The sequence below is a fragment of the Actinomadura alba genome (genome assembly GCF_014323705.1).
GTDB lineage: Bacteria > Actinomycetota > Actinomycetes > Streptosporangiales > Streptosporangiaceae > Actinomadura_C > Actinomadura_C alba.
This window is the reverse complement of sequence record NZ_JABVEC010000020.1, coordinates 1-57,671: the sequence shown is the minus strand read 5'-3', so window position 1 is coordinate 57,671 and position 57,671 is coordinate 1. Positions and strand designations below refer to the sequence as shown.

Sequence of the window (57,671 nt, the reverse complement as noted above, 5' to 3'; positions counted from 1 at the left end):
TGGGCGGGACCGATGTACGCCTATGAGCAGATCGCGTTGGAGCGGCACCTGCCGGGCGGGGAGAGCTTCGGCAAGAACGTGGAGAACACCGGTTGCGGACTGCCGAACTCCTCCCTCGTCACCGGGGAGGATCAAGCCTCCGGCCGATACGCCCCCTGGCACGCGGAGCGCGACTGGCGGGCGGCGGCCACCGCCGCGGACATTCCGGTGTTCATGGTGCACGGCGTGAACGACAACGCCGCCAGGGTGGCGGGCATGGAGTGGTTCACCAAGCGAGGCGGCCGGACCGGTGACAAGATCTGGCTCGGCCAGTGGGACCACGGATCCGGCTGCTGCCCGACCCGGCGAGGCATTCAGTGGACCTACGCGCTCCACGCCTGGTTCGACAAGCACCTCGCCGGCCGCAAGGTCGACACCGGCCCCGCGGCCGAGCTGTTCCTTTCCGACGGCACCTTCGAGGGCGCCCGCACCGGTGATCGCTCGCAGATCCTGGTGACGAACTCCTGGCCGGTGCCAGGTGCGAGCACGCTCGATCTGTACCCGACGGCCGACGGCCAACTGGCGACGTCACGTCCGTCGACGGCGGGCGGCAGCAGCTTCACCGGCGACCCGCGCGGCGCCACCGACCCGCAGGGAACCGGTGGCGTGGACTTCGCCACCGCGCCGATGACGCGCGACACCGTGCTCGCCGGCCAACCCCAGCTCGACCTCGTGGCTTCGGTGACCGTGGAAAGGGTGCACCTGATCGCCACGCTCTACGACGAGTTCCCGGACGGCGCACGGCGCCGGATCAGCCAGTTCGCGATCAACCCTGAGCTGCGCGAGGGCCTCGACAAGGTGACCCCGGTGGTGCCCACCGTCGCCATGACGATGAAGCCGCCGGGCTTCGCGATGGCGCACGACCTGCGGGCCGGCCACAAGCTCGTGCTCCGGGTGACCGCGAGCGACCCGGACAAGGTGCCCGCCTTCGCCGCCGATCCGCGGATCACGGTGATGACCGGGCCGACCGGCACCGCGCTGCGCGTTCCCGTCGTCGCAGACCCGGCGCTCATGGCCGACACCGTCCCGCTCGAGATCCGCTCCAAGACCGGGGGCCCGGCCCAGGCGACGATCCGTGGCTCGGTCACCCCGGCGGCTCCGGGCGCCGGCCAGCGCGTGTCCGGCGTCAACTCCGAGTTCTTCGAATTCGACGTCCAGGAGCGCAAGGACAACGCCAACCTCATCGTGGGCGCGATCCCCGCCGGCCAGGCCGACATCGACCTCTACCTGCAACGGCGGAACGCCGACGGCACCTGGAGCGGGGATCTCGCCTCCGGCGGTTCCAGCAGCCTGACCGAAGAACAACTCCGCCTGGCGCGACCGACCCCCGGCCGGTACCGCGTCGAGGTCCACAACTGGGCGGGACTCCCCGGAACCCGGGTCGATCTCACCCTTACCTTCATCAACTCCGACGGCGTACCAGGAGGTGCTGCGTAAAGCGCAGTTGCTGCCAGCCTCGGGCAAAGGGGGCGAAACCAAAACCCAATGACCGTATTGGACGATTGCTCAACGAATTTGGTCGCGAACGAACCGGGAGGTTCCGTGCCGTCCGCATTCCGCTCCCCCCGAAGAGCTGTTCGCAGGCTGGTCGCCTGCCTGGCGGCCGGTGCCCTGGCGACAAGCGTTGCCCAGGCCGCTACCGGCGTGACGGCGGCCGAGACCGACGCGGCCTTCGCCGCCCAGCTCGTCCGAGTCCAGACATCCACGGCGGCCGACAAGGACCGCCTGGGCGCCCTGGGACTGGACCTGACCGAGCACGCCGGCCCCACCTATGTCGAAGCGGTCCTCCACACCGCCGCTGACCGGGATCGGCTGACGCGCAACGGGTTCACCTGGACCGTCAGGATCCCCGATATCGGCAAGCGCCAGCTGGAGATCAACAAGATCGACAAGGCATACGCGGCCGCGACCGCCGCCTCACCGCTGCCCTCCGGCAGGGACACCTACCGGACACTCAACGACTACAACCGCGACATGGCCGCGCTCGCGGCAGACCACCCGAAGCTGGTCAAGTCCATCACGCTGAATCACCCGTCGCTGGAAGGCCGCGACGTCAAGGGCGTGGAGATCTCCGACAACGTCGCGTCGACGACCGACGGCAAGCCGGTGTTCCTGATGCTGGGGGTGCACCACGCCCGCGAATGGCCGTCGGGTGAGCTCTCGATGGAGTTCGCGGTCGACCTGGTCAAGAACTTCGGCAGCGACTCCCGTATTACCGGCCTGCTGAAGAAGACGCGGGTCATCGTCGTTCCGGTGGTGAACGTCGACGGCTTCCACCAGTCGCGCACCTGGGGTGACCTGGTCGATACGCGGGAGGTCGACAACGGCGGCACCGTGACGGTCTTGGCCAATCCCGGCAACGCCTACAAGCGCAAGAACTGCCGGCTGGTCGACGGCACCACGCCGCCGCCGGACCAGTGCTACGCGCCGTACAACCGGTATCTGGGTGTCGACGTCAACCGGAACTACGGCGGTCTGTGGGGCGGGGCGGGTGCGGGCACGAGCCCGGCCGACGAGACCTACCGCGGCGCCGGTCCGTTCTCCGAGCCGGAGACGCAGAACATCCGGGAACTCGTGTCGTCCCGGCATGTCACCACACTGATCACCAATCACACGTTCAGCAACCTGGTCCTGCGGCCCCCGGGTGTCCGCAAGACCGGCGAGACCGTGGACGAGGCGGCCATGAAGGACCTCGGCGGGCGGATGGCGGCGCAGAACGGCTACCAGAACCTCCACGGCTACGAGCTGTACGACACGACGGGCACGACGGAGGACTGGTCGTACGGCGCGACCGGCGGGTTCGGCTACACCTTCGAGATCGGTCCGGATGAGTTCCACCCGCCGTTCTCCGAGACCGTCGCCGAGTACGTGGGCGCGGGCGATCACGCCGGGAAGGGCAACCGTGAGGCGTTCCTCATCGCCCTGGAGAACGCCGCGAATTCGCAGACGCACTCGCTCGTCTCCGGCAAGGCGCCGGCCGGTGCGGTGCTGCGCCTGAAGAAGCAGTTCGCGACAAAGACCTCCCAAGAGGAACAGCCGGGTCGGCCGAAGGTCATCCTCGACACGCTGGAGTCGACCCTGGTCGTACCCGGAGGCGGCAAGTACACCTGGCACGTCAACCCCTCGACACGGCCGGAGGTCATGCAGCACCGCCTGAAGGTGCTGGACCAGGACCCAAGCCGTGAGGAGAGCACCACGGTCACGACCGCTGGGTGGCAGCCGCAGAACAAGGTGCAGCGGGAGTTCACCGTGACCGAGCAGGGCATCGGCGCCCTCAAGGTGAACCTCGACTGGCCGACCCCCGACGACGTCGACCTCAACGTCTACCTCAAGCAGGCCGACGGCACGCTCAAGCAGGTCGGGAGCTCAGGCAACTTCATCAACGAGAAGGAAGAGGCGCTGATCGACAACCCCGCGCCTGGCACGTACGTCATGGAGGCGGTGAACTTCGCTTCGGTGACGAGCGAGGTGACGTTCAAGGCCGGGCTCTACGGAACCGACGAGCAGGTCTTCGGCGACGGTCTCGTCGAGAGCTACACCCTCACCTGCGAGAAGCCGGACGGCGCGGTGCTGCAGAAGACCACCATCACGGTCGACCGCGGGAAGACACAGCGGCTGGACCTCACGGAGTGCACCAAGGCCTTCCGCCCCTGACCATGATCTCCGCGGGTGAATCGGATGTTCCCCGTACGACAAGAGAGGCACCATGCGCACACGACACCCCTTCCGGATCGCGGCGGCGGCACTGCTGGCGTTGGCGTCCTTCGTTCCGCTGACCGGCAGCGCCGTCGCGGGCCAGACCAAGGTCGAGTATGTGGACGGCGTGGCCTACAAGCCGATCTCCACCAAGGTGAGCCCGTCCTGGTACACCCCTGAGTTCGAGCGGCGGCTGCTCGCCTCGGGGACGGACGGCGTAAGGCTACCCGAGGGCGCCACGTTGCCCGGCGGGGTCAGCGAGGGCCAGGCCGCCGGGCTTGCCCAGCCCGGCATCCGGCCCGGCCAGTGGCTGCTCACCCTGCTGGGCAGCGACGGAAGTGACAACCTGCTGGGCTGGTGCACCGCCAACTTCGTGTTCAAGAAGAGCGCCGCGTGGGGTCTCGGTACCGCCGGACACTGCGGCAAGAACGGCCAGCTGGTCAGCGCGTACGTCGTGCCGCCACCCACCTCCGGCAGCCTCCCCGGCCTGTATGTCATCGGCAAGATCAGCGTCTCCCATGACAACGGGATCGGCGACGACTTCGCCATGATCGACATCTTCCCGGAGTTCGCTTCCTGGATGAACCCGACCATGCCCGTCTGGGGCGGACCCTCCGGGGTCTACACGGGCAGTCAGGTGGGCCTTCCGGTCAAGCACTTCGGACATGGGACCGCGTTCGGCGCCGGCGGCACTCCGCGCGTGGGCGCCGCGATCCGCTGGGACATCAAGAACGGCGACGGCTTCTCGTGGGTCAGCGCGGCGTCCCCCGGCGACTCCGGTTCGGGCGTGCTCGCCGTCCTCGGGGAGGCCGCCGGTGACCTCACCCACCTCGCCGTCGATATAGAGGGCAATGTCATCGGAGTCGCCGGCACCCGGATGACGAAGATCCTCCAGATCGCAAACGGCTGGACCCTGGCCGACGGGTCGCTCGTGCCACTCTGATCCTGTGAGTGTCAAAGGAGGCCGGTGATCTTGACCGTGATGCTCCCCGGGTTGTCCAGCCACTGGCGCTGGTCCTGGTACTTTCCCCCGCCCACATTGGTCAGGGTGAACATGCACTCGCCAGAGGTGTGGTGGACACTGAGAATCGCGTTGGGGTTGGTGCTCGTCGCCTTGATCTCGAGGACGCGCCGACTCCAACGGGCCGTGGTGAACCCGGTGTGGTTGGTGGTCGGCGACCCACCACCCGGGTACGTCGCCGAGGTCTCGCCCGTGCCGTCGAAGGTGGGCCCGCGCCGTTACGTACGGAACTGACCGTCGCGACGGAGCCCGATAGAGCCGCTGCTGGATTCGGATGTGTACCAGGACGGGCTCTGGACGATGGGCTTGACCGGAAGGCCCAAACCGCCAAGGCAGACGTCACTTCCTCGTAGGACGACGATGTCATCTACCTTTCCGCTCGGTCGAGTGATCGTGATACCGCCCGCGTACGCGTGTGCTGCGTACGCGGGCGGAATTGCAGGCGTTGTCGGCCGCGTGTCGGCTAGAGGTGGCCTCGACTCTCACGGTCGGCGGCGAGCCGGGCGGCGAGAGCAGGGATGCCGAGTTTCCGCTCATCGCGCTGTGTCGCCTGATAGAGCTTGTTCGTCAGTTGGTACGGGTCGTTGACCAGGTCGTAGTATTCGCGGAACAACACGGCCCCGGTGCCCGCCAGAGCGCCTTGGCGGTCGGCGCGCAGGTCGTAGTACTCGGTGTACTGCTCGCGGGTGCTGATGTAGGACGCCCATGTGGTCGGGCCTGCCGTGCCGTTGCCCTGCTTCCACCATTCGGTGAGCAGGTGCCACCGCCTGTGAGGGGTCAGCAGTGAGCGCCCGTCCTGGGGGGTGTCGGGCTTGATCCCGACGGCGTTCAGGATGGTCGGTGCGATGTCGATGTTGGCCACGAGGCGGTTGTCGGTCGTTCCGGCGCCCAACCCGGCCGCCGGCCAGGACAGGTAGAACGGCACCTCGATCGACGGCCGGTAGGGCACCGACTTCGCGGTCCTGCCGTGATCGGCCCAGGCGAAACCATTGTCGCCGATGTAGATGACAAGCGTGTTGTCGAGCTGACCGGTGGCCTGAAGCTTGTTGTGGATCGACTGCACGGCGTCATCGACGGACAGCAGGGTGCGGAACTGGTCCTGACGTATCCGTTGGCCGTCGGCGAGTGTCGCCTTGGCGTCCTGGACGTAGGCGGGCTTGTCGCTCTTGTCGGTTTCGAAAACGGAGGGGCGGCCATTCCATGCGGGTACGGCAGTGTTGGCGTACTTGGGCTCAGGGGTGTTCGGGCCATGCGGGGCCTTGGGAGTGACGACCAAGAACCAGGGGCGCGTGTCACTCGTGCCCTTTTGAATGAAGTCGAGTGCCAAGTCCCTGATGACGTGGGTGGAGTAACCAGGGATCTTCTGGACCGTGCCGTTGCGATTGTACTGACCGTCGTTGTAGACGACCGGGCCGAGCAGCGCGAAATCCTCGAAGTGGGGCGGGGTATCGGCCACGTTCCAGGAATTGAGGTACTTGCCGAAGAATCCGTTACGGTACCCCGCCTCCTTGAGGTAACGCTGAACGGTGGTGTTCTGATCGAGGTTGTAGGAGTGTCCGTTGCTCAGCACACCGTGGTTGTGCGCGTAGCGACCGGAGAATATCGATGATCGGGAGGGTGCGCACAGCGGCGTGGTGACATGGCCGTTGGTGAACTCCACGCCGTTGCCCACGAGCCAGTTGCGGATCCTCTGGGTAGCCCAGTCGGTGTCCTTGGGCTGGTCGTCGGTGACGATCAGCAGGACATTCGGGCGAGTCCCTGTCGGGCGAGCCACAGCTGACGCCGACCCTGCGACACCCGGAAGCGCCGAAAGGGTGGCAGTCGCCGCCACGGCCGCGGCCGACCCCGCGAGGAAGCGGCGGCGGCTGACCTCTGACTCCCCACTAACCTGGCCTTCGTGTTCGTCGCGCATTTCTAACTCCTCTCAATGTTGGTAGAGATGCCGTCTTTCGGATGAGGTACTAAAATTCTGCGCAGGCGCGCGGAAGAGTAGAAGGCGGACAAGAATGACGTCGGCCGAATGGCTCACCAGAGAGGAAATTGCTATGTGAGAAAGCTCGGCGAACGTTACCGAATATGACTAATAGGTCACACGCGGAATCGCGAAGACTTTAGGTGGCGGAACGGTCAGGCCGTTGGGAGCCACACCAAAGGTCGAGATGGCGGCCCTGACCGGCTATGGCGAGACGAGCGAACACAATGCGCTCTCCTGCCGCTTGAAGTCGACGTGCAGGCGAGCGGAGAGGAATTCTCCACAATCCATACCGACATAGTAGGGAGCTTTGATCATCGGGTCAACAGATCTGCTGCGCCCAGCCCTCGTCAGGTCCCGGTCGTCATGTGTCGGGGTTCGCGTGCCGCACGAAGGCGTTGGCCCAGGAGGTGTGGTTGAAGCTGTTGCTCTCGGTGGCCTTGCGGACCACCAGGCGCAGCAGCCGTGCCCCGGTGACATCGACGTCCACCGGTTGGGGGCCGGTGGCCGCGCGCAGCACACCGCTGTCGAAGATCTTCGTCTCGTCGGCCCAGACTTCGGCGATAACGTTGCCGCGGTTGTTCTGGCGGGCGGAGAAGTCGTCGATGCCGACGATCGAGCTGAACCGGGTGCACCGACCGCCCAGGTGGTAGGTCACCTCGGAGTGGGAGTGCACGCCGAGTCCTTTGGCGTACTGGGTGCCGCCGAAGCTGATCGGGGTGCCGTCTCCGGCCTCGGCCTTGCCGTTGCTGGTGTCGATCTCGACGGGGCCCCAGCCGTTGACCGCGCTGAGCCACGTCAGGTCGCTGAGGTAGGCGTCGGCGGCCGGTGGCGGCGGTGGCGGGACGAAAGTCCGCTCGGCGCGGAAGCTCAGCGGCCTCCCGCCCGCTGTGCAGGTCACCGTCAGCTCCAGCGGCCAGGTGGTGGCGCTGGTTTTTTCCGGGACGGTGACCTGCCATTCGGCCCGCGCCGATAGCCCGGGGGTCAGCCGGCCGAAGCCGTCCCGTGTGATCGGCCGTACCGTCCACTCGCGGGGCGTGCGGAGCCGGAGCCGCCCTCCCGTCCAGATCTGCCTGGAGCCGTTGGCGAGCGTCGCGGTGATGGTGTACGTGATCCCCGGGAGCAGGATCTCGGGGGCCTCCAGCCGCAGCCCGAATGGCTCGCGCTCGTAGTCGTCGACCCACGAATTGCGCATCAGCCCGACCAGCCGCGCGGCGACCTCCGGGTGGGCGGCGGCGACATCGGTGGTCTCCCCGATATCGGATCGCAGGTCGTACAGCTCGACCTGCCACTGGTCGTCGGGGACCGTGCGGTCGGTGCCCGGCGCGAACCGCACCGCCTTCCAGCCGTCCTGCCGTACCGCCTCGGCGGCGCGGGAGATGCGGCCGCTCTCGACCTCGTTGGCGCGGCGGGTCACGCCGGTGTCGAGCCGGTACCAGTACAGATGCCCGGCCGCCGCGGCGCTGCCGGAGCCGCCGTCCAGTAGCGACGCGATGGAGATGCCGTCGATGTCGCGCGGCGCCGGGGCTCCGGCGAGTTCGGCGAGCGTGGGCAGCAGGTCGGTCTGCTGGGTCGGCCGGTCACTGGTGCCGGGACGGATCCGGCCCGGTGACCAGGCGATCAGAGGGATCCGGACCCCGCCCTCGTACAGGTTTCGCTTGTAGCCGCGCAGCGGGCCGTTGGCATCGAACAGGTCCGGGTTGAAGCTTCCCTCTTCGTGCGGCCCGTTATCGCTGGTCACCAGCACGATCGTGGAGCCGGCCAGGCCGTGGTCCTGCAGCGCGGAAACGACCGATCCCACGTATCCATCCAGCCGGGTGACCTGGGCGGCATGCCCCTTGTCGGCGGCGGGCCAGGACGCGCCGTCATAGGGCGCGGTGCTCGGCACGTCGCTGGGGGCGTGCGGGACGTTCGGAGTGAGGAAGAGCAGGAACGGCTCGTCCCGGTGGGCCTTGATGAAGTCGATCGCGCGGTCGCGGAACAGGTCGGGGGCGAAGGCGCCCTTCTTACCGCCGGCGTTCTCCGGCACCGGCTCCTTCTCGCCGTTGTGCCACAGGTCGGCGGGGTAGTAGTTGTGGGCGTTCCCGTGGGTCATGTAGCCGTAGAACTCCTCGAACCCACGGGCGTTGGGGTGGCTGGCCTGCCCGGCCTGCTCGGGTCCGAACCCCCACTTGCCGATGATGGCGGTGCGGTAGCCGCGTGCGCGCAGTACCTCGGCGAAGGTGGTGTCGCCGTCCCGCAACGCCACGCTGTTCGGGTCGCCGCTGGGGTTGATGCGGACCCTCGCGTGACCGGAGTGCAGTCCGGTCAGCAGCGAGCACCGTGAGGGCGCGCAGACCGGGCCGGAAGAGTACGCGTCGGTGAACCGCAGCCCCTCCGCGGCCAGCCGGTCGATGTTGGGGGTCTGGATCGTCCGCTGGCCATAGGCGCCCAGCTCGCCGTAGCCGAGATCGTCGGCGAGGATCACCACGACGTTGGGACGCCTCCTGCCCGGCCCCGCGCCCTCGCCGTGCGGGACGTCCGCCGCGGCGGGCACGGCGGGCAATGCGGCCGCCCCGAAGGCCAGGGCGGAACCGGAGAGGAACTGGCGGCGGCTGGGCATGGCGGTGTCCTTCGATGACGGCCACGTTTCAGGCCTGGGCGAGATCAGTGGGGTAGATCGTCGCTGACGCTTTCGGGTAAAGTCAACCAAAAAAGTATGCAATACGATCGGCCGTGCGGCGTCGGCGCCGTGGCCGGGGGGCGTCTACTCCGGTGCGTACCTCGACCCCCATCTCGCCAGGTGAGACGTGGGTTGATCTAGATATTGCATACTATTAAGATAGGAAATATGGAGAATATGACCTCCCGGCGAGGCTTCCTCGCCGGCGCCACGGGCGCGGCGGTCCTGGCCGGGCTGGCCCCGGCGGCCGCCGCGCAGGCCCTCGCGGGACGGGCACCGCGTCTGGGGCGCTCGCCGAACGTTGTGCTGATCGTGCTCGACGACCTCGGATGGGGCGAGCTGGGTGCCTACGGCCAGCGGGTGATCCGCACACCGGTGCTGGACGGCCTGGCCGCCGAAGGGCTCCGCTTCACCCAGGCGTACGCGAACCCCTCATGCGCTCCGACGCGGGCCTCCTTGCTCACGGGACTGCACATCGGGCACTCGCGGGTCAAGACCAACGACGACGCCGGCTCAGGGCTGCTGCCCGAGGACGTCACAGTGGGTGAGACGCTGCGCTCGGCCGGCTACACCACGGCGCATGTCGGCAAGTGGGGGCTGGGACCCGACACCGGAGCCAACGCCAGCCATCCCAATAGCCAGGGCTTCGACTACTTCTTCGGCTATATCAACCAGCGGCACGCGCACGACTACTGGCCTGCCTATCTGTGGCGTAACGACCAGCGGGTCGCCTACCCGGAGAACGAGGGCGCCGACGTCACCTACGCCACCGACCTGTTCACGCAGGAAGCGCTGGACTTCATCGACCGCAGCAAGGACGGGCCGTTCTTCCTTTACCTGGGTTACACCACCCCGCACGCTCCGAACGAAATCCCCAGCGACGCGCCCTACAGCGATGAGGACTGGCCCCAGGGCGAACGCAACCACGCCGCCCAGATCACCCGCACCGATGCCGAGATCGGCCGCGTGCTGACCCGCTTGGACGAACTCGGCCTTGCGGAGGACACCCTCGTCCTGGTCACCAGCGACAACGGCCCGCACGAGGCCGGGGCCAACTACGACCACGTCGGGAGCACACTCCCGCACGACCCCGAGTTCTTCGACAGCAACGGCCCCCTGCGCGGCATCAAGTTCACCGTGTACGAAGGTGGCATCAGGGTGCCGCTGATCGTCCGCTTCCCCGCGAGCCTGCGGGGCGCGGACGGCCCGGCGCCGGGGTCCGCGGTGCGCCACCCGGTCGCGGTGTGGGACCTGCTGCCGACGCTGGCCGAGGTCGCAGGAGCGCAGGCGCCTTCGGGGCTGGACGGGGTGTCCTTCGTTCCGGCGCTGACCGGTGGGAAGCAGCCCGGCCACGAGTACCTGTACTGGGAGAACAACCGGAACCAGGCGGTGCGTTTCGGGAACTGGAAGGCCGTCCGCCGCGGGTCCAGGCCGGTCGAGCTTTACCGCCTGAACAAGGACGTCGGCGAGCGGACCGATGTCGCCGCCGACCACCCCGCGCTGGTCCGTGAGGCCGAGCGGCTGCTGGCCGGTGCCGTCACGGCCGCCTGAGCGATGTCCGGCCACATTTCGCACTCCGGCGGCGACACCTCGTGCTGCGCCCCGTCCACGAGCACGGGCCAGACGACGGGCCCGGTGATCGAGACCATCACGCTCGGGCCGCCGGGGCCGTTCCGCCCGTCCGCGGCGGACCGCCGGACCCGCAGGCAGGTCCGTGTTCCGGGCGGCATGTTCGCGATGGGCGACGCCTTCGGGGAGGGGTATGCCGCCGACGGTGAGGGTCCCGTCCACGAGGTGCGTCTCGACCCGTTCCTGATCGATGCCACCACGGTGACCAACGCCGCGTTCGCCGCGTTCGTGAAGGACACCGGGTACGTGACCGATGCCGAACGGCTCGGCATGTCGGCGGTGTTCCATCTCACGGTGCGCGCGGACCCGTCCGACATCCTCGGCAGCCCCTTGGGCACACCGTGGTGGCTTGTCGTGCGGGGCGCATCCTGGCGCAGCCCAGACGGGCCGCAGTCCTCCATCGGGTCGTTGCAGAACCACCCCGTGGTTCAGGTCAGCTGGAACGACGCGCAGGCCTACTGCAGGTGGGCGGGCAAGCGCCTGCCCACGGAGGCCGAGTGGGAGTACGCGGCCCGCGGTGGACGGAAGGGCAGCAGGTTCCCGTGGGGTGATGAGCTCACACCGCGTGGCCGGTGGATGTGCAACGTCTGGCAGGGGACCTTCCCGACCCACAACACCGGCGAGGACGGTCATGTCGCCACCGCGCCGGTGAAGTCGTTCCGGCCCAACGGCTTCGGGCTGTGGAACACGATGGGCAACGTCTGGGAATGGTGTGCTGACACCTTCGCGGCCGACACCTACGCCGCCCGCGCAGCCCAGGCCCCGGTATCCGACCCCCGTGGCCCCGTCCACGACCCCGGTCGCTCCGCCCCGCGCGTCATGCGAGGCGGCTCGTTCCTGTGCCACGACTCGTACTGCTACCGGTACCGGCTGGCGGCACGGTCGAGCAACACCGCCGAATCCGCGGCGGCGAACATCGGGTTTCGCTGCGCCAATGACGCCGGCTGAGAACGAGCCTGTTCTTCCTCGACGCTGTCCTCCTCGCTCGAGGAGAACCTCAAGCTTCTGACCTCTGACGAGGAGGTACTTGGACGGATCGACGTACGGCACGTCGATCAGGTCGCCTATCAGGTGGTCTCCCAGAAACACGGCCGGCTCGCGATCCTGCAGTCCGCTGAGGAGAAATCGATCTGGAAGCGGATCATCAGCCGGCTCGAGCTGTCTTTCACCGAGACGTTCCTGGCCACCGAATGGCGTGATGTGGTGCTCGGCCAGGCGGTGGCGGACGCCGACGGCTATCTCGCGGCCAAGCGGCCCGGGCGGGGACGGGCCCTCGGCCACCTGCAGAAGGCGCAGGTCTGGCAGGCGATCGACGAGTTCACCTCCGAACTCGCCTCGCGCAAGCTTTGGACGTACGACTCGATCTGTGTGGAAGCGGCCAGAATCCTCGCGGAGTCGCCGTCCAAGCCGTACGGCCACGTGGTGGTCGACGAGGCGCAGGACCTGCACCCGGTTCGATGGAGGCTGCTGCGCGCGGCCGTGTCCGAAGGGCCGGATGATCTGTTCATCGCGGGTGACACCCACCAGCGGATCTACGGCGCCACGGTGTCGCTGCGCAGCCTCGGCATCCGGGTCGCCGGCCGGTCGTCTCGGCTGACGATCAACTACCGGACGACAGCGGAGATCCTCGGGTGGAGCCTCGGGCTGCTCGCCGGCCAGCGGGTCGACGACATGGACGAGGGCCTGGAGTCGCTGAGCGGATGCCGCTCCGATGTGCACGGGTCGCCGCCGAGGACGGCGGCGTACGCGACGAAGGCCCGCGAGATGGACGAGCTGGCGGCGCGGGTCCGGACCTGGCTCGACTCGGGGGTCGCACCCGCCGAGGTGGGGGTCGCCGCCCGGTCCAACACGCTGGTCGATGACGCCGTCACTGCTCTCAGGCGAGTGGGGATCGCCGCCGGCTCACTGGCCCAAGTGCTGCCTGGCGATGCCGTACGGGTCGGCACCATGCACCGCATGAAGGGGCTGGAGTTCCGCTGCGTGGCCGTCATCGGCGCCGGTGAGCACCAGATGCCGATGGCCGGCGCGGTCACGCCCGTGGAGGAGGACAAGTCCCTCCATGCCGCCGACCTGCAGCGGGAACGCTGCCTGATCTTCGTCGCCTGCACCCGGGCCAGGGAAGACCTCCACGTGTCCTGGCACGGCAACCCCAGCCCGTATCTCACCCCGCTGCTCTGAGGCGTGGGGCCGGGAAAGGTAATGAATCGAGCTTATCGGGCAACGAGGGCGGCGCCTGTTATTAGTCGATCCCGTACAGGCTCGGGCAGCGCGAACGGGCAGTGACGATGCTCGGCCGGGTGCGTCAACGTCCACGCTCTGGTGAGTTATCCACAGATGGAAAAGGGGGCTGGACCCGTGCGACGTGTGGAGTTCAGCATGGTGGAAATGCCAAACGGTCGCATCGGTGACCGAGCTGCTGGGCCGAATGCCATGGCCGAAAACCATGGCTTCCATGAAAGGATGGAAAATGCACGGAGGTCTTCTAGGCATGGGGCTTGGAACCGCCATTTACTGTACGGTGGCGCTCGCCGCCATGGCGGGAAAGGTACTCATGAGATTCAGGCGGCCGCGATGAGCCGGACCCTTTCCGTCATCGTTCCCGCGCACAACGAGGAGGCGGGGCTTCCGGCGACGCTGGAGGCCCTTCTCCGCCAGACCGTCCCTCCGGAAGAGATCATCGTGGTCGACGACGGCTCCGTCGATCGCACCGGCGAGGTGGCGCGATCCTACGGCGTCACCGTGCTGACCCCGCCACAGAACCTCGGCAGCAAGGCAAAGGCGCAGAACCACGCGCTCCCGCACTGCGAGAGCGAACTCGTGCTGGCGGTCGACGCCGACACCGTGCTCGCGCCGGACTACATAGAGAAGATCAAGCCGGTGTTCGACGATCCGGACGTGGTCGTGGCGGCCGGCAACGTCCAGACCCGTTTCAGCCGGACGCCCTGGGAACGCGGCAGATCGATCGAGTACCTCTTCGGTTTCCACTGGCACCGGCCGATTCAGAACGCGGTCAACAGCCCCATGGTCTGCTCGGGCTGCTGTTCTGTGTTCCGGCGCGAGCCGCTGGTGGCCTTCGGTGGTTTTCCCGAGCGCACCATCGTCGAGGACATGGACTACACCTGGTCGCAGCAGATCGCGGGAAGGCGGACCGTCTATGTCGCCGACGCCGTCGCGTGGGCCGCCGACCCCGAGACCCTCACCTATCTGCGCAAGCAGGTGTGGCGCTGGATGGCCGGTTTCTTTCAGAACGTCCGGCTGCATCTGCGGCCGCTGATCACCAGAAAACCCATGCTGGCGCTGTGGGTGATCGTGGCCGTGCTGGAGATCCTCACCGTGCCGCTGTGGCTGGCCGGGCCCTTCATCGCCACGATGGCGATGCATCAGCCGGTCGGCCGAACGGTGGCGTGGTGGTTCGGCGCCGAATTGATCCTGTTGGTGCCGTTGCTGGTCCACGCCGCGCGGCGACGGAGGCTGCCGGTGCTGGGGGTCCTGCTCAACATTCCCTTCGCGTATCTGACGAAGGCGGTCAACGTCTACTACGCGTGGAAGGGCCTCGTCGTCGAACTGATCCTGGTCCCGCTCCGCCTGTCCAAGGGCTTGTCCGTGTACGAGAAAGGACGTGCCCATGCGCCCGGCGAGTCACGCTGAACCGAGATCCCGGCATCTCGACGCTGGATGCTTACGGCGGGCTGCTGGGCGGGCGTGGCGTAGAACTTGGCGAGGCTGGAGGCGTCAGGGTTAGCGCCGATGCCGAGGCGCGCACCGACCGGCTGGCCGGCTGACGCGCCTCGGCGTCGACGAACTTTCCTGCGAGAAGGGCCGGGGTCACCGTCTCCGGTTTCGAGGAGCGCTTCGCCGATGGGCTTCCCTTTGGCGATTGATCACTTGCCCGGCGTGTAGGTCCGCTCGATATGGCCCTTGAGGTCCTCGGGATGGAAATAGACGGGGCGGAGGTTGCCGCTCGCGTAGCGTTCGGCCTGGTCGTTGAAGTGCGGTGAGCCGGGATGTCCGCTCGCGCCGCCCGCTGTCACCGCCCAGGCGCGCAGCTTCGGCCCGAACTCCACGACCGCCACGAAGCTGTTGCCGCTGGTGCCGTAATAGCGCTTCGTTCCCGGGTAGCGTCTCGCCCCGAACGAGGCGAGGGAGCCCCATTGCGCGGAGGTGAAAGGCACCGGGCTGCTCGGCTTGGCATCGTCGAACTGCTGGACGATCGCGCCGTCGTTGCGCTGAAAGCGGTTGATCGCGCCCCAGGGCACTTGCCAGCTGCCGAAATCTTGCGTGAGCCGCTCCGCCGCCTCCCCGAGCGCCGTGAGCCGCTGCGCATCGGTGGCACGCTCGGCCAGGTAATCCCACATCGACATGCCCGCAGCGCTGGCCGCCTGGGCCAAGGGCGCCCAGAGCGCCTCGCCCCAGAACACGGCCAGCGACGTCGCGGTCGAAGTCGCGCCCCAGCGATAGTCCCAACCGCGCAGGAGGCCGATCGGTTCGGCGAGCTTCGCCTTCTGCTGGTCGCTCTCGGGCAGCTTGTCCCACGCCGCGAGCAGGCCCGGCACGAGCCGGGCGAAGGCGGTGAGGTAGGTATCGAAGGCGGCTGCGATCAGCGTCTGCGGGGTGAAGTCGTTTCGCGCGCTCAGCACCCGGATCGCCTGCGGCCCGCGTGGGTTCTCGCCGGCCTGGTCGAAATAGCGCGGGTAATCGGCGGCCTTGGGGCTGTCCGCGCCGGCCGCGGTCCAGGGCCAGTTGTTCGTGTTGAACGTCCAGCCGTTCTTCGGATTCACCGCCTGCGGCAGGCTCTTGAGGCTGTGCAGCCCGCGCCAGTCGGTCGCCGGATCGCTGCCGTCGACGGGCTTGCGATAGTCGAAGCGGTCGTCGCGGATCGGCACGAACTGCGGCATCAGGAAGGCGATGTCGCCCTTCGAGTCCGCGAACAGCGTGTTGTTCGAGCTGTTGGCCTTGAAGTCCGCCACCTTGATGTAGCTCTTGTAATCCCGCGCCTTGGTGCGCAGATAGCTCTGCTGCAGCGCCTCGACGGGCTTGTTCATCAGCGCGAACGCCATCCACTTACCGTCCGCCTCGCGCACGATCGGGCCGTGATGGGTGGCGAAGGTGGTGAAGGTGCGCTGCGCCCGTCCGCCATCGGCCGTGCGATAGGACAACGTGATCGTCTTCGTCGTCACCGGCCGGAGCTCGTTGCCATAGCGGTAGGAGCGGGTGCCATCGGCCCCGGTCACGATCGTCTCGGCGAACTCATCGACACGATCGATGCCGCTCGTCGTGTGCATCCAGCCCGCGTGCGCGTTGAAGCCCTGGTAAATGAAGAACTGCCCCCAGGTGGCCGCGCCATAGGCGTTGAGCCCTTCGTCGCTCGTCACGTGCTGCTCGGAGCGGAAGAAGAAGCTGGTGTGCGGGTTGATCAGCAGCAGCGCATGGCCGTCCCGCGTGTGGCTCGGCGCGATGGCGAAGCCGTTCGAGCCCTTGGGCTCGCTGAACAGCAGCCCGCGTTCCGCATCGGTCATCGGCACCGCGCGCTTGCCGTAGAAGGCCTCGAGCTGGGTGAGCGGCACCCGCTCGATGTCGCCGCCGATGCTGCCTTCGGAGAAGCTCAGCGGCATCCACGGCTCGAACCGGTTGATCACGCGCGGCTGCACCTCGGGGTGCGTCGCGAGATAGTAGTTCAGCCCGTCCGCCCAGGCCTGCATCAGCCTGCGCAGCCAGGCCGGGCACTTCACATAATCCTTCTTCAGCGTCTCGGGATCGATGTACAGCCGCTGGCGCAGGTCCTGCCAGATCGCACTCTCGCCCTCGGCCTCGGCGAGGCGGCCGAGGCTGACCAGATAGTTCCTCTCGATCCGGTTGAAGTCGTCCTCGGCCTGGGCGTACATCATCCCGAACACCGCATCGGCGTCGGTCTTGCCCACCACATGCGGGATGCCCCAGTCATCGCGGGTGATCCTCACGTGCGCCGCCTGCTTGCGCCAGCGGGCGAGATCGGGCGTGCCTTGCGCGGTGGCGGCGGACGCGCTGGACGGCAGCCCCGTCGCGACGGCCGCGCCGGCGGTCAGCCCGGCTGCTCCGCCCAGGACGCGGCGCCGGCTCAGCCCTTCGTTCTGCGCGTGGCTCATGATTTGGTCCACCTTTCTCGGGGGCAACGGAAAGTGCGGGGTTCACGCGATCCGTGCGGTGGTGGGGCTTTCGGCTGTCGCGTTGGCGGTGGCCGTGGTCAGCACCGGGGTGTCCGGCGCGTCCAGCCGAGGGGCGCGGCGGCAAATAGCAAGATCACGTCCGTCACCATAGGACAAAGCGGCTCATTCCGGAACCGCCTCGACCGCGAGGACGAGGCGATCGCCACCGACCTTGCGCGGCCGTCACCCGGCGGCGATGCTCCGGACGCCGGCGATGAGCCGGTCGACGTGCTCCTCGGTGGAGCCGATGCCGATCGAGGCGCGGACGGCCCCCGTCGTGGCGTCCGCGCACCCGCCGTCGTCGACCCGCAGCAGGTGGCGGACGAACGGGTGCGCGCAGAACTTGCCGTCCCTGACGCCGACGCCGTGCTCGGCCGACAGCAGCTCCGCGACCTCGCGGGCGATGCGGCCCTCGACGGTGAACGACACGATGCCGACCCGCGGATAGTCGGGGCCCCACAGGGCCAGCTCCCGTACGCCCTCGATCGAGGCGAGCCCCGCGCGCAGGCGGGCCAGCAGCCGCTCCTCCGTCTCGACGAGCGGTGTCCACCCGGTGGCGGACAGCGCGTCGCAGGCGGCGGCGAGGGCGATGGCGCCCAGCACGTTGGGCGTGCCCGCCTCGTGCCGCGCCTCGGGGTCGTCGCTCCACTCGGTGATCTCCGCGACGGACGTCACGGCGCCGCCCCCTCGCAGGTACGGCTCCGCCCGGGCCGGCCAGTCGGCCCGGCCGACCAGCGCGCCCGCGCCGAAGGGAGCGTAGAGCTTGTGCCCGGAGAAGACGACGTAGTCGAGGCCGAGCGCGGCGAGGTTGAGCGGGCGGTGCGGCACGAGCTGGGCGGCGTCGGCCAGAATCCGGGCGCCGTGCCGGTGGGCTACGTGGGCCAGCCCGGCGATCGGCCACAGCTCGCCGGTGACGTTGGAGGCCGCGGTGACGACGAGCAGGGTCGGCCCGGTGATGGTCGCCAGCGCCTGGTCGGCGGCCAGGATCGCCGCGCCGGGGGAGGTGGGCGGCGCCAGCCGTACGGTCTTGGGCCAGGGCAGCAGCGAGGCGTGGTGCTCGGTGTCGAAGACCACGACCGTGGTGCCCTCGGGCAGGCAGCGGGCCAGCAGGTTCGTGGCGTCGGTGGTGTTGCGGGTGAAGATCAGTGCGTCATCGGGGCGGGCTCCGACGAAGGCCCGTACGGTGTGCCTGGCCTGTTCGTACCTCGCGGTGGTGAGCTGCGAGGCGTAGCCCGCGCCTCGGTGGACGCTCGAGTAGGCCGGGAGCGCGGCGGCGACGGCGGCGCTCACCGGCTCCAAACAGGGCGCGCTCGCGGCGTAGTCGAGATTGGCGTAGCGGACGAGCCCGCCGCCCTTGAGCGGCACTTCGAGGTCGGCGCCCAGCACCAAGGGGATCTCGTCCCGCCGTGCCCGGAGCGGGGTCTTGTCGATGGTGGCCTTCGCGACGGCGGGGATGATGGTGGACAACGCCGACCCTCCTGGGGAGTCCTGGGACCCCTGCCATGACGTCGTGCGGCGGGGCCCGCGCTTGCCCGGCACACCTCGTGCCGGACCTGGTCCTCACCCGGGGCACCCCGCCGCGAGCGCGAGGGTTGCCGGCCAGCGAGCCGGGGCTTGGCGCTGGCACTCATGACCTGGCCCGAACTTAACCAGACGACGGGGTGTATTCGCAAACCCGGCTAGAGCCAGCCCCGGCGGGTGGCTTGGACGCCGGCCTGGAAGCGGTTGTCGGCACCCAGCAGATCGAGCAGATGTTTCATGCGGCGGCGCATGGTCCGGGTGCTCATCCCGAGCTGGCGGGCGATCGCATCGTCCTTCAGACCGGCGAGCAGCAGGGCCAGCAGCCGCCGGTCGTCCTTGGCGAGCGGGGACTCGGGGGAGCCGCCCAAAGGAGCGGCCCGCTCCCAGGTGAACTCGAAGAACTGGATGAAGGCGTCCAGCAATGCCGAGGGATGGACCAGTACGGCCTCGGTGCCGGCCTGCTCCAGCTGGACCGACACCAGTGCGGCGTCAGCGTCGGCGATGGCCAGCTTCACCGGGATGCCGGCCGCCACCCGCGCCTGTTCTCCCAGCGCCTCCAGCGCGTGGATCTCATCGAGCGCACTCGGCAGCGCGAGCGATTCCGGCGCGTACACCGCCCGCCAGCGCACGCCACGCTGGAGCGCGGTCGGCTCGACCGGATTGGTGGTGTCCAGCGCGTAGGGAGGCCGGTCCAGCATGCGCATGTCTCTGCGGACCCCGTGCTGCAGCCGCATGAACCTGCGGGCCACCTCGTCCCGCCCGGTGACCATTTCCACGGCGCCGGCGTGACCGGCGCGCTCCCGGCGGAACAGCACGGCCATTTCGGTGGCCGCCCTGCGTAGCCGGGCCAGGTCCTGCTCCTGGTCCCGGATGAGAGCGTCCAGTGCCACATCCGGCTCGGCAGCGGCATAGCGTCGCGGGCGGCCGGACAGCCGGCTCACCAGACCCCGGGCACGCAGCCGGTCCAGCGCTCTGACCAGCCGGTCCGGTCCGCATCCAAGCCTCAGCGCCAGCTCCTGCACGGTGGACTCGGGGCCGGCCAGCAGTTCCCGGTACGCGGTCTCGTCGAAGGCGGTCACATCCAGCGGTGCCAAAATCCGGCCGTCCTGAACCATCTCCGCATCGTGTCCGGTATGTGCCAGGGTCCGCAATGAGCCACATATAACTGTTGATCACTCTTGTCACAACAGGCCACCCTGAGTCGGTGATGATCAAGAACCGAGGGCTGCGCTCGATGGTGGCCGCGGCGCTCCTCGCCGCGCTCATCCCTGCACTCAGTGGCCCCGCCCACGCCGAACCGTCAGACCCCGATCAGCGGGTCATCATCGAACTCGACACCGCACCCGGCGCGCGTGCCGCTCAGCTGGACCTGAGCGGTAGCGCGCGCAAGGCCGGCGTCGCCCTACGCACTACCCGGCGGTTCTCCCGGCTGGTCTCGGCGGTCGCCGCGACCGTGCCCGCCCGGCAGCTCGGCAAGGTCCGCGCCCTGCCCGGCGTGAAGGCCGTCCATCCCGACCTCCCGATGAAGGCCACCACCGACGAGAACATCTCGCTGATCGGCGCACCTGACCTGTGGCGGCGCAAGGACCCGGCGGGCCACGACGTCACCGGCTCCGGCGTGACCGTGGCCGTCCTCGACACCGGCGTCGACGCCACCCACCCCGACCTGGCCGGCAAGGTGGTCGGCGGTCACGACTTCGTCAACGGCGACAGCGATCCGACCGACGACAACGCCCACGGCACCCACGTCGCGGGCATCATCGCGCAGACGGCTCCCGGCGCCTCACTGACCTCGTACAAGGTCCTCGACGCGGGCGGCGGCGGCTACGAGTCCGACATCATCGCCGGGCTGGAGGCCGCCGTCGATCCGGCGAACCCGCACCGCGCCGACGTCGTCAACATGAGTCTCGGCGGCCCCGGCGACGGCACCGACCCGCTCGGACAGGCCGCCACCCGCGCCGCCGAGTCCGGCGTGGCCGTCATCGCCGCGGCCGGCAATTCCGGCCCGGGAGCGGAGACGATCGGCACCCCGGCCGCCGCCGACGGAGTGGTGGCCGTCGGAGCCTCCTTCAGCGGCATCCGGATGCCGGCCGCGCGGCTGGCCAAGACCGGCGAGGAGCTCCAGACCACCCGTGTCCTCTATTCGGCGAGCCCGCCCGCCAAGCCCCTCACCGGCACACTCGTCGACGTGGGGCAGGGCGAACCCGCCGACTTCGACCGCGTCGGGGACGTCCGCGGCAAGGTCGTCGCCTACTCCGGCTTCCCCGACCAGCCGAGCTGGTACGACATCCTGCGCGCCCGGGAGGCCGAGAAGCGCGGCGCCATCGCGGCGCTGATGTACTCCGGCGGCTCCGCCGGACCACAGGTCACCGCGCGGAGCGGCGCCCAGCCGGCCACGCCCTCGACCCTCGCCTCCGGCGACGACCTGCGCATGGACAAGATCGTCGTACTGGGAGTGGAGGAGACCCAGTGGGCCGCGCTGGGCCGGCTGTCCGCACCGGGCAAGGTTCAGATCACCGTCACCGGCAAGGACGTCACCGACCAGATCGCGGACTTCAGCTCACGCGGCCCGACCAGCCGGTACACGCTCAAGCCCGATGTGGTCGCACCAGGCGTCGAGATCCGTTCGAGCGTACCGAAGAGCCTGTGGGACCACGGCGAGTACCGGATGTCCGGCACCAGCATGGCCTCCCCGCACGTGGCGGGTGCCGCCGCGCTGCTGCGCCAGCTCGGCACAAAGAACATCCAGGCCGCCCTCATCGGTACCGCCAAGCCGCTGACCGGCACCGGCCCGGCGACTCAGGGCGCCGGCCGGCTCGACGTGACCGCCGCCGCGGACGCGTCCGTCACCGCGCAGCCCCCGACCATCTCGTTCGGCCTGGCCGACCTGCGCGACCGCACCACGACGGTCAAGGCCACCATCACGCTCACCAACCGGGGACGCAAACCCTTCAAGGCGCGGCTCGGCGTCACCGCCGCACCCGGCAGCCCCGGCCAGGTCCGGGTCACTCCGGATAGAACGACCGTGCCCGCCGGCGGCACGGCGACCGTCACCGTCACCGCCACCGCGGTCCGCCCCGACACCGACGCGGATCTCAGCGGTTGGGTGACGGTGGCCGGCGGGCCGCGCGTGCCGTACCTGCTCGTGCTCCGGCCGCTGCTGCTGCGCACCACCCCGGATCCGAGCGACGGGAACTCCGAGGTGTTCGCCTATGCCCCGGCGGCGCTGAACGCGCCACCGGTCGTCACGGTGACCGCCCCGGACGGGCGGCGCACCGACGTGAGCGCCACCCTCGACCACGACCGCTGGTACCGGGCCCCGGTCACCGGGAGCAAGCCCGGCACGTACAAAGTCGAGGCGAGCGCCACCACGACCGGAGGGCGGCGGCTCAGCGGTACCACTGCTTTCGAGGTGATCCCGCCGACGACGGGCGACAGCCGCTGGCAGCCGACGGGACCGAACGGACAGGCCGGCCTGCTCGCGCGCTCAGCGGCCGCACCCGACCAGCTCGTCCTCACGCAGGACGGTAAGGCGGGGATCTGGCTCACCACCGACCAGGGCCGCCAATGGCGGCAGCTCAACCGCCTGCCGGTGGCCGGCGGCACCGGCACCGTCGTGGTCGACCAGCGCGATCCCGAGCGGATGTGGTTCGCCGTGAACGGCCGATCCGAGGCTTCGTCACCTGTGGCCTTCGACCCCACCTACGAAGGCAAGGTGCTGTCCACCGAGGATGCCGGGCGGACCTGGCGTACCCTGCCGTTCCCCAACATCCACGTGGACGCGCTGGTGTCGGACGGCGACGCGCTGGTCGCGGTGACCGCCGGCGGGGTCGTCAGCAGCGATGACGGGGGCGAGCACTGGACCACGCATGCGGCGACGCTGCCCAGGGGCATCACCGGAGCCGCCCTCACCGGCGGCGACCTGTACATGAGCGCGTACGGCGGCGTCTGGGCGATACGCGACGTGACCGGCGACGATCTCGCGCCCGCCAAGCAGGTGTTGCAGACGACCGGCTATTCGGGCACGGTCGGCGTGGCGGCGGACACCGAGCTTGTGGTGACGGCGACCTCCGACGGCATCGTGCACGGATCCCGAGACGGCGGCCGTTCGTGGACGGTGCTGTACGAAACACCGTCCAACGACAAGTACGTCTTCTCGGTGCGGATGGTCGGCGAAAACGTCTATGCGGGCGGCTTTCAACAGGATCGCATCGGCCGCGACCACGGTGCCGAATGGAGTGCGCTGCCCAAGCCGGCCAGGGGCCCGGCCGACGCCGACTTCGGCGAGCTCGGGAACGCCACGCTGGTGTCGGCCGGCAACGCCGGGCTCTACGCGACCCGAGATGACGGCGCCCACTACGACCGCATCGGTGTACAGGGCACCTCCGTGTACGCGCTGGCGGTGGGGAAAAGGACGGACGGCACGAGCGCACTGGTCGCGGGTACGGACACCGAAACCCATCTGACCTCACTGCCGACCGGACCGAGCGTGAACCCGGAGTGGGGCGGCAACTCCAGTGAAGGGGGTATCGGCACCGCGGTCCGGCAGATCGCGGCCTCGCCGTCTGACCCGCGTCTGCTGTGGAAGGTGCGCACAGACGCCTGGGGCGGACTCAGGTTGTCGCGATCCGCCGACGGCGGCGTGAGCTGGTCCGACGTCACCACCGCGCCCGAGGCGCCGACCGCCCTGATGGTGCACCCGGCCGATCCCCGGCACGTTTCCATTGGATTCGCCAGCCCCGTGGGCAGCGGACTGTACGTCACCAGGGACGGCGGGCAGACCTGGCGCAGGTACTACCTGGGGCACAAGATCGACGCACTGGCGGGCGACCCGCGCGACGGAGACCGCGTGTGGGTCGGCACCCCGGACGGCCTCTACCGATCCGAGGACGGAGGTGCGCACATCGCCAAGGTCACCGACGGCGCGGTGTCGGCGATCACGATTGCCCCCCGGCGACCGCGGCAGATCGTGACCGCAGGCGCCACGTTCAGCCGGAGCACCGACGGCGGCCGCACGTTCCGCAACGGTGAGACCTCGCCTCTGGGACTGCTCGTGTCGTCGCTCGTGGTGTCGCCGCGCGACCCCGACGTACTGTTCGCGGGCACCACCGCGCACTGGGCGAACGGGTTGCGCCTCGGTGGGAGGGGCGTGCTGCGCTCCGCCGATGGAGGACGAACCTGGACGAACATCTCATCCGGCCTGCAGAACACGTCGGTGATGAGCCTGGCCGTCAGCCCGGACGGCAGCTGGCTGTACGCGGGCACCGAGCAGGGCGGAGTGCACCGCTCCCGCCTGTGAGAGGGCACCCCGGGCCCCGCGGGATCGCCTGATCCCGTGGGGCCCTCGAGCTTCGGCAGGCTGGGGGAGGAGTTCCAGGTGGTCCGGATCGTGGAAGGACAGGCAGTACGCGCCTCAGCCTGTGGACTGCCAGTACCAGGCTGTACGGGTGGAGCCGGGATGACCAGGCTGGCGTTTCCGCGGAAACGTGTTGCCGCTTCGCCGGGTCCGACCGGATGATCGTGCCGTCTTTCGCATCTGGGCATGAAGGGATGGGAATCGGCGTAAGGTGTGATCGTTTTGGCCATCGACCTCTCCTGGAGGACCGTTGACGACGCCGGACTTCTCGGCCGCGGGGATCGACATCAACGTCCCGCAGGAAGCGCGGGTCTACGACTACTGGTTGGGCGGTAAGGACAACTTCGCCGCCGATCGAGCGCTGGGCGATGCGATGGTGCGGGCGATCCCGACCCTGCCGGAGATGGCCCGAGCGAACCGCGCGTTCATGGAGCGCGCCGCCCGCTATCTGGTGAAGGAGGCGGGCATCCGGCAGTTCATTGACATCGGCACGGGGATTCCGACCTCGCCGAATCTGCATGAGGTCACTCAGCAGATCGCGCCGGAGACACGTGTGCTTTACGTCGACAACGACCCGATCGTGCTCACCCACGCACGCGCGCTGATGGCGAGTGAACCGGCCGGTAAGACCGACTTCGTCATGGCCGACCTGCGGGAGCCCGAGGCGCTGCTCTCTCACCCGGCCCTCAGGCAGACCCTCGATCTCGGGCAGCCCGTGGCCCTGATGTTGGTGGCGATCCTGATGTACTTCCAAGACAGCGACGATCCGCAGGCGATGGTGTCCACCCTGCTCGACGCGCTGCCGTCCGGGAGCTATCTGACGATCACCCATCCGACGGCCGACTTCGCTCCCGCGCAGCTCGCCGCCGCCGTGGAGGCCGCGGCACAGGCCGGGATCACTCTGGTCCCGCGCAGCCAGGCCGAGGTCGAGCGTTTCTTCTCCGGGCTCGACCTCGTCGAGCCCGGAGTGGTGCCGCTGCTGGCCTGGCATCCCGACCGGACCGTCGAGGATCCGCGCAGCGCCTACTACTACGCCGGAACCGGCCGCAAACCCTGACGCGCCGATCAAGCCGAGGCCGAAGTCCAGATCGAACGAGCGCGCGTTCTCTCGACGCGGCGATCGAAGCCGGCAACGCCCGCTACGTGGTGGACAAGCTGCGAGCTCTTCTCGCCGAGGCCAAGTGACGGAGACGGCTTCCACGGCCCCGAGCAATGGGAGGACGATCTCCGGAGGCAGACCGTCCTCGAACGACTGGGCTGGCGTTTCTGGCGAGTGCGCGGCAGCGTGTATTACCGGGACCCCGAAGCCGCGATGGCGAACCTCTGGCCGCTGCTCGATGAGCTCGGCATCCATCCAGGCGAGGACGATGCACCTGAGCCACCCGCCCCGGCCACGGCGCCGCCGCAGCCGATGTGATCTTGCAGTTGTTCGCGTACCCCTGCGAGCGCGAACAACTGCAAGATCACGGCGGGGAGAGTGGGCCGATCGCCGAGGGGTTGGAGTGGCTGTGTCGCGTCGCGAGCCCCATCCCCGCATACGTCGTCTCTGGCAGCTTCGGCGTCCTCGTTCATGCAGCCGTGGCGGGGGGCCCGGCGGCCATGTGGTCACTCGCTGCGGCGCGCTGGCCGGTTTCGCCGCAGGGCGGATACTCAGAGTGAGTTGACGCGTACAGTTCGGATGGAGTTCAATGGGGGCCATCGCCCCACTCGCCTAGGCTGGTGGGAGCAGGCCCCGTCCAGCGGACGGGGCCTTGCGTTTTTCTCACCACTTCACTGGGCGCCTTACCTGACCGTGCTGATCGCGCATCGTGTCGGGAAACTGGCAGTCGCGGAGCGCCCCTGGCCGGATCTGCTTGAAGAACGTCGGTGTCGTCCGTTCCAGCGCCACGCTGCGTTTGTATGGCGGGTGCGGGTTGGCGATTCCCACCGGCAGGCCGAGTTCGTGGCAGACGAGCCGTATGGGCTCGGCCAGGTCGGCGTCGTTGGTGATCACGAGAGCGGTTTCGAAATTCCGTCGGAACGCGTCGGCGAGCAAGTAGGTCGCCAGGTTGACATCGGATCCCTTTTCCTCCGTTTTGATCACTTTGACCGTGCACGGACCCTGTGCAGGAGGGTTGGCCAGGCGCATCCGGGTCGTCGTCTCCTGGAAGCGCCCCAGGTGGAGGTCAAGGTGAGGAATCGTTGCAAGGGCGCGCAGATAGTATTGCTGGCGGTTGTGCCTTTGTGGGTCGTCGGGGCGTCTGCCGATCTGCGCGGTGAAGTAGCGGATGCGATGGATCCGATCACGGGGCAGGAGTCGGCGGGAGAGCGCGTCGAGGTCCAGCCACTTGTAGGGCGTGCCCTTGAGGCAGCCGTAGTAGAGGTTGAACCCGTCGACGTAGACGTTGACCAGCATTGGGTGATGATAGCGTCACGCAGCGTTAAAGCCGGGCTGGCGGCGGCGGCTCGACTGGGCGCCTGCGGGCTTCAAGCCCTACCGGCACCAGGCGCAGGCGTTCGAGCGGCTCAGCACCCGCCGTACGGCCGCGCAGCCGACGCTGATCACGACCGGGACCGGTTCCGGTGAGACGGAATCGTTCCTGATCCCGGTGCTCGACCACTGCCGCCGCGAGCGGGCTAAGGACCAGGTCGGCGTCAAGGCGGTCCTGCTGTTTCCGATGAACGCCCTCGCCACCGACCAGGCGCAGCGTCTCAACGGCTACCTGATCGCTGGTCCGTTCTCGGCCGAGCGCAAGGACGAAGGACCGCCGTCGGTAGTCAGCCGTGGTGAATCAAAGCGGCGAGCTCGGCGCGGTTGCTGGTCCCGAGTTTGGCGCCGGCTCGGTAGAGGTGGCCTTCCACGGTTCGTACGGAGACGACCAGCCGGTCGGCGATTTCTCGGTTGGACAGGCTGTGGGCGGCCAGCGTGACGACCTCGCGCTCTCGCGTGGTGAGCGGCAGCGGCCGGGCCGCGGCTGTCAACGCCGGCGTGCGGGCGCCGTCGCATGCTTCGGCGAGCCGATGGGCGCGGGCGCTCGCCGCCGTGGACACCGTCTTCTGGTCGCGTCGTGTGTGGGCTACGGCCGCCTGCGCGGCGGCGTCGGCGGCGGCCAGGAGGTCGCCCATCTGCTCGAGCTGAATGGAGGCGGCCCGGAGGGCGTCACCGTCGTCGGCGGCCAGTGCGGCGGCCTGTGCCGCAGCGGCTGGTGCCCGGGGACCGGCCACCCGGGTGGCCAGGTCGGCGAGCCGGCCGGCGACCGAACCGTCGCCGAAACAGACGGCGGTGTGCAGTGCCAGGACCTCGTGTGCGAGCTGCCCACGGGCGGCGGCCACCTCCGCCGCCTCATGCGCGAGCCGGACCGCCTCGCTCACCACGCCCTCGGCGGCGGCGACCCATGCCCGAGTCAACAGCATCTCCGGTTCCAGGATCAGCAGCGCGGGATGCCACGCGTCCCAGAGCTCCGCCAGAGCCCGCCGGGCGCCCGCGACGTCACCGGAAACGGCGAGCGCTCGGGTGGTCGAGAATAGGCAGAAGTACAGGAAGCCGCCGGCGTTGCCGGGCCCTTCCATGCCGACGCGGGCCTCGCGGAGGAGGCGCAGAGCGACGTTCACCTGACCCCGGGCGAGTTCCGCGTCTCCCACCACCGCACTTGAGAGTTCGGTCCCGAACGCCAGGCCGTTGGATGCCTCGCGGCATTCGAGCGCGACGGTGAGCGCTTCGCACAGGTGGCCGGCCAGGCGCAGCCCGAGCATGTGCCATCCGGCCAGGGGGACACGCAGGAACGCGAGCTCGGTCGATCGGGCAGCCGCCGTGTGGCCGCGAGCGGCAGCCTGGTTGAGTTCGTCGACGCGGCCCAGGGTGGCGAACGCGGCCACCATCCCGCAGCTCGCGAGCACCACGGACTCGTCGGGGAGTTCCGGCTCGGCCAGTGCCGTGGCGGCAGCCTGTACGGCACGCTCCGGCCGGCCCAGGCATGATTCCAGGTAGGCCCGCACCGCAGTGAGGTGCACCCGGTCGGCGTCCGCGCTGACCCGCTTCTCGGCGGTCTCCAGAACGGCTTCCGCCTCGTCCGGCCGGCCGGCCAGCAGCGCCAGATGGAGCACCTGGTTCACCGTGGCCCTGACCAGCTCGGCCGCGTTGCTGGCCAGTGCGGTGAGTGCGGCCATCTCGGCCTTGATGTCCGGGTGGCGGCCCAACCCGCCGACGGCCGACACGACCGTCATCTGGGCTTGGAAACCACCGCCCGCGGCGACCGCGGCCCGCCCGATCCGCTCGGCCAGATACAGGTCACAGAGCTGGACGGCGCGTCCGGCGGCCTCGGTGAGCAGTACCGGGTCGGGTTCGAGATCGGAGTCCAGGCTGAGTACGGCGCGACGCAACGTGTCGTCGGCGTCTCCACCGCCGGTGTTCGCCAAGGCGGTCGCGATGTGGCCCCGCAGCCGGCGGGCCCGCAGCATGCCCATGCCCGCGCGCCGTACCTCGCCGTACAGTGGATGGGTCAGCCGGGCCCGCAGCGCCGGGCCGTCCCGCTCCACGCTCACCAATCCGCGTGCTTCGGCCTCCTCCACCGCGGCGGCATCCGTGAGTTCGGTCAAGAGGCCGGCACCCAGCGGCTCGCCGAGGGCGAGCACGTCCACCACGTTGCGCACCTGCTCGGACAGCCGGCCCATCCGGGCCTCGACCAGTTCCGTCAACCCCGGCGAGACCGTGACACCGCCCGGCCAGCGCCACACTCCGCCCACCGAATGGAGCCGGCCCGATTCCAGTTCCCCGTCGACCAGATGCCGCAGGTAAAGTGCGTTTCCCCTGGTCAGTGCGGACATGCGCACGATGCTGGCGCTGTCCACCGGCCCGTCCAACACAGCCTCGAGCAGCGCCCCGGTCTCCGGCACCGAGAGCGGCTGGACCTCCAGCCGTGTCAGGTGTCCGTCCTTCCACAACGCGCTCACCGCATCTGGCGCCGGCTCGCGGGTGCGCATGGTGACGATCATGGTGACCGCCTTGTGCAGCACCAACTGGTGCACCAGCAATGCGGACACCTCGTCAAGGAGGTGCGCGTCGTCCACGCCCACCATGACGCCGGCGCGACCCGTGCCCGCGAGCAGCGAGTCGATGCCCTGGCGCAGGAGCCGGGCCGGGTCATCACCGACGGTTCCGAGCAGCCCCGCGAACGCTCCGAGCGGCAGGCCTCGCGCCGAGGTCGTCGCGGCCACCCATCGGGTCGCCATGCCTCGCCGGCCTGCTCTGGCCAGAATCTCCTGAGCCAACCGGGTCTTGCCGACCCCGGACGCCCCCGCCAGCACCACGCCTTTCGGCCCGCCGCCCTGCCACGTCGCCTGGTCGATGAGGCGTAGTTCCTCGACGCGGCCGGTCAACGGCCAAACCCGGCCCACGCCCGGGATCGTACACACCAGCACATGGGAGCTTCCATCTGGGGACGAGGCCGCCCGTCCGCCTACGACAGGTAGTCGACTACTCGTGACCGCGACGTCCCGATCGTGCTGAAGTCCTTGCTGTCCGAGTGGACCCGCGGGACGAACCCGGTCCAGTCCCCCGCCGTCACACCCACATAGGCGCACGTACGAAGGGACGACTCGTGAAGCTCTTCAGCAAGATGGCACACGCCGCGATTCTCGGCAGTGCTCTGGCATTGGTCGTGGCGTGTGGAGGCGGTGATTCCGGTTCGGTGAGTCTTCCCGGTAAGGGAGGTGTTCCCAGTGCGGGAGGCGCCGGTGCGGAAGGCCCCGAAGACAGCGAGAGTTGCAAGCGCCTCACCAAGGAGGAGGTCGCTGAGGCCATCGGCCCGAATGACGGCGGCAAGCACGACTACACATTCGGCGGATGCGTCTGGACGGCGACCTCCGCCAAGGAGGGCGCACCCGAGGGCTTCACCGAGGCGATCTTCGCCTCCGTACTGCCCAAGGACCAGTACGAGTCCGTAGCCGAGATCGGGGAGCCGGTGAGCGGATTGGCCGACGGCGCCACCTACTCCGCCAACCACGGCGAGCTGTGGTTCCCCTGCCGTAGTGGCGACTTCTGCGGGATCAAGGTGAGAACCGCAAGCTCGGACGATCGCCAGGAGACCGCGATTCGACTGGGCAAGCTCCTTCAGAGCCGTCTATAGGTGAGCCGCGTTCATCGCGCTGATCGGTGAAATCGGTCTTCCACCAGAAGATCCGGGTGTGGGACCTCGATACCGGCGCCCGCCTTCGCGTGCTGGGCAGGCAGGCGGAGGAGGCCTGGGGCATCGGGATCAGCGAGAACGGCCGCATCGTCACTGCACTCGACGGCGACGGCGTCACCCTTGTCTGGGAGCTGGACTGGGAGTACGACTTCGCCTGAGGAGCATCGTGAGCGACAAAACGGCGGTCACGCGACGTGCCCAGCGCGGCGCGCCCATGGTGGCGGCGGTGGTGTGCGCAGCGCTGTCGCGTCGGGGGGATGCCTGGCTGATCTCCTGGGTCGCTGGGGAGTTGTAGGCGGCAGGTACACCGGTGCGTCGGTGGCGGGTCGGCCACCGACGCACCGATGGAGCGATCAGTCGAGCCGGATGCCGGTGAAGGCGAGCAGTCCGGCACCGACGGCGTTGGTGATCCACGGGCCGCTGCGCAGATGTGCCAGATAGCTGACGCCGGTCGCGCCGGTGGCGGGACCGGACAAGGTGAGCACCAGCTTGCCGCCCGCCTCATAGGCTACGGAGGTCACTTTGACGGTGCTGCCGTCGATCTGGAAGTCCGCCTCGCTGCCGGGGTCGACGGTCAGCGGGTCGGTGGAGCGCAGTTGCACGGTGACCTGGCTGTGATCGGCGTTGCTGAACGCCGCGGACTGCGGGTTCGGCGGTGCGACGCCGGCGGACGGGCCTCCGTAGAGGTCACGGGCGACGACGGCGAAGGTGTGGTCGCCCATCTCCCGGTACCCGTCGACCCATGCGTAGTGGCAGCCGTCGTGGCCGGACAGTCCGTTCGTGGACAGCACGGTGACGCCGAGGGTGTCGCCCATCCGGCGTTGTGCGTCGCGGAGGTTGATCGTGGTGCTGTTGCCGCAGGGGGAGGTACGGACCTGGTAGGTGTAGTACTTGCTGCCGCCGGGGATGTTCGCGCCGAAGTCGGACCGCCAGTCCTCGAGTAGCGAGGTGAAGCCGGCCACGTGCACCGCGGCGTTGTCGTTGTCGGACTCGCCCTGATAGAAGAGCACGCCGCGGATGTCGCCGAGGATCCCGGCCGCGGTGAGCCGCTGCCGGAGCCGGCCATAGTTGGTGGCGATGGCGTCGGGATCGCCGTCATTGCGTTGGAAGAAGGCGATCGGCTGGCCGCCGTGCGCTCCGTTGATCAGCGCGACCGGGACCTTGTAGGTGTCGACCATCTTGCGGCCCATCCGGATCGCCCACTGCCCGGCAGAGCCGGATTGGTAGGTGACGTCGCCTGTGGCGTAGTGCCAGACCCGGTCCGCGCCGGACAATGTCGCGTCAGTGGTCGACGAGCCGAAGCTGCGCAGGTAGGGCGACTCCTCGCCGGCCGAGTCGCCGACGTACCGCGCGGCCTGAGCGTTCGACTGCCCCTGGATGACGTAGGCGTCGCCGGAGACGATGTCGGTCCAGTGTGCGACCTCCCGGTCGACGCCTGCCCCGACCGCCCGCAGTCGCAGGTCGTACGCGTGCAGGCCGGCGGTGATGCGCGGTGCGAGGGTGAAGGCGCCGTTGCGCACCGGTGCCGCGTGGACCCTGCTCCTACCGCCGGTGGAGACCCACAGCTGCACCACCTTCACCCGGTTGTCGGTCACCCGGCCACTGACCGGGACCGAGGCGCCACCAGCCGCGTCCCGCGGATAGAGCTCCCGGTCTTTTGGCGCGGCGGTCAGGCTGACCAGGTCGGGGCGGGCGTAGACCGTCAGCCGACGTGTGGTGTGGTTGTTCGCGTTGTTCGCGAAGGTCCAGTCGGGCTGGCCGCTTGCGTTCGTGCCGATGCCCATCGACAACGGCGGGGACTGGGTGAAGCCGTTGACCGCGAACACCGTCTTCGGGGTCAGGGCGGACGTCCGGGTGGGGCCGATCTGGTGCACCTGGAACGAGCCGTGCCCGAGGGTACCGCCGTTCACGCTGTCGTCGGCGTCGTACGTCTGAGAGGAGGCGTTCGCGACCTGGGTGCTGGCACCGCTCGCGTACCGGTTCGGCCACATCTCCAGATAGCCGGTCTGCCCGGTGCCTGTGGTGACGCCGGGAACGTTCGTGCGGACGTCCAGGTCGTCGACCCGTTGCCGGGTGATCTGGCCGGACATCGTCGGCAACCCGAGTCGGTGCGTGTCGGTGGTGAACGCCTCCATTGACGTCCACACCCACTGCGGGCCATTGGGTCCGTCGAGTTCCAGGCAGTAGCCGACCCGGTCGAAGCCGGTGGTCAGATCGGCGGTCCGGTCGAAGCTGTACTGGGGCGTCTGGTTCAGCCAGTTTGCGCTGGCCGGCAGGTCGATGCCGAGCACCGGGGTGAACCCGCCGGCGTCCGGCACGTTCGCTTCACACTGGGTGTCGGCCCCGGTCGGCGCGGACGCGACGGACGGTTCGGCAGACGCGGAGGCAATGGACGGCATCGACATGAGGGCCAGCGTGGCGGCGAGAGTGGCGCACACGCGGGCTGGTAGGGAGGCTGGCAACGATGACATGGTTCGGCTCCCGTGACGAAGACGGCGGGGTGGTGACCGATACGACACAGCGGGCTAAACCTCGTGTAAGAGCTTTTTCACGATAAACTCCGCACATCGGACGTAGGACGTCAGACGTAGAATGAGTTGCCGGAGGTCACTCGTCAAGGGGGCGATCATCGCCGTGGCGACATGTGGCCAGTTCGCGATATCGCCTTGACTGCAGGCTCCGCGTGCGATGGGAAGCCGGCGAGGAGCGACTTGATCTGTTCACCGTGATCGCCACCGGAGGCCGGCCACGTCATGCTCTCCAGGCCAAGGCATCCGATCTATCGCCGCTACGCCGTTCGGTCCCCCGCAGGTAGTCGTGGATTGCCTTCGCCGGTATGGGCAGACACCACTACCGGCTCTACTGCTTGCTGGACTATGAGGCCAAAGACACCGACAAGCCGCTGCTCGTCATCGTGACCGGCCTGGACAAGCCGTTCCGGACGAGGCTCAGCCCTGCGGACTACGCCGGTGTGCGGAAACTCGGGCAGGAGTACCTGGCCCGTAATCCACGGTCGGTCGCTTGAGCGGGGTGTCAGGCCGGCCGGACGGCCCCACGACCTGGCGTCTGCCGCAACTGGGCCAGCCGTTTGATGCTCGCTTCGGCCACGCGGCCAGTGCGCAATGGTTCCGTGACGGCCTGCCGTTCCTCGTCCGGAAGGGGCTCCACCCGGATGCGCAGCCCCACTGCCGCTGCAAGATCGACGAGCGTGCCGAGCGTCGGATTCGGGGTCGAGTTGCCCGCCGCGAACAATCGGCGCACCACGGCGGGCTCCGCACCGATCGCCCTGGCCAACTCCGCTTTCGACATCCCCTCAGAGATCCGCGCGTCGTCCAGCGCGTTGATGATCGAGTCCACCGTGGCGATGCGGACGGACTCGCGTACGTAGTCCCGGAGAAACTCAGGGTCCTCCAGATCGGCCGCCAGATCGCTCCAGAACGCGCTGACCATCATCTTCACCTCCACATGGAGAAACGTAACATATATGGTACGCCCATGTGAGACGGTGCTCCACATCCGCCTCGCCTCGGTAGGAGCCGTGGCTGGACCGCCGTCCGGCTGGACACCAATCGCAACCTCACCGAGGCGATCGAGATGTACCGCTCGGCCGGCTACCGGGAGATCGAGCCGTACAACGCCGAGCACTACGCCCCGCCCTGGCGCTCTTCGGCAAATCCGCTGGCTCCCATCGGACTTCGGCCTCTACCCGCCCCCACCCTTTTCCACCGGCATAGTTGGGGACCTTTCGTGTCCGGTTTCGGCGTTGGGTGGGTTTCGTGGTCGGCGGGCATCGCCAGGTCCATCGGGGTCGTGGCGGCGACGCAGAAATGATCTCGAAGCGGCGTACCGCATGACGCTCGTAGTGATGGCGGCATAGGCCACGCCGCACGCAAGCGAGACGAGCAGGGCCAGGAGCTGCGAATGGTCCGCGAGCAGCGGATAGATCTGCCAATGGACGAGATAGATGTACAGCGAGCCGGCGGCCAGCGGACCGGCGAGGCGGTTGAACGAACCCGTGCTCGGCAGCGCCGGTACCCAGATCAGCAGTATCAGGCCGGCGATGACGATGGTCTCCCGGGCCAGTTCGCCTGAGCCGAAGTAGCCCGGAACCGTGGCCAGAGCAGTCGCGGTGACCAGCAGCCGTTGCCCCGAGGTGCTCGCCTTCGCCGAGGCCCAGCCGAGCGGGAACATCCAGAGGGCGGAGATCGCGGACGGCAGGTCGAAGAGCCCGAAGAGGTCGAAGCGGGCGGCCAGCCCGAGCAGCAGGACGCCGAGGGCGAACCCGAAGGGAGAGCGCCGCTCCGCCCGGTCCAGCACCGGGACGCTCAGCCACGCGGCCATGGCGATCAAGATGTAGACGATGACCTCGACGAACCAATAGTTGCTGTTGTGTCCGAGCGCGCTTTCCAGCAGGAGGGCGTTGCCCAGGTGGTGGTCGTCGGTGACGAGCGCCGCCAGCGCGATCCAGGCCACGCTCGGCACGGCAATCCGCGCGAGGCCGCTCAGCACGTGCCGGCGGCGGTCGCGCCGGTCGGCCGACGTGAGATGGAAGCGGGCGAAGTTGAAGCCCGCCACCGCCAGCAGCACGTGCGCGCCGCCCCGGATCGTGAAGATCGTGATGTGCGAACCGACGATGAGGACGATCGCGACGGCGCGCAGGGCCAGGCTCGTCTCCAGAGTGCGCCATCTGGCGCGCCGGACCGGACGCCGGAGGTCGCGGATGCGTCGTGTGTGCCAGTCCGCGGGCAACGACCCCAGCGTTTTCTCGAGTCTCAGGGACATCTCGACATAGGACAGGGAGTCGCCGCCCAGGCTGACGAAGCTGCTGTCCTCGGTGACGTCGGGTCGGTCGAGAATCTGTGCGTACAGGCGGCACAGGTCCGTGGTGGAGACGGGTTCTGGGCCGGTCAGCCGGCGTACGGCCTGGTAGTCGGGTTTGCCCGTGGGGAGCCGAGGCAGCTCGGCCAGGACGTGCACACGGACCACCCGGGCGGGTAGGCCGCACTCGGCCGCGACCAACCGTTTGATGTGGCCGGCGTCCACATCGCCGGTCACGGCCACGACCAGCCCTTCGTCGTCGCTGGTGCAGCACGAGATCAGCCCGTCGCGCGCGAGCATCGTCTCGATGCGATGAGGGTCGATCCGCAGTCCGTAGAGCTTGATGAACCCGCTGCGCCGTCCCACCACCTCGTACAACCCTTCCGGGCCGAGTCGCGCGACATCGCCGGTGGACAGCTCCTCGACGGTACGGCCCAAGGCCAGGTCGGGAGGGCTCTCGGCATATCCGAGCATGACGTTCGGCCCCGAGTACACCAGTTCGCCGGTGTCGGGGTCGGGCCAGTCCGGCAACGGCTCGAGCCGGAAGGACCCGCCCGGAATCGGGATGCCTATCGCCTGGGGATGGGACGCCGCGAGATCCGGTGGCAGGTAGGCCATGCGGGCGGTCGCTTCGGTCTGGCCGTACATGACGAACAGGTCCCAGCCTCGCCGGCGGCCGAGCGCGGAGTAGCGCTCCACCCGGTCGGCCGGCAGCCGGCCACCCGCCTGGGTCACGTACCGCAGGTGCGGAAGCCGCATCTCTTCGAAGCCCACCCGGTCCAGCAGGTCGAAGGTGTACGGGACGCCCGCGAGAGTGGAGCCCCGCGCGTCGCGGAACAGATCCCAGAAGCGGGCATCGGCAACCGAGAGGTCGGTGAGGATCAGCGCTGCGCCGCACAGGAGATGGCTGTTGATGATCGACAGGCCGTAGCAGTAGTGCATGGGCAGGGTCGTGGCGGCACGGTCACTGTCACGGATGCCCAGATAATCGGCGATGGACGCCGCGTTCGCCCGCAGGTTCTCGTGCGACAACCGGATGAGCTTCGGTGAGCCGGTCGAGCCGGACGTGCTCAGCAGCAGCGCGAGGTCGGAATGCAGCATGTGTGCGGAGACCGCACGCCGCTCGTCGAGGACGCCGTCCGGGTGCACCACGATGTCCGGGTCATAGGCGGCGACCAGCGACCGCACGGCTTCGGGACGGTCGTGCGGGACGAGCAGGAGGGGATGGCCGGCCGCCAGCGCCGCCAGGTAGACGACGAGCGTGTCGACCGTGTTGGAGCCGGCGAGCAGGACCAGTCGCCGTTCGGATCCGAGGCGTTGGGCGGTGGCCGCCACCCGTGCGGCGAGCTCGCGGTAGGAGAGCGTGCCGTCCGCGGTGATGACCGCCGTTCGATCCGCGTGCTTCGCGAGTTCGCCGGCGAACGGGACGGTCTTCGGATTCGGGTGGGAATTTCTCACCCAGCGCATTTTAGGTAAGGCTAACCTCTATGCCAATATGTACCTAGATCGGACCGTAGCCCCCTAGGAAGGTCCCCATGCGCAACGCCCTGACCCGCTGTGTCTCCGCGCTCGCTGTCGCCGCCCTCCTGCTTCCCCTCGGGACGGCCTGCGGTGTCGGGGGGGAGGCCGGTCTCGTCATCTACTCCGGCCGCAACGAGGGACTCATCAAACCGCTGCTCGAGAAGCTCGAGAAGTCCGTCGGCACCAAGGTCGAGGTCCGTTACGGCACCAGCGCGGAACTGTCCGCGCAACTCCTGGAGGAGGGCGACAAGACCAAGGCCGACCTGTTCCTCTCCCAGGACGCCGGAGCGCTCGGAGCCCTGGCCAAGCAGGGGCGTCTTGAGAAGCTGCCCCAACCGACCCTCGACAAGGTCGCCGGGCAGTTCCGCGCGAGCGCGGGAGAGTGGGTCGGCGTCTCCGGCCGGGTCCGTGTGCTGGCGTACAACCCCTCCCAGGTCGCCAAGGCGCCTGACAGCGTGCGCGACCTCGTCAAGCCGGAGTGGAAGGGAAAGATCGGCTACGCGCCGACCAACGCCTCCTTCCAGGCGTTCGTCACCGGCATGCGGGTCCTCGACGGCGACGAGGCCACCCGCAACTGGCTCAAGGGCCTGAAGGCCAACGACATCAAGCCCTACGAGGACAACCTCGCCCTGCTGAACGCGGTGGACACCGGGCAGGTCTCCCTCGGTCTGCTCAACCACTACTACTGGTACGAGAAGGTCGCCGAGAAGGGCGCGGACAAGGTCACCGCCAAGCTCCACTATCTTCCCGGCGGCGACCCCGGCGCGCTGATCAACGTGGCGGGCGTGGGCGTGCTCAAGGGCAGCGACCACAGCGCGGTAGCGGTCAAGGCCGTCGACTTCCTGCTCTCCAAGGAGGCGCAGACCTACTTCACCGACAAGACCAAGGAGTACCCGCTGGCCTCCGGGGTCACCAGCACGGTCCCGGGCCTACCGCCGCTGGAGTCTCTCAAGGCGCCCGAGATCGACCTCGGCAAGCTCGACTCATTGCAGGAGACCCTGGCGATGCTGCGGGAAGCCGGGATGGTCTGACCCAGATGACCACAGCCCGCGCCCCCTGGGTCCTGCTCGCACCGGCGTGCCTGGCCGGGGCCTTCGCCCTGCTGCCGCTCGGCTATCTGGCCGTGCGCTCGCTGGAGCGTGGCCTCGGCTTCGCCTGGGGAGTCGCGGCCACCGAGGGAACCGCCCTGCTCCTCGGCCGCAGCCTTGGGCTGGCCGTCGCGGTGGTGGCGGCCAGCCTGGTCCTGGGGATCTCCCTGGCCTGGCTGACCGTGCGCACCGCGCTGCCCGGCGTCCGCGCATGGTCCGTGGTGGCGACCCTGCCGCTGGCCGTGCCCAGCTACGTGGCGGCCTTCGCCTGGCTGTCCGCGGTGCCGGAACTCGCCGGGTTCACCGGGTCCGCGGTGGCGCTGACCCTGGTCAGCTATCCCTACGTCTACCTGCCGGTCGCCGCCGCCCTGCGCGGGATCGATCCCGCGCAGGAGGAGGCGTCCAGATCCCTCGGGCACGGGCCGGTGCGGACCTTCCTGCGGGTCACCCTCCCGCAGTTGCGACCGGCCGCGGCCGGGGGAGGGCTGCTGGTCGCGCTGTACGCCCTGTCGGACTTCGGTGCGGTGTCGCTGATGCGCTACGACACCTTCACCCGTGGCATCTACACCTCCTACCGAGCCAGCTTCGACCGCACTCCGGCCGCCGCCCTGAGCGTCGTCCTGGTGGTGATGACCGTGGCCCTCGTCGCCCTGGAGACGCGCACCCGTGGACGGCGCGGGCACTCCAGAACCGGATCCGGAACCGCCCGCCCCGCCGTCCCCGTCCGCCTCGGGCGGATGACGATCCCCGCACTTGCCTGGTGCGGGGCCATCGTCGCCGCCGCCGTCGTCTTCCCGCTGGCCACCCTCGGCTACTGGCTGGCGGCCGGAAACCTCGCCGCCTGGGATCCCGCCGGGCTGGTGAACACCGCGGGCGTCACCCTCGGCGTGGCCGCGGCCGGGGCCGCGCTCACCACCGCGCTCGCTCTGCCTGTCGGGGTGGTGGCGGCCCGCTACCGGGGGCGGACCGCCGACCTGCTGGAGCAGGCCGCCTACGCCGGGCATGCCCTGCCCGGGATCACCGTGGCGCTTTCGATGGTCTTCTTCGCGGTCCGCTACGCCAACCCGCTCTACCAGGAACTGCCGCTGCTGGTCTGCGCCTACGCGGTGCTGTTCCTGCCCGTCGCGGTGGCCGCCACCCGCGCCGCCGTCCTGCAGTCCCCGCCCGTGCTGGAGGACGTCGCCCGCTCACTCGGCCGTGGTCCCCTGCGCGTCCTGCGGGACGTGACCGTGCCGCTGGCCGCACCCGGGGTCGCGGCCGGGGCGGCCCTGACCTTCGTGGTCTGCATGAAGGAACTGCCGGCCACCTTGCTGCTGCGTCCCACCGGTATGGACACCCTCGCCACCCGGCTGTGGACGGAGACCGGCGTCGGATCCTACGCCGACGCCGCCCCGTACGCCGCTGCGCTGATCCTGCTCGCAGCCGTTCCCTCCTACCTTCTCGGAAAACAGCGAACATGACCGATCTGCAGATCAAGGGCCTGACCAAGGCGTACGGCCCGGACATGACCGTCCTGCAGGGACTCGACCTCACCGTCCCCAGCGGCTCGCTGGCTGCCGTACTCGGCCCTTCGGGCTGTGGAAAGACCACTCTGCTCCGCATCATCGCGGGCTTTCTGCGCGCCGACGCGGGAACCGTGACCGTCGGTGGACGCACCCTGACCGGCCCCGGAACGCACATCCCCCCGGAACGCCGCCGCATCGGGATCGTGCCCCAAGAGGGTGCGCTGTTCCCTCACCTGAGCGTGGCCGGCAACGTCGCGTTCGGCGTGACCGATCGGGCCGCACGCCGCCGGCGTACCGAGGAGATGCTCGACCTGGTGGGCCTGGCCGGATACGGCGACCGGATGCCCCACGAACTGTCCGGCGGACAGCAGCAGCGCGTCGCCCTGGCCCGTGCCCTGGCCCCCGAACCCGCGCTGGTCCTGCTCGACGAACCGTTCAACGCACTCGACAGCGCCCTGCGCGCCGGGGTGCGCGCCGATGTCCGCGCCGCCCTTCGCGACATCGGAGCCACCGCCGTCCTCGTCACCCACGACCAGCAGGAGGCCCTGTCCATGGCCGACCTCGTCGCCGTCGTCCGCAACGGGCGCGTCGCGCAGCGCGGTCACCCCCAGGACATCTACAACCGCCCCGCCGACCCGTGGGTCGCCGGCTTCGTCGGCGACGCCGTTCTCCTCCCAGGCACAGCCGTGAACGGTACGGCCACCACCGCCCTCGGCACCGTGGAGCTGTGCGAGCCCACCGACGCGCTCGCCGAAGCCCTTCAGGGCACCGTGCTTCTGCGGCCCGAACAGCTGCGGCTCACCGAACCCGGCGAAGCCGTGCCCGCCGGGACCGTGACCGACATCCGCTACTACGGCCACGACGCCCTGATCACCGTCACCGTTGACGACCTCGACACGCCCGTCGACATCCGCATCGGCGGTCACGTCACCCTTCGCCCCGGCGACCGGACCGGTATCCGCATCACTGGTCAGGCCACCCTCCATCCCTGACCAGACCTGCCGGCGATCACCCAGGTAGGTTCGGCATCTGGTTCACGACTTCGACGTGAAGCCGCCGTGAAAGTGATGCGGGATGTGGTGCGGAACCTCGGCGCGGGCGATCTGCTCGAGCGTGGCGGCATCCAGTACGAGCAGGTACGAGGTTTCGCGCTTGGCGTCGAGCACGATCGACAGCAACACGCCCTCGTCCTCTTCGACGCCTTCGGGGTGGGGGACGAACACCGGCTCGGCCGGGAAGCAGTCGGGTTCGCTCCAGGCAATGGCGGTGCCGTCGGCGATGTCGACCTTGAGTATGCGATCGAACCAGCCGCTGCCCTGCCCGTTTCCCCACACGTAGCGATAAGGACGTTCCTGACACCTGCCGGTGTTGATTCGCGGAAACTCGAGCGGCTCTTCGCTCAGCCGTTCGGTGATCACACTCGAATCGCCGGGTGACAGCCGGAACCGGGTGAGGTGTGCCGCCTGAAGCGCATCCGCACCAGCGGAATCGCGCATCAAGCCGTGCAGGCGATCGAGGTAGAGGTCCTTGATGACCTGCGCATCGTCGAAGGCGCAGACGTCGACCACGACTTCATCGCCATCCTCATGGGAATTGACATGATGGAAGGCGAACAGCGGATCCGCGGCGAACGTGCCACCCACCTTTCCGGTCTCGCGGTCGATCAGCGTGATCCGGGTGCCGCGTTCGGGCTTCCATCGGTAGTTCTCGATGAAGGGCCTGCCGGACAAGGCGAGGCCGGCAGGATTGACGACCAGCGGGAACTCGGCGAGCACGAACCAGTGTTCGGTGAGTCCGAACGAATGCATATAGGCAGGTTCCCGCACGGGTATCGATGCGACGACCTCGGGCCGTGCGGTTTCGGCGTCGACACGGAAGAACCGGTAGCTGCTCTTCGCTCCGAGTTTGGCGGCGTAGTTGAGCATGGCGCCGGTGGCGCGGTCGCGGTGCGGGTGCGCGGTGGAGAGCTGGCCGGGCGCTTGGTAGGCGACGCCGGCGGCCTTGAGAGTGCGGCGGTCGAACTCCACCGGGAGCGCGCTCTCGGTCATGGCCAGGAACCGGTCGCCGAGTACTCCGATGTTCACATTGCCGTTGTCCGTGGTCGCGGTCGTCGAGAACAGCGACTGCACGCGCTGAAAGATCGACCGGCACGGGTCGGTGGCGAACTCACGTGAGGTGAGCCGGCCCTTGTGCCGCGCGGCGCGGTACGCCTCGCTGTCCAGGAACTTGTTCGCATAGGACACGCGGCCGTCGGAGAACGCGAAGCGGTGCAGCATCGCCAGCCCGTCGAACCAGTGACGCAGCCGGTCGCCACCGATCTCCCAGACGGCGGGTCCGGTGCGCAGCAACGATCCGGTGAGCCAGCCGGGCAGTTCACCGCTGACCGGAAGGTCGTCCAGGGCGATCTCGTCGTGCAGGGCTCTCAGGCCGAGCTCAGCGGTACGTCCCACGATTCACCTCGAATGGTACGGACTGAACCATTCGGAAGGTACGTTAGCCTCAGGTGCATGTCAACGGTCCGTTTGACGACCACGTCGTACGTCATCCTCGGCCTGGTCGAGCACTGCCAGCCGGCGACGGTCTACGACCTGAAGCTGTTCTCCGCCAAGAGCGTGGTCAACTTCTGGGCCCTCCCGCACACCCAGCTCTACACCGAGGCCGAGCGCCTCGCGAAGGCCGGGCTACTGCACGAGGAGCGGGAGCAGACCGGGCGGCGCCGCCGCCTCTACCGGCTCACCGACGACGGCCTCGCCGAGCTCAACGCCTGGCGCGCGGAACCGTCCTCCGAGCTCTACGAGGCACGCGACCCCGCGACGCTCAAGCTCTTCTTCGGCGGCGACCCGAAGAAACTTGCCGCGGCGCAGCTGGCCGCACACCAGCAGAAACTCGCCGAGTACGAACAGACCCGGCAGGAATTCGACATCACGGAGCAGGGCTTGCCACCCGGCATGAGACACGCGCTGGAAGCCGGAATCGGCCTGGAGCAGCAGTTCATCCGGTTCTGGAAGAACGTAGCCGAATAGGATCGTGCATCCACGGGCCGCGAGACTGGATGACCGTCCGCGCCATCACGTGAGGGCTTTACGAAGATCCTTGAGTAGGAGCAGTAGATGCAGGGGGTCTGTGGGGCTTTCGTCGAACTGCGCCGGCTTCAGGTAGAAGGCGCGTGCGCTCTCGCTCTCACAGTGGATCAGGAGGGCTCGGACGCCGATCAGGTCCGCGGCGGCGTTGACCCGGTGGAGGGCGTCTACGAGTAGGGCCTTGCCGAGTCCGGCTCCCTGGGTGCCACGGTCCACTCCGAGGCGGGTCAGCAGGATCACCGGCTGGTCGTAACCACCAGCGCCCTGAAGAAGACGCCGGGGGCAATCTGCTCTTCCGACGCTACCGGCTGCCAGGGCGTAGTAACCGACCACCCGGTCGGTGCTGAGATCGCTGGCCACGTAGACCCTGGAGCCACCCGATGCGTGCGCCTGCAGCGCGTAACGCCGCAACCACTCACTCTGGGCGGCGGAACCGCAGTCGAACTCGTCGATCTGGTGGGTACGGGTCAGCGGTTCTACGGGAGAGAGCTTCACTCGACATGGTCGAGCACGGTCGGATCCGTCATCAACCGGCGGAGACCCGGAACCTCTCGCGCGGGCTGCTTCGAGGCCGCGTCGAACGCGGTCCACGCCTGTTCGTCGAGGATGAACGCACGGCGGTCGGCGAGCACATTCGATGCCGCCGCGGTAGCGGCAGACAGGACGAAGGCCGACACGCTGGTCTGCTCTGCTTCGGACGCCGCTTCGAGCAGGCTCTTCTGGCCGGCATCGACCCGAAGGTTGATGCGCTCGTCCTTGGTCCCCATGAGGAGATTGTACGTACGTTGTGCAGCCATGAGAAAGAGCGTAGCTCGGCACTGGAGAGTTCGCATCGGTCTTGTAAGTGATCGAATACATTCAGTTATTTCGGAGCGGCATCACGAAGGGTGCGATGGCCGCTCTAGCAGGGCCAACGTGGCCCAGCCGAGAAGGCCGCACTGCAGGCAACCGCCGACGAGCGCCCGGACATCCTCCCGAGCCAGCTCAACGACGGGTCCTCCAACTCGCACGTTCATGGACCAGTGGAGGGGTGAGCCGGGCGTACGTCAGTCGCCGGCTCGTACGGACCGCACGAAGGCGACCCATTCGCGGCGGGTGAACTCGAGGATGGGGCCGGTGCCATGGGCCTTGGTGTCGCGGACTCCGATGGTGCCGTCGGCGGCGGACGCCACCTCCACGCAGGATTCGTTCGGCTCACTGCGGCGCGACTTGCGCCAGCCGCTGTACTTCCCGGTCATGTGTGCGGTCCTGCCTGGTCGATGATCTGGTCGGCGAGCTCGCCTAGGAGGGTAAGGCTGCTCACCTCCGATAGTGCCGCGTTTCGCACATAGCCGTACCGGCGCAGGTACCGGGCGACCTCGTCGGGTTCGGTGTGGAAGAGGTCGGCGGACACGGTCGCGGCGACCGCCATCGGCGGATCGGACGGGTCGGGAAAGGTGAACAGGATGAGCTGTGACCTCGGCATCAGAGTCTCGACCATGCCGGTGACCAGCGGGAAGACCCGGATGGTGACTCGGGGCTCGGTCTCGGCGATGTTGATGATGTGGTGCAGTTGGGTGCGCATCACCTCGGGCGGCACACTGAATCGGCGAAGCCCCACCTCATCGAGGATCACCTCGTACGGCGGGCCACCGGGGCACAGCACGGTTCGTTGCCGCTGGAGCCGCGCCTCCGCCAGGCGTTCGGGAAGATAGCCGATCGGCCCTTCGGCCTTGGCGAGCTCGATCAACGCCCAGGTGTACTCCGGGGTCTGCAGGATGCCCGGCACCGCACCGGGCTGATATTCACGGATGGTCTCGGCGCCCGACTCGATGTCGGCGTAAATGCGCTGGCGGTCGCCCATCGCGTCGCCGAAGGAGTCCCACCAGCCTCTCTCCGCGGCGTCGCGGGCGATGCGGACGATCTCGTGCCACTTATCGCCGGTCACCTCTAAAGCGTCGAGGATCTTCATGACCTCGGCGAGGTCGGGGCGGATATGGGCGTTCTCCAGTTTGGAGATCTTCATGCGGGACTGATGGATCAGCCTGGACAGGCTGTCGGCCGTCATTCCGCGAGCTTCGCGGAGCGCGCGCAGCTCTGCGGCGAGGCGTCGGCGGCGTACGAAGGGGCTGGTCATGGTGGACCTTCCGGGGGGAATGTTCGTCGAACAAACGTTGCCAGAGGCCACGGCGGTTACACCATGTAGGAATCGAACACGCTCCGGATTCGCCTATGATCGAACGTTCGCCATCGGCACGCCCTCGACCCGCACCAGGCACAGGCGGGCAACCGCCTGTGCCTGGAGACAAGGTTTTGTACGGCCCGAACGCCCTGCTCTTCCAACCAGCTCTCTCGACGGTCAGCGGCGGATGAGCGCACCTCCTCCGGCGGGCAGGGTCACCGTGACGACGGGGCCGGTCGCCTTCGTCGTGTGCACGGTCCGGCCGGTCTCGTCGAAGACCCAGGCGGTCGCGGCACCCACGCCGGGTACGCGCACGACGGCGCGGCGCGGTCCGGTGCCGAAGCTGCGCAGCAGGGCGGTCCCGTGGCCGCCGCCATCGAGGACCAGCCGTTCCACCTCGGGCTGCACCAGTAGCCCGTCGACCACCGTGGTGCCGCGTACGCCGGTCACGGTCACCGTGCCGCCGCGCTGCACCGTCCGCGGCAGTGTCCGGACCGCCAGCAGGCCCGGCGCGGGGGAGTCGCCCTGCGCGCCTACCGCCCCATGATCGACCAGCCCGACGGCTTCGGCGCCCACCCGCCATTCGCTCGTACCCGCGTCCGGCGCGAGTTCCACCGCCGGCATCAGAACGCTCGGCTCGGTGATCGGCACGTCGAGCACGAGCCGCCCGCCCGGGCCGAGGCGTACGCCGGCTCCGCCGCTCCACAGGCTCTCGCCGGTCCAGGCGCCGCTGGGCTGGTGCGGGCCCGCGTCACCCGACAGTGTGCCGGTCTCGGCTTCGATGAGCCGCCAGCCGGTTCGCTCGACCACCGTGGCGGTGCGCGCCACGGCCGCGGCGTCCGGCGCGCTGTCCAGCGCGAGCACGGCCAGCAACCCGTGGATGGCGGACTCGGCGCCGGAGTTCTGGTTGACCTTCCCCCCGCCGTCCACTCCGTCGAAGGTACGGCCGGTCGCCGGGTCGTACATCGGCGTGCCCGCGGGGTTGTTGCCGAAGAACCACGACGCCGCGACACCGGCAAGGGCGCGCAGCCGTGGCCGGTCTCCCGCGTCGGCCGCCGCGAGCAGGGACTCCACCCGCGACTGCGCACCGTAGGCGATCTGGACCGGGTCGCTCGGCGTCGGCAGCCAGCCGTTCTGTGGTCCGGCGGTGATCAGCAGGTGCGGGGTGAACGATGCGACGTCGGTCAGCGCGGCGTCGAGCAGCCGCTTGTCGCCCAGGACGTCGTACGACCGGGCCAGGCCGGCGGGGGCGAGCCCGCCCCAGGCGTGCCAGACCGCCCGGGACAGCGCCCACGGCAGTACGGCTCCGAACGGCCAGGTCCGGGGAGTGCCGGCCCGCATCGCCGCCACCCCTTCGGAGAGCTTGGCCAGCACGCCGCGCGCCCGAGGGTCGCCGCTCGCCCGCACGTAGGCCGTGAGCCCGAGGAGCGCCTCGCCGGTCGCGTCGGCACCGTCGGCGATCAGCCAGGCAGGCACCCGGGTGCCGTCGATGTCCAGCCACTCGCCGTACCGGCCGAGTACGTGCCGGTCGACGGCGTCGAGTGCGAGCTGGAGCCGGTCGCCGAGGAACCGGGCGAAGCGCCGATCGGTGCGGGCGAAGGCCGCATGACCTTCGCCCAGCGCCCAGATGGTGCGGGCCAGCCAGTACGAGTCCGAACTGTCGGAGGGGTCCGGGAGCTCCTTCGGCTCGGCGCTGGGGTTGAGCGTGCCGTCCGGCTGCATCCACAGCACGACGTTGCCGGCGCTCTGGCCGGCCGTTGTCTGGAGGTAGGTGAGGCCGCGCAGGAGTTGGTAGGCCGCGGTACGGCTGCTCGGCGCGCCGGTCGTCTGCCAGTGCCGGATGTACACCACGGCGGCGCGGCTGATGTCGTCGGCGTTGAACGCGCCCTGACCGTAGGTGTCGGTGGCCGGGTCGTAGGTGCCGCCGCCGATCCGCTTGTAGGTGCCGTCCGGCTGCCGGTCGGCGTAGGTCCACAGCACGCCGATCGCCGGCTCGTCGGTGAGCCGGTAGGTGCTGTGGCCGGGCTGGTCCGGCGGAGTGATCGCCGCGCGGAGCCAGTCGAGATGGGCGAGGTTGGTCAGTCGGCCGGCGGGCCCGGCGGAGGCCGCGCCGGCCGCCGGTGCGGTGACGCCCGCGGCGGCCAGCGGCAGCCCGACGGCGCCGGCGGCGAGGAAGGTTCTGCGACGGATGGACCGATGGATGGACATGGTCACCCTCCCGGGTCAGGAAGCGTTGATCTGGGTTATCTCGACTGTTGTGCCGGTACGGAGGGATTCGGTGCCGGCGAGAGCCGTGGCCACCGCCGTCCAGCCGCTGTCGACGTCGGCGACCGGACGGCCGCCTTCGCGGGCGCGGCACGCCAGGTCGTGGACGGCGGCCCGGACGCTCTCGGCGTACACCCGCTGCTTGGCGCCCGCACCACCCAGGTCCACCAGCACCGACACGTGGTGCGGGAGAACCCGGTCGTGCCCTCGGCCGCGGGCGGCGGCGGGGCCGGCGTTCGCGGTCACCGTGACATCGACCTTCTCGGCCCCGGTCAGCCGGTGACCGGGCACGCCGAGCAGGTCGGCCGCACGCTCCGGGAGCCGCCGCAACTTCGCGACGCCGGCGTCGTCGGTCCACAGGTCCAGTTCGGCGGTGACCGGGATCCAGCCCGACAGGCGGGCCTCGGCGGTGCCGAAGTCGATGCGCGTGAGCTGCCGCTCGCACCGGCGCGGATGGCTGAATCCGTGCGCGAACGTCGCCAGCGCGCCATCGGGATGGGCCGCGGTCGCCACCACCAGGTCGGTCACCCCGGTCGCGTCGCCGCCGGGGCGGATCGCACCCATCGCCTGGACCCGCACGGCCGGACCGCCCATGAGCGCGGCCGCCGCGTCGAAGAAGTGGACGCCGTGCTCGACGAGGATCCCGCCGCTCGCGGCCGGATCCCAGAACCAGTGGCCGGCCGGCAGGTCCTCGTCGGCGGCGTCGTTCTCGAACAGGAACCGCTGGACGGGACCGAGCGTTCCGTCCGCGCGCAGCGCGCCGATGAGACGCAGCAGGGGGTTGTACCGGAGGACGTGGTCGACGCCGAGGACCTGCCCGGTGGCCCGCACCGCATCGCGGACCGCGTCGGCGTCCTCCAGCGTGGTCGCCAGCGGTTTCTCGCAGAACACATGCTTGCCGGCCCGCAGCGCCGCGATGGCCAGTTCCGCATGCGTGTCCGGGGGAGTGGCCACCACGATCGCGTCGATGTCCGGGTTCGTCAGCAGCTCCGGCCACCGGCACGCGGTGATTCCGGTGGCCGCCGCCAGCCGTGCCGCCCGTTCGTGGTCGGCGTCGGTGACCGCGGCGAGCCGTACGGACGGCAGGTCGGCGACGGCGGCGGTGATGAACTCCGCGAACCCTCCGGCTCCTGCGACTCCCAGACCGAGTGGCCGGGCCGTCCCGCTCATCCGACCCGATCCAGCCGAGTGACCCCGATCTTGGCGTCCGCCATGCCGTAGAAGACGTACCGCACCCCGTCGACCTCTTCGATCGCGGTGGGGAACACCACGTTGGCGACCGTGCCGTCCCGCTCGTCCGGCGTCTCCGGCTCAAGGATCGGTGTCGCCGTGCGGGCGAGGACACGGGTGACGTCGGCCGGATCCAGCAGCATGGCGCCGGCTCCGTAGCGCACCTGCTGGTTCGTGGGATCCCAGCCGGGCGGGATGTGCCCGCTGACGCCGTGGTGGATCAGCAGCCAGCCCTCCTCGACGCGGATGGGTGCGGGCCCAGCTCCGATCTTGAGCTCCTCGAAGGGGTACGCGGACAGTGCGACCAGCCGGTGGTCCCGCTGGCGGACCAGAGCGCCCAGGTCGCGTTCGACCTCGGCGGCCGGGACGTACGACACCCAGATGCCCGGCCGCTCGTCGGTGACCCCCGCCGGCAGGTGGACGCCCTCACCCGGCCGGAACCAGCCGAGGTCCCACATCGGCCGGTGCAGCATCGCGTACGCCGGCTCGCCGTCCGGGCCCGGCACCGGTTCGGGGAAGAACACCGCGTCCTTGTTGGGGAAGAGGTTCAGGTCGGTGTCGAGATCCGGCTGGTACGCGAAGTGCAGCGGACCCAGGCGCCGCCAGTGCCGCAGGTCGTCCGACACGGCGAGCGCGAGTTTGGGGCCGAGCGGGCCGTAGGCGACGTACGTCATCAGGTGCACGCCGAGCCGCGGCACCCAGGTGATGCGCGGGTCCTCCACACCGGCGTTGTTGAGCCCGCGTTCCCAGCCCTCGTCCGGCGAGAGCACGACGCCGCGGCGCTCGACGCCGACCGGCACGCCGCCGTCCAGGACGACCTCGGCGAGCCCGACCCGGGAGACGTTGCCGCTCGCGACCAGGCGCGGGAGCAGGTGCAGCCGGCCGTCGGGCGTCCGCCCGCTCGCGGGGTTGAGCACGCCCTCGGCTTCGAACTCGTTGCCGGGTTCGGGCGTCATGACGACGCCGAGCCGGGTGAGGGTATAGGGAACGGTCGGCATTGAGGATGTCACCACATCAGCCCTTCACACTGCTGCCGAGATTGGATGAGACGAAACGGCGCTGGAAGATCAGGAACAGCGCCACGGCGGGCGCGGCCAGCACGCAGGCGCCGGCGAGGATCGCACCGTACGGGTTGGCCGCCCGTGCGGCGACGTTGCTCATGTAGTTGGCGAGCGAGACCGCCAGCGGCTGCATGTCGGCCTGCTTGGTGATGAGGAACGGCCACAGGAACTCGTTCCACGGGCCGATGAACGTCAGGAGCACGGCCGTGAGCAGGGCCGGCTTGACCAGGGGGACCGCCACCCTCACCAGGATGGTCAACTCGCCGGCACCGTCGATGCGGGCCGCGTCGAACAGCTCACGGGGCAGCTGCAGGAAGTACTGCCGGAAGATGAAGACCGCCGTCGAGTTGATGGCGTACGGCAGGATCATGCCGAGGTGGTTGTCGGCCAGTCCGTAGTCGCGCACGATCAGGACGTAGAGCGGGACGGTCAGCAGCTGGAACGGCACCACCTGGACCAGCAGCATCGTGTTGAACAGCACACCCCGCCCGCGGAACTCCAGCTGCGCGAGGGCATAGCCGGCCAGCAGCCCGAACACCACGGTGCAGAGGATCACGCCGCCGGTGAAGATTCCCGAGTTGATCAAAGATTGGACGAGGTCGATGGCCCGGTCGATCTCGCTGTAGTTGGCGACGGTGAGGTTGCCGGGGGCCGGGAAGGCGCCCGAAGGCGACGAGTCCGGCTCGGCCTGCAGGCTCCCGATCAGCATGTAGTAGAAGGGGAACAGGAAAACGAACGCGCCGATGAGCAGGACGCCGTAACGGACGGCCGCCCTCGAGCGCGACCCGCCGGTCTCCTTTCGCGGCCGGGCGTCGCCGACGGAGGCGGTGCGACTCGAGGCGGGCCGGGTGGTGTTCACTGCCATGGGTTCACCTCTTCTCCAGCAGCCGGCGTTGCACGAACGCGATGAGCAGGACGCCGCACACGAGGATGACGCCGATCGCCGAGGCGACGTCGGGATTGCCCTGCTCGATGCCGCGCTGGTACATCAGCAGCACCGGCGAGGCCGAGGCGCCGTCCGGCCCGCCGCCGCCGGTGAGCAGGTAGGGCTCGGTGAAGAGATTGGCGCCGGTCACCGTGGCGAGCAGCACGACCAGCACGGTCGCCGGTCGTACGCCCGGCACGGTCACCGACCAGAACGCCCGCCACCGGCCGGCGCCGTCGACGGACGCCGACTCGTACAGTTCCTTGGGGATGTTCTGCAACGCTGCAAGGTAGAGCAGGATGTAGAAGCCGAGGCCTTTCCACGTGACGAACAGCGCGATCGTGGGCATCGCCAAGTGCTCGTTGACCAGCCATGTTGGGTCGGGCGCGAGTGGCCCGAGAGCCGAGTTGACCAGGCCACCCGAGTTGAACAGGAACCGCCAGACACCGACCACCGCGACGCTCGCGGTGACGTACGGCAGGTAGTAGCCCGCCCGGAAGAACGTCCGGAACCGGATCGCCGCGTTGAGCGCGGTGGCGAGCAGCAGCGAGAGCGCCACGGTGAGCGGGACGTTGATGACGAGCAGCACCACGATGTTGCCGAACGACTGCCGTACGGCGGGATCCGAGAGGACGGCCGTATAGTTCGCCAACCCGACGAAGGGCCGGTCGACGACGGCTCCGGGTGCGGTGAAGAAGTAGTCGTGAAACGACATGTAGACCGCGAAGCCCAGGGGATAGGCGAACACCGCGACCAGGAACAGCACGTACGGCGTGACGAAGGCCATGCCGAGGACCTGGCGGCCGAGCCCGCCGGCCGGCCGGCCCGCGCGCGGTGCGCGGGCCGGCGGCCGCAGGGAGATGGTCATGGTCGTGCCGTCCGGTCCGTCACGAACCGGCGGCCAGGCCGTCGATCTTGGTCGCCGCCTCGCCGAGGGCGGCCTTGGGGTCCTGCTTTCCGAAGATGACCGACTTGGAGTAGGCGTCGCGGAACGTCTGCCAGATCTCGATGGAGTTCGCGAGGTTGGGCACCTCGACCGTGCGCTCCGCCTGGCCCGCGAAGGTCTCGTACTCCTTGTGCTGACCGAAGTACTCGGGGTAGGCCGCGGAGAGCCCGGACCGCATCGGCATCTGGCCGGTCATCTCCAGCAGCTTGCCGTCCTGCTCCTTGGTGGTCGAGAACTTCAGCAGATCCCAGGCGGTGCCGCGGTTCTTGCACGCGGAGAACATCGCGACGTTCTTGGCATCGCTGAAGGTGTGGGTTTCGGCCGGTGACTTGCCGGTGGAGGTGGGCACCGGTGCGACGCCCCAGTCGACCTTGCCCTTGTACACCGCGATCGCCCAGGGCCCGACGATCGCCATCGCGGCCTTGCCGTCGGCGAACGAGTCGCCGTTGAAGGTCTCCTTGGCCGCCAGCTTCTCGTCGTACAGCGACTTCCAGAAGGCGGCGACCCGCTCGCCCTCCGGCGAGGTGAACTGCGCCTTGCCGTCCTTGACGAGCTGCGTGCCCCCGGTCTCCGCGGCGAACAACGGGTAGAAGTCGAACCAGGGCTGGAAGAACTCGCTCCCCGGCGACGGCCAGATCGCATAGTCCGCGGCCTTGGCGGCCACCACCTTGCGGGCGGCGGCGCGGAACTGGTCGTACGTCGCGAGCGGCGGGTTCTTGGTGTCGAGGCCGGCCTTGTCGAAGACCTTCTTGTTGTAGAAGATCATGACGGGGTTGGATTTCCACGGTATCTGGTAGTACTTGCCGTCCGGAGAGCGGTACTGCCCGGCCCGGCCGCCGGTGCGGTCTTCGAGGTAGGCCTTCGCGCCGTCGAAGTCGTCGAGCGCCACCAGACCGCCCTGTTTCTGGAACCGCGGGATGGCCGCGGGCGCGGTGTTGTAGATGAGGCAGGGCGCGTTGCCGGCGGTGATGGACGCGGCGATGACCTCTTCGGAGGTCTTGCCCGCGGGGATCTCCTGCCCGGTGACCTTCTCGTTCGGATGGCCGGCGTTCCACGCCTCGACCATCTGCTTGCCCCAGGCCACCTCATCCGGGTTGTTGGAGTACCAGATGGTGATCGGCCCGCGGGCCGGCGCGGTGTCGGGGTTGGTGGACGTGCCGCCGCCACAGGCGGCCGCGGCGGTCATCACGATGGCGGCGAGCGCTGCCGTGACGCTGAGGTGTTTCATGACTCCTCCGGGGTGGGGTAGGGCGTTGCGGGTGAGGTCTCCGAGGGGGCGGAGGGCGGGGCGGTGGATCGCCGTACGACCAACCGCGCGGGTTCGAGTTCGACGTCCCCCGTGGACTCTCCGTCGATCAGGGCGAGCAGGCTGCGGGCGGCGACCTGCCCCCAGCCGAACACGTCGGTGCGTACCGTGGTGAGCGGCGGGTGGAGGTGCGCCGACAACTCGGTGTCGTCGAAGCCCGCCACCGAAAGCCGCGCCGGCACGCTGATGCCGAGGCCGTGCGCGACGTTGATCCCGGCGATCGCCATCAGGTCGTTGGCGTACACGATCGCGGTCGGTGGATCGGGCGCGTCCAGCAGGCGCCGGGTGGCGGCGGTGCCGCCCGACGCGGTGAAGTCGCTCACCTCGACCCGTCCGGCGGGCAGGCCCTGTGCGGCGAGGGCGTCGAGGAAGGCCTTCCGGCGGCCGTGGCCGTGCAGGAAGTCGTCGGGCCCGGCCACGTGCGCGATCCGGGTGTGCCCGAGTCCGACGAGATGGTCGACGACGGCGGCGATGCCCGGCCGGTCGTCCAGGCACACCGCCGGGAACGGCGAGGGAACGTCCGGCCGGTTGAGCGTGACGGCCGGGAGGCCGAGCGCGTCGACCAGGGTGATCCGCGGGTCGTGCCGCCGCAGGTCGGTGAGGAAGACACCGTCCACCCGCCCGTCCTGCGCGAGGCGCCGATAGCCCTCCGTCTCGGCTTGTCCCCCTCCGGCGACCTGAAGGACGAGGGCCTGACCACGCTCGGCGAGTACGGTTTCGACCCCGGCGATGAATGTCGGGAAGAAGGGGTCGGAGCCGAGCAGCGACGGATCTCGGGCGATGACGAGGCCGAGCGCGAACGCGCGGGAGACCGAGAGCGAGCGGGCGCGATGGTTCGGACGCCAGTTGAGCGCTTCGGCGGCCTCCAGGATGCGTTCCCGGGTGGCGGCGGCGACGCCCGGACGTCCGTTGAGCGCGAAGGACACCGTCCCCTTCGACACACCCGCGCGGCGCGCCACGTCGGCAATCGTCGGACGTCGCTCGGCCATGGCACATCCAATGGAAGAAGTCGGAAAGAAGTCGGAAACATCCCGTTAACCAAACCGGTTTGATCTAAACCGGTTTGAGATCGGGCTGTCAAGACTCAGCCGGCCATATTCGCCCACGTGGAGGGGGCAGGTACGCGCCGAGCGCCCGATCCTCATCCGGGGCGCCGTGCGGCGACGCCTCTCAGGGGCGACGGGTGGAGTCGCGGCGCACCAGGCGTCGGCCGATCGCCGGCTCGTCGGTGCGGGCGGCGTCATCGCCAAGCCGCCAGGACACGGGCAGGCGGTGGGGTGGTGTCGTCCTGCTCGCCCTCAGGAGGCCAGGGTCACCCGGTTCCGTCGGCCGGGTGCCGTGTCTACCGCGTGGACGGCACGTAGAGGCGGACGTCGTCGACTTGCGCGTCGCCCTCGTAGAAGTTCATGTGCGGGTCGCCGATGATGAAGTGGTCGGGGTAGGCCGAGCCGGCCGGCCATACGTCCTGGTCGACCAGGGTGCCGCCCGCTCCGGTCCAGGTCCACGCCCCGTTGAACGCGCCGTCGTACTCCTCCGGCTTCTGGTTGTAGTGCCAGATCGGCTCGCCGTCCTGCACGAACGGGCGGGTGTAGCGGTACGTCGCCTGGCCGACGTGGGCGAAGACGCCGGACATCTCCATGGTGTACGCGCCGTCACGGCGCTCGATGGCGAAGCGGTAACTCTCCCGCGGCAGCAGTTCCGGCCGCAGGTCGACCTGGGACACGATCGCGCCGCCCTTGGCGAACCCGCACTCGCTGTGCATCAGGTACTCGGTGCCGGGCTGCGTCGCGTACCGGCGGTCGTCGGTCATGAAGATGGCGTTGACGCCGTTGCCGGTGCTCGCGGGGTACGGCTCGTACTGCCCGGTGGCCGGGTTGCAGACGCGCAGTCCCGTGCCGGTGTACTTGTACCGGTTGTAGGAGTCCATCGCCACCTTGCGGTGCGTGTGGATGAAGACGTTGTTGTGCGGCGCCGGGCGCGCGTAATCCATGATCCCCAGGTAGTAGAACCCGTTGGAGTCCGTGCGCACGTCGGCCCAGGAGCACTCGGGCCGGGCGAAGTCGCCGCCCGGGGCCCACGGATGGTTGGTCTTGCAGCCCTCGGGCGAGTACCCGTTGACGCGGCCGTCCGGGTAGTCCCATGACCCGTCGCGCTGCCCGCCGAAGTCGAGGCCGCGCAGGGTCATCTCCACGCGGTACTCGGCCGGCAAGGGCCGGGTCGACCGGATGAGGACGCCGCCGTGGTGGCTCGGCTCGTTCAGGTGCGCGACGCCGTTGCGCGCGGTGAGGGTGGGCGGCGCGTCGGGCTTGCCATCGCGATCGGAGTCGCGCGCGGCCAGCTCGGCGGTGAGCCAGCCGTGGGTGCCGAAGCCGAACGATCTGCGGTACGTGTCGAACGTCGCCAGCTGCTCCCGGAAGGCCGGGCCGCCCACGGTCTCGAAGAAGGCGCCGTCGTTGTCGTAGACGTCGACGTTGTAGGGGCTCGAGGGCCCGTCGTCGTCGAGGAACCACGGGGCTCGCCGGTCGTCCAGTGCCTTGTCGAACGACTCGGCGCGGATCAGCCGCCAATCCCCCCGGTGATCCCCCTGGTCTGCGCCGGTACCGGCGCGAGCCGGTGTGGCGCACAGAACGGCAGGCAGCAGCAGGGGCAGCACCAATGTCAGCGTGCTCCGTGCGAAAGCCCTCATCCCGCCGCCTCTCCTGCCGCCCGTCGTGTGTGCCCGTGTCTCAGCCGACCGGTAGCGACCGTAAGTCGACTCATAGCGACCGTAAAGCGCGCCGGCGACGCTCCGCCACGGCAAACATCAACAAAGTGGTATTGACCATTCGCGACCATGGTGCCTACCTTTGCCCTCGACGGGAGCGGCGGTCCCTGGAGGGAGACGCGGTGGTATCGGTCGGCAGGGCGCGCGCCACGCAGACGAAACGGCGTACGGTGCGCCGCGAGCTGCTGGCGATGCTGGACGTCCTGAAGGTCGGCGACGCCTTGCCTCCCGAGCGTCGGCTGGCCGAGGATCTCGGCGTCTCCCGGCCGACCGTACGGGCGGCGATCGACGAGCTCGTGACCGAAGGCCTGCTGGACCGGCGGCACGGGAGCGGCACGTACGTGACCGAACCCCGCATCGCCGTGCCGCTCACCATGACCTCCTTCACCGAGGACATGATCCGGCGCGGGATGCGTCCCGGCGGCCGGGTGCTGTCCTTCCGGACCGGTCCGGCGGGGGCCAAGATCGGGCAGCGGCTGTCCGTCTCTCCTGCCGAAGAGGTATTTACCATTCGCCGCCTGCGGCTCGCGGACGGTTCGCCCATGGCCATCGAGACCCTGTACATCTCCAAGGAACTGCTGCCTGATCTGCGCCGGAAGGACCTGGAGGGACGGTCGCTCTACGCGCTGCTGCGAGCGCGGGGCGTCCACATCGCCTCCGCCGCCGAGACGATCGAGCCGACCGTCACCACCCCGGAGGAGGCGGAGCGACTCGGCGTCCCCGTACACGCACCGGCATTCCTCTTCGAGCGGGTGTCCCGCACCGAAGAGGGGCGCGTGGTCGAGTTCGTCCGCTCGGTCTATCGGGGGGATCGATACCGGCTCGAACTCGAACTGCGTCCGCCTTCGCACTGACCCTAGCCCGAACCGAGCACCACCGCACACCCCCTCATCACCGTGAGAACCGAGGTGCCCCCGTGGACATCGTCAAGGACCTCCTCACCTTCCTGGCCGACAACGTCTTCGGCCAGGTCCCCATCCTCATAGGACTGATCACCCTCGCCGGGCTGATGCTGCAGCGCAAACGCTTCGAGGACACGCTGGCCGGCGCTCTGCGGGCGACGATCGGCGTCGTCATCCTGTTCATCGGCGTCGAGGTCTTCGTCGGCGGCCTGACCAGCTTCCAGACGGTGCTCGCCAGCGCGGTGGGCACCACGCCGCCGAAGGCCGATCGCACGCTCGCCGACTTCCTGGCCTCGCAGGGCGGCACCATCGCGCTGGTCATCACCGTCGCGTTCCTGGCGCACGTGCTGATCGTGCGCATCTTCCCCGCCGCCCGGTACCTGTACCTCACCGGCCATCTCATGTTCTGGATCAGTACGGTCACCGTCGCCTCGCTGGTGACTATCGCGCCGGACGCCGACCAGCCGACGCTCGTGCTGTGCGGCGCGGGCTTCGTGGCCGCCTACTGGACGCTGCAGCCGCTGTGGATGCGGCCGCTGATGCGCCGGGTGCTGCCCGACGACCGGTTCGGGTTCGCGCACACCAGCTCGCTGGCCTGCCTGGTCACGGGGTACGTCGCCCGTCCGTTCGGCGACCGTGACAAGCACGACACCGAGAAGCTGAAGCTCCCGCGGCAGCTGTCGTTCTTCAAGGACATCAACGTCAGCACCGCCCTGGTCATCTCGGTCATCGTGCTGGTGGCGGTGGCCTTCGCGGACGACCGGGTGGTCGCCGAGCAGGCGGCGCAGATGGACGAGAAGCTCTCGCCCTGGGTGTGGGGGCTCCTGGTCGGCCTGCGCTTCGCGGGCGGCATCGCGATCCTGCTCTACGGCGTACGGATGTTCCTGGCCGAGATCGTGCCCGCGTTCAAGGGGTTCGGCGACCGGGTGATCCCCGGTACCCGCCCCGCGCTCGACGCCCCGGCCGTCTTCCCGGTGGCGCCGACCGCCGTGATGGTCGGTTTCGTGGCCTCCATGGTGGTGTTCCTCGCCTGCCTGGGCGTGTTCGCCGGGGCCGGCTGGTTCACGTTGGCCCCGCCCATGATCATGCTCTTCTTCGTGGGCGGCGCGGCCGGGCTGTTCGGCAACGTCGTGGCGGGCTGGCGCGGTGCGGTGATCGGCGGCGTGCTGACCGGGCTGAGCCTGGCCGTGGGCCAGGCCGTCACCTGGAGTCTGTTCGACCGGACCGCGCCCGAGCTGGCCACGCTGGCCGACCCCGACTGGTACGTGATCGCCTGGCTGATCAAGGCCCTGGACCCGATCATCGGCGGCGCCGCCATCTGGGCGATCCCGATCGCGGCGCTCGCGGTGACCGTCGCCACCCTTTTGATCCTCGGTCGCCGCGAGCGGGCCGCCGCGTCGCAGGACGCGCCCGAGGCGGCCGCCGGACGGGCTTGAGAGCGAAGGGAGTACGACGATGGCCTTGGACAGAACGCTCGAGGTGCTGACCGTCTGCGGCGTCGGCATGGGGTCGAGCCTCATGCTGAAGATGACCGCTGAGGACGCGCTGCGCGCGCTGGGGGTGGACGCCCGGGTCGAGTGCACCGACGTGTCGACCGCGCGCGGCATGCGGCCGGACGTTGTGATCGGCCAGGAGATGCACACCAGCGAGCTGCCCGATCTGGCCCCGGTCGTCATCACGATCAGCGACTTCCTCGACACCGGCGCGCTGGAGACCGCCCTGAGAGACCAGTTGACCGAGCAGGGGTGGCTGGCGTGACGGTGGTCGGCGCACGCGAGGGTGTGGTCGCGGCCGACTGGCGGACAGCGGTCCGCCGGTCGGCCGCCGTCCTGGTCGAGCTCGGCGCGGCGGGCGAGG

The 57,671-nt window shown here is 69.2% G+C and carries 45 protein-coding genes, 1 pseudogene and 1 riboswitch (1 of these 47 running past the window's edge); of the genes and pseudogenes, 23 read left to right on the top strand and 23 right to left on the bottom strand.

Going from position 1 to position 57,671, the window contains the following annotated elements:
- From HKK74_RS24535 to HKK74_RS24520, 4 genes are all read left to right on the top strand, one after another.
- Positions 1 to 1,476 carry the 3' portion of a CocE/NonD family hydrolase gene (locus HKK74_RS24535; RefSeq protein WP_187245691.1) on the top strand. 666 nt of this gene lie to the left of the window's left edge, so only the last 1,476 of its 2,142 coding nucleotides appear in the window; its start codon lies beyond the left edge, outside the window; the stop codon is at positions 1,474 to 1,476.
- A gap of 105 nt (positions 1,477 to 1,581) precedes the next feature.
- Positions 1,582 to 3,693 carry a M14 family zinc carboxypeptidase gene (locus HKK74_RS24530; RefSeq protein WP_222722687.1) on the top strand — a complete coding sequence of 704 codons (2,112 nt, stop codon included), beginning with the start codon at positions 1,582 to 1,584 and terminating at the stop codon, positions 3,691 to 3,693.
- A gap of 52 nt (positions 3,694 to 3,745) precedes the next feature.
- The gene (locus HKK74_RS24525; protein WP_187245689.1) at positions 3,746 to 4,678 is read left to right on the top strand and encodes a chymotrypsin family serine protease; all 933 of its coding nucleotides are present in this window, start codon (positions 3,746 to 3,748) and stop codon (positions 4,676 to 4,678) included.
- A gap of 24 nt (positions 4,679 to 4,702) precedes the next feature.
- A complete protein-coding gene (locus HKK74_RS24520; protein WP_187245688.1) occupies positions 4,703 to 4,990 on the top strand; it encodes a hypothetical protein in 288 nt (95 codons plus the stop codon).
- A gap of 229 nt (positions 4,991 to 5,219) precedes the next feature.
- On the opposite strand, the gene HKK74_RS24515 is transcribed toward HKK74_RS24520, so the two are convergent.
- Entirely contained in the window at positions 5,220 to 6,668 is a 1,449-nt protein-coding gene (locus HKK74_RS24515; protein WP_187245687.1) for a sulfatase family protein, read from the bottom strand.
- Positions 6,669 to 7,092: 424 nt separating this feature from the next.
- A complete protein-coding gene (locus HKK74_RS24510; RefSeq protein WP_187245686.1) occupies positions 7,093 to 9,330 on the bottom strand; it encodes a sulfatase family protein in 2,238 nt (745 codons plus the stop codon).
- Positions 9,331 to 9,558: 228 nt separating this feature from the next.
- On the opposite strand from HKK74_RS24510, the gene HKK74_RS24505 reads away from it, so the two are divergent.
- The 4 genes from HKK74_RS24505 to HKK74_RS24490 all read left to right on the top strand — a co-directional run bounded on the left by HKK74_RS24505 (position 9,559) and on the right by HKK74_RS24490 (position 14,667).
- Positions 9,559 to 10,941, top strand: coding sequence for an arylsulfatase (locus tag HKK74_RS24505; RefSeq protein WP_187245685.1), 1,383 nt, complete (start codon positions 9,559 to 9,561; stop codon positions 10,939 to 10,941).
- Between the two features lie 84 nt (positions 10,942 to 11,025).
- Complete coding sequence (locus HKK74_RS24500) at positions 11,026 to 11,967, top strand: formylglycine-generating enzyme family protein (protein WP_312881719.1); 942 nt, start codon at positions 11,026 to 11,028, stop codon at positions 11,965 to 11,967.
- Positions 11,968 to 12,090: 123 nt separating this feature from the next.
- Positions 12,091 to 13,197 (top strand): 3'-5' exonuclease, encoded by a 1,107-nt coding sequence (locus HKK74_RS24495; protein ID WP_312881718.1) that lies wholly within the window; start codon positions 12,091 to 12,093, stop codon positions 13,195 to 13,197.
- 198 nt (positions 13,198 to 13,395) lie between these two features.
- Positions 13,396 to 14,667: a glycosyltransferase family 2 protein gene (locus tag HKK74_RS24490; RefSeq protein ID WP_222722686.1), complete on the top strand. Its 1,272-nt coding sequence runs from the start codon at positions 13,396 to 13,398 to the stop codon at positions 14,665 to 14,667.
- A gap of 233 nt (positions 14,668 to 14,900) precedes the next feature.
- On the opposite strand, the gene HKK74_RS24485 is transcribed toward HKK74_RS24490, so the two are convergent.
- The 3 genes from HKK74_RS24485 to HKK74_RS24475 form a co-directional block, all read right to left on the bottom strand.
- Positions 14,901 to 17,141 (bottom strand): penicillin acylase family protein, encoded by a 2,241-nt coding sequence (locus HKK74_RS24485; protein WP_187245683.1) that lies wholly within the window; start codon positions 17,139 to 17,141, stop codon positions 14,901 to 14,903.
- Between the two features lie 243 nt (positions 17,142 to 17,384).
- The gene (locus tag HKK74_RS24480) at positions 17,385 to 18,632 is read right to left on the bottom strand and encodes an aminotransferase class V-fold PLP-dependent enzyme (protein ID WP_376771553.1); all 1,248 of its coding nucleotides are present in this window, start codon (positions 18,630 to 18,632) and stop codon (positions 17,385 to 17,387) included.
- An 88-nt stretch (positions 18,633 to 18,720) separates the two neighbouring features.
- Positions 18,721 to 18,836: riboswitch (SAM riboswitch) on the bottom strand.
- Between the two features lie 44 nt (positions 18,837 to 18,880).
- Positions 18,881 to 19,837, bottom strand: coding sequence for a helix-turn-helix domain-containing protein (locus HKK74_RS24475; protein WP_187245682.1), 957 nt, complete (start codon positions 19,835 to 19,837; stop codon positions 18,881 to 18,883).
- Positions 19,838 to 19,929: 92 nt separating this feature from the next.
- On the opposite strand from HKK74_RS24475, the gene HKK74_RS24470 reads away from it, so the two are divergent.
- The 3 genes from HKK74_RS24470 to HKK74_RS41980 all read left to right on the top strand — a co-directional run bounded on the left by HKK74_RS24470 (position 19,930) and on the right by HKK74_RS41980 (position 25,495).
- A complete protein-coding gene (locus HKK74_RS24470) occupies positions 19,930 to 24,021 on the top strand; it encodes a S8 family serine peptidase (protein WP_281397999.1) in 4,092 nt (1,363 codons plus the stop codon).
- A gap of 307 nt (positions 24,022 to 24,328) precedes the next feature.
- On the top strand, positions 24,329 to 25,135 hold the full coding sequence (locus tag HKK74_RS24465; protein WP_187245680.1) for an SAM-dependent methyltransferase: 807 nt from the start codon (positions 24,329 to 24,331) through the stop codon (positions 25,133 to 25,135).
- 30 nt (positions 25,136 to 25,165) lie between these two features.
- A complete protein-coding gene (locus tag HKK74_RS41980) occupies positions 25,166 to 25,495 on the top strand; it encodes a PDDEXK-like endonuclease domain-containing protein (RefSeq protein ID WP_187245767.1) in 330 nt (109 codons plus the stop codon).
- Positions 25,496 to 25,840: 345 nt separating this feature from the next.
- Here HKK74_RS41980 and HKK74_RS24455 read toward each other — a convergent pair whose 3' ends face one another.
- The gene (locus tag HKK74_RS24455) at positions 25,841 to 26,473 is read right to left on the bottom strand and encodes an NYN domain-containing protein (RefSeq protein WP_187245679.1); all 633 of its coding nucleotides are present in this window, start codon (positions 26,471 to 26,473) and stop codon (positions 25,841 to 25,843) included.
- A 94-nt stretch (positions 26,474 to 26,567) separates the two neighbouring features.
- Between HKK74_RS24455 and HKK74_RS41025 the strand changes: the two are divergent.
- A pseudogene (locus tag HKK74_RS41025) lies at positions 26,568 to 26,774 on the top strand (DEAD/DEAH box helicase); the annotation flags it as partial.
- A 61-nt stretch (positions 26,775 to 26,835) separates the two neighbouring features.
- Here the strand turns inward: HKK74_RS41025 and HKK74_RS41555 are convergent.
- Positions 26,836 to 29,451 (bottom strand): helix-turn-helix transcriptional regulator, encoded by a 2,616-nt coding sequence (locus tag HKK74_RS41555; protein ID WP_187245678.1) that lies wholly within the window; start codon positions 29,449 to 29,451, stop codon positions 26,836 to 26,838.
- Positions 29,452 to 29,654: 203 nt separating this feature from the next.
- Between HKK74_RS41555 and HKK74_RS24440 the strand changes: the two genes are divergently transcribed.
- Genes HKK74_RS24440 through HKK74_RS41020 form a run of 3 tightly spaced genes read left to right on the top strand, consistent with a single transcriptional unit; the run spans position 29,655 to position 30,537 of the window.
- Positions 29,655 to 30,182 (top strand): hypothetical protein, encoded by a 528-nt coding sequence (locus tag HKK74_RS24440; RefSeq protein ID WP_187245677.1) that lies wholly within the window; start codon positions 29,655 to 29,657, stop codon positions 30,180 to 30,182.
- 26 nt (positions 30,183 to 30,208) lie between these two features.
- On the top strand, positions 30,209 to 30,400 hold the full coding sequence (locus tag HKK74_RS24435; protein ID WP_187245676.1) for a hypothetical protein: 192 nt from the start codon (positions 30,209 to 30,211) through the stop codon (positions 30,398 to 30,400).
- A gap of 8 nt (positions 30,401 to 30,408) precedes the next feature.
- Positions 30,409 to 30,537 carry a hypothetical protein gene (locus HKK74_RS41020; protein ID WP_281397996.1) on the top strand — a complete coding sequence of 43 codons (129 nt, stop codon included), beginning with the start codon at positions 30,409 to 30,411 and terminating at the stop codon, positions 30,535 to 30,537.
- A gap of 58 nt (positions 30,538 to 30,595) precedes the next feature.
- Here the strand turns inward: HKK74_RS41020 and HKK74_RS24430 are convergent, their stop codons facing one another.
- Entirely contained in the window at positions 30,596 to 32,713 is a 2,118-nt protein-coding gene (locus tag HKK74_RS24430; protein ID WP_187245675.1) for a sialate O-acetylesterase, read from the bottom strand.
- A 365-nt stretch (positions 32,714 to 33,078) separates the two neighbouring features.
- Between HKK74_RS24430 and HKK74_RS24425 the strand changes: the two genes are divergently transcribed.
- Positions 33,079 to 33,267 (top strand): hypothetical protein, encoded by a 189-nt coding sequence (locus HKK74_RS24425; protein WP_187245674.1) that lies wholly within the window; start codon positions 33,079 to 33,081, stop codon positions 33,265 to 33,267.
- Between the two features lie 8 nt (positions 33,268 to 33,275).
- Here HKK74_RS24425 and HKK74_RS24420 read toward each other — a convergent pair whose 3' ends face one another.
- Positions 33,276 to 33,707, bottom strand: a complete 432-nt coding sequence (locus HKK74_RS24420) for a helix-turn-helix domain-containing protein (protein ID WP_187245673.1) — start codon at positions 33,705 to 33,707, stop codon at positions 33,276 to 33,278.
- A 237-nt stretch (positions 33,708 to 33,944) separates the two neighbouring features.
- A complete protein-coding gene (locus HKK74_RS24415) occupies positions 33,945 to 36,518 on the bottom strand; it encodes an AMP-binding protein (RefSeq protein WP_222722684.1) in 2,574 nt (857 codons plus the stop codon).
- A gap of 77 nt (positions 36,519 to 36,595) precedes the next feature.
- Between HKK74_RS24415 and HKK74_RS24410 the strand changes: the two genes are divergently transcribed.
- The 3 genes from HKK74_RS24410 to HKK74_RS24400 are packed head-to-tail and all read left to right on the top strand — an operon-like array spanning position 36,596 to position 40,166.
- Entirely contained in the window at positions 36,596 to 37,612 is a 1,017-nt protein-coding gene (locus HKK74_RS24410) for an iron ABC transporter substrate-binding protein (protein WP_187245671.1), read from the top strand.
- A gap of 5 nt (positions 37,613 to 37,617) precedes the next feature.
- Positions 37,618 to 39,129, top strand: coding sequence for an ABC transporter permease (locus tag HKK74_RS24405; RefSeq protein WP_187245670.1), 1,512 nt, complete (start codon positions 37,618 to 37,620; stop codon positions 39,127 to 39,129).
- Entirely contained in the window at positions 39,126 to 40,166 is a 1,041-nt protein-coding gene (locus HKK74_RS24400) for an ABC transporter ATP-binding protein (RefSeq protein ID WP_187245669.1), read from the top strand. The genes HKK74_RS24405 and HKK74_RS24400 overlap by 4 nt, the downstream gene beginning before the upstream one ends.
- Before the next feature lie 42 nt (positions 40,167 to 40,208).
- Here the strand turns inward: HKK74_RS24400 and HKK74_RS24395 are convergent, their stop codons facing one another.
- The gene (locus HKK74_RS24395; protein WP_187245668.1) at positions 40,209 to 41,624 is read right to left on the bottom strand and encodes a carotenoid oxygenase family protein; all 1,416 of its coding nucleotides are present in this window, start codon (positions 41,622 to 41,624) and stop codon (positions 40,209 to 40,211) included.
- A 57-nt stretch (positions 41,625 to 41,681) separates the two neighbouring features.
- On the opposite strand from HKK74_RS24395, the gene HKK74_RS24390 reads away from it, so the two are divergent.
- Positions 41,682 to 42,197 carry a PadR family transcriptional regulator gene (locus tag HKK74_RS24390; protein ID WP_187245667.1) on the top strand — a complete coding sequence of 172 codons (516 nt, stop codon included), beginning with the start codon at positions 41,682 to 41,684 and terminating at the stop codon, positions 42,195 to 42,197.
- A 45-nt stretch (positions 42,198 to 42,242) separates the two neighbouring features.
- Here HKK74_RS24390 and HKK74_RS24385 read toward each other — a convergent pair whose 3' ends face one another.
- From HKK74_RS24385 to HKK74_RS24330, 12 genes are all read right to left on the bottom strand, one after another.
- Complete coding sequence (locus HKK74_RS24385; RefSeq protein WP_187245666.1) at positions 42,243 to 42,749, bottom strand: GNAT family N-acetyltransferase; 507 nt, start codon at positions 42,747 to 42,749, stop codon at positions 42,243 to 42,245.
- Positions 42,746 to 43,021 (bottom strand): type II toxin-antitoxin system TacA family antitoxin, encoded by a 276-nt coding sequence (locus HKK74_RS24380; RefSeq protein ID WP_187245665.1) that lies wholly within the window; start codon positions 43,019 to 43,021, stop codon positions 42,746 to 42,748. Before HKK74_RS24380 ends, HKK74_RS24385 begins: the two co-directional genes overlap by 4 nt.
- Positions 43,022 to 43,300: 279 nt before the next feature.
- Positions 43,301 to 43,492 (bottom strand): DUF397 domain-containing protein, encoded by a 192-nt coding sequence (locus HKK74_RS24375; protein WP_187245664.1) that lies wholly within the window; start codon positions 43,490 to 43,492, stop codon positions 43,301 to 43,303.
- Positions 43,489 to 44,370 carry a helix-turn-helix domain-containing protein gene (locus HKK74_RS24370; RefSeq protein WP_187245663.1) on the bottom strand — a complete coding sequence of 294 codons (882 nt, stop codon included), beginning with the start codon at positions 44,368 to 44,370 and terminating at the stop codon, positions 43,489 to 43,491. Before HKK74_RS24370 ends, HKK74_RS24375 begins: the two co-directional genes overlap by 4 nt.
- Before the next feature lie 222 nt (positions 44,371 to 44,592).
- Positions 44,593 to 46,623, bottom strand: coding sequence for a hypothetical protein (locus tag HKK74_RS24365; RefSeq protein WP_187245662.1), 2,031 nt, complete (start codon positions 46,621 to 46,623; stop codon positions 44,593 to 44,595).
- 15 nt (positions 46,624 to 46,638) lie between these two features.
- On the bottom strand, positions 46,639 to 47,850 hold the full coding sequence (locus tag HKK74_RS24360; RefSeq protein WP_187245661.1) for a Gfo/Idh/MocA family oxidoreductase: 1,212 nt from the start codon (positions 47,848 to 47,850) through the stop codon (positions 46,639 to 46,641).
- Positions 47,847 to 48,908, bottom strand: a complete 1,062-nt coding sequence (locus HKK74_RS24355) for a glycoside hydrolase family 130 protein (protein ID WP_222722683.1) — start codon at positions 48,906 to 48,908, stop codon at positions 47,847 to 47,849. The genes HKK74_RS24360 and HKK74_RS24355 overlap by 4 nt, the downstream gene beginning before the upstream one ends.
- 16 nt (positions 48,909 to 48,924) lie before the next feature.
- Entirely contained in the window at positions 48,925 to 49,836 is a 912-nt protein-coding gene (locus HKK74_RS24350; protein ID WP_187245660.1) for a carbohydrate ABC transporter permease, read from the bottom strand.
- 4 nt (positions 49,837 to 49,840) lie between these two features.
- Entirely contained in the window at positions 49,841 to 50,764 is a 924-nt protein-coding gene (locus HKK74_RS24345) for a carbohydrate ABC transporter permease (RefSeq protein WP_187245659.1), read from the bottom strand.
- Positions 50,765 to 50,783: 19 nt separating this feature from the next.
- Positions 50,784 to 52,070 (bottom strand): extracellular solute-binding protein, encoded by a 1,287-nt coding sequence (locus tag HKK74_RS24340; protein WP_187245658.1) that lies wholly within the window; start codon positions 52,068 to 52,070, stop codon positions 50,784 to 50,786.
- On the bottom strand, positions 52,067 to 53,137 hold the full coding sequence (locus HKK74_RS24335) for a LacI family DNA-binding transcriptional regulator (protein ID WP_187245657.1): 1,071 nt from the start codon (positions 53,135 to 53,137) through the stop codon (positions 52,067 to 52,069). Before HKK74_RS24335 ends, HKK74_RS24340 begins: the two co-directional genes overlap by 4 nt.
- Before the next feature lie 353 nt (positions 53,138 to 53,490).
- On the bottom strand, positions 53,491 to 54,834 hold the full coding sequence (locus HKK74_RS24330; protein WP_187245656.1) for a hypothetical protein: 1,344 nt from the start codon (positions 54,832 to 54,834) through the stop codon (positions 53,491 to 53,493).
- Positions 54,835 to 55,034: 200 nt separating this feature from the next.
- On the opposite strand from HKK74_RS24330, the gene HKK74_RS24325 reads away from it, so the two are divergent.
- From HKK74_RS24325 to HKK74_RS24315, 3 genes are all read left to right on the top strand, one after another.
- Positions 55,035 to 55,766, top strand: a complete 732-nt coding sequence (locus HKK74_RS24325; RefSeq protein ID WP_312881715.1) for a GntR family transcriptional regulator — start codon at positions 55,035 to 55,037, stop codon at positions 55,764 to 55,766.
- A gap of 62 nt (positions 55,767 to 55,828) precedes the next feature.
- A complete protein-coding gene (gene ulaA, locus HKK74_RS24320; RefSeq protein ID WP_187245655.1) occupies positions 55,829 to 57,250 on the top strand; it encodes a PTS ascorbate transporter subunit IIC in 1,422 nt (473 codons plus the stop codon).
- Between the two features lie 19 nt (positions 57,251 to 57,269).
- Positions 57,270 to 57,572: a PTS sugar transporter subunit IIB gene (locus HKK74_RS24315; RefSeq protein ID WP_187245654.1), complete on the top strand. Its 303-nt coding sequence runs from the start codon at positions 57,270 to 57,272 to the stop codon at positions 57,570 to 57,572.
- Positions 57,573 to 57,671 lie beyond the last annotated feature (99 nt).

What these genes read in the sequence shown, in the direction of transcription:
- HKK74_RS24470 (WP_281397999.1), top strand. Translation starts at nt 19,930, where the DNA reads ATGATCAAGAACCGAGGGCTGCGCTCGATGGTGGCCGCGGCGCTCCTC.
- HKK74_RS24505 (WP_187245685.1), top strand. Translation starts at nt 9,559, where the DNA reads ATGGAGAATATGACCTCCCGGCGAGGCTTCCTCGCCGGCGCCACGGGC.
- HKK74_RS24380 (WP_187245665.1), bottom strand. Translation starts at nt 43,021, where the DNA reads ATGGGGACCAAGGACGAGCGCATCAACCTTCGGGTCGATGCCGGCCAG.
- HKK74_RS24345 (WP_187245659.1), bottom strand. Translation starts at nt 50,764, where the DNA reads ATGACCATCTCCCTGCGGCCGCCGGCCCGCGCACCGCGCGCGGGCCGG.
- HKK74_RS24375 (WP_187245664.1), bottom strand. Translation starts at nt 43,492, where the DNA reads ATGACCGGGAAGTACAGCGGCTGGCGCAAGTCGCGCCGCAGTGAGCCG.
- HKK74_RS24390 (WP_187245667.1), top strand. Translation starts at nt 41,682, where the DNA reads ATGTCAACGGTCCGTTTGACGACCACGTCGTACGTCATCCTCGGCCTG.
- HKK74_RS24355 (WP_222722683.1), bottom strand. Translation starts at nt 48,908, where the DNA reads ATGCCGACCGTTCCCTATACCCTCACCCGGCTCGGCGTCGTCATGACG.
- HKK74_RS24405 (WP_187245670.1), top strand. Translation starts at nt 37,618, where the DNA reads ATGACCACAGCCCGCGCCCCCTGGGTCCTGCTCGCACCGGCGTGCCTG.
- HKK74_RS24350 (WP_187245660.1), bottom strand. Translation starts at nt 49,836, where the DNA reads ATGGCAGTGAACACCACCCGGCCCGCCTCGAGTCGCACCGCCTCCGTC.
- HKK74_RS24425 (WP_187245674.1), top strand. Translation starts at nt 33,079, where the DNA reads ATGGGCAGACACCACTACCGGCTCTACTGCTTGCTGGACTATGAGGCC.
- HKK74_RS24525 (WP_187245689.1), top strand. Translation starts at nt 3,746, where the DNA reads ATGCGCACACGACACCCCTTCCGGATCGCGGCGGCGGCACTGCTGGCG.
- HKK74_RS24475 (WP_187245682.1), bottom strand. Translation starts at nt 19,837, where the DNA reads ATGGTTCAGGACGGCCGGATTTTGGCACCGCTGGATGTGACCGCCTTC.
- HKK74_RS24510 (WP_187245686.1), bottom strand. Translation starts at nt 9,330, where the DNA reads ATGCCCAGCCGCCGCCAGTTCCTCTCCGGTTCCGCCCTGGCCTTCGGG.
- HKK74_RS24515 (WP_187245687.1), bottom strand. Translation starts at nt 6,668, where the DNA reads ATGCGCGACGAACACGAAGGCCAGGTTAGTGGGGAGTCAGAGGTCAGC.
- HKK74_RS24485 (WP_187245683.1), bottom strand. Translation starts at nt 17,141, where the DNA reads ATGAGCCACGCGCAGAACGAAGGGCTGAGCCGGCGCCGCGTCCTGGGC.
- HKK74_RS24430 (WP_187245675.1), bottom strand. Translation starts at nt 32,713, where the DNA reads ATGTCATCGTTGCCAGCCTCCCTACCAGCCCGCGTGTGCGCCACTCTC.
- HKK74_RS24315 (WP_187245654.1), top strand. Translation starts at nt 57,270, where the DNA reads ATGGCCTTGGACAGAACGCTCGAGGTGCTGACCGTCTGCGGCGTCGGC.
- HKK74_RS24340 (WP_187245658.1), bottom strand. Translation starts at nt 52,070, where the DNA reads ATGAAACACCTCAGCGTCACGGCAGCGCTCGCCGCCATCGTGATGACC.
- HKK74_RS24410 (WP_187245671.1), top strand. Translation starts at nt 36,596, where the DNA reads ATGCGCAACGCCCTGACCCGCTGTGTCTCCGCGCTCGCTGTCGCCGCC.
- HKK74_RS24365 (WP_187245662.1), bottom strand. Translation starts at nt 46,623, where the DNA reads ATGTCCATCCATCGGTCCATCCGTCGCAGAACCTTCCTCGCCGCCGGC.
- HKK74_RS24360 (WP_187245661.1), bottom strand. Translation starts at nt 47,850, where the DNA reads ATGAGCGGGACGGCCCGGCCACTCGGTCTGGGAGTCGCAGGAGCCGGA.
- HKK74_RS24370 (WP_187245663.1), bottom strand. Translation starts at nt 44,370, where the DNA reads ATGACCAGCCCCTTCGTACGCCGCCGACGCCTCGCCGCAGAGCTGCGC.
- HKK74_RS24330 (WP_187245656.1), bottom strand. Translation starts at nt 54,834, where the DNA reads ATGAGGGCTTTCGCACGGAGCACGCTGACATTGGTGCTGCCCCTGCTG.
- HKK74_RS24400 (WP_187245669.1), top strand. Translation starts at nt 39,126, where the DNA reads ATGACCGATCTGCAGATCAAGGGCCTGACCAAGGCGTACGGCCCGGAC.
- HKK74_RS24455 (WP_187245679.1), bottom strand. Translation starts at nt 26,473, where the DNA reads ATGCTGGTCAACGTCTACGTCGACGGGTTCAACCTCTACTACGGCTGC.
- HKK74_RS24335 (WP_187245657.1), bottom strand. Translation starts at nt 53,137, where the DNA reads ATGGCCGAGCGACGTCCGACGATTGCCGACGTGGCGCGCCGCGCGGGT.
- HKK74_RS24490 (WP_222722686.1), top strand. Translation starts at nt 13,396, where the DNA reads ATGGTGGAAATGCCAAACGGTCGCATCGGTGACCGAGCTGCTGGGCCG.